Origin of the sequence: Micromonospora sp. CPCC 206171, from assembly GCF_036906755.1 — a bacterium.
Classification (GTDB): Bacteria; Actinomycetota; Actinomycetes; order Mycobacteriales; family Micromonosporaceae; genus Micromonospora; species Micromonospora purpureochromogenes.
In genome coordinates, this window is sequence record NZ_JBAKHT010000002.1 from 57672 (window position 1) to 113515 (window position 55844).

53 protein-coding genes (2 of these 53 cut by a window edge) are annotated in these 55844 nt (G+C 74.4%); 22 read left to right on the top strand and 31 right to left on the bottom strand.

Annotated features, from left to right (window positions below; all coding sequences use genetic code 11):
* The 3 genes from mmsB to V6U89_RS02985 all read left to right on the top strand — a co-directional run.
* Positions 1–845 carry the 3' portion of a multiple monosaccharide ABC transporter permease gene (gene mmsB, locus V6U89_RS02975; protein WP_334569035.1) on the top strand. Its footprint begins 457 nt before the window's first position, so 845 of the gene's 1302 nt are visible here — the last part of the coding sequence; its start codon lies beyond the left edge, outside the window; its stop codon occupies positions 843–845.
* Between the two features lie 50 nt (positions 846–895).
* Positions 896–1996 carry a sugar-binding protein gene (locus V6U89_RS02980; RefSeq protein WP_334569036.1) on the top strand — a complete coding sequence of 367 codons (1101 nt, stop codon included), beginning with the start codon at positions 896–898 and terminating at the stop codon, positions 1994–1996.
* A gap of 122 nt (positions 1997–2118) precedes the next feature.
* Positions 2119–3345 carry an ROK family protein gene (locus V6U89_RS02985; RefSeq protein WP_442933864.1) on the top strand — a complete coding sequence of 409 codons (1227 nt, stop codon included), beginning with the start codon at positions 2119–2121 and terminating at the stop codon, positions 3343–3345.
* On the opposite strand, the gene V6U89_RS02990 is transcribed toward V6U89_RS02985, so the two are convergent.
* The 3 genes from V6U89_RS02990 to V6U89_RS03000 form a co-directional block, all read right to left on the bottom strand.
* Positions 3342–3989, bottom strand: coding sequence for a class I SAM-dependent methyltransferase (locus tag V6U89_RS02990; RefSeq protein ID WP_334569038.1), 648 nt, complete (start codon positions 3987–3989; stop codon positions 3342–3344). The two genes, V6U89_RS02985 and V6U89_RS02990, sit on opposite strands and share 4 nt — an antisense overlap.
* Before the next feature lie 73 nt (positions 3990–4062).
* Positions 4063–5022 (bottom strand): non-homologous end-joining DNA ligase, encoded by a 960-nt coding sequence (ligD, locus tag V6U89_RS02995; RefSeq protein WP_442933855.1) that lies wholly within the window; start codon positions 5020–5022, stop codon positions 4063–4065.
* A gap of 48 nt (positions 5023–5070) precedes the next feature.
* Positions 5071–5832 (bottom strand): isocitrate lyase/PEP mutase family protein, encoded by a 762-nt coding sequence (locus tag V6U89_RS03000; protein WP_334569039.1) that lies wholly within the window; start codon positions 5830–5832, stop codon positions 5071–5073.
* Positions 5833–5885: 53 nt separating this feature from the next.
* Between V6U89_RS03000 and pdxR the strand changes: the two genes are divergently transcribed.
* Entirely contained in the window at positions 5886–7292 is a 1407-nt protein-coding gene (pdxR, locus tag V6U89_RS03005) for a MocR-like pyridoxine biosynthesis transcription factor PdxR (protein WP_334569403.1), read from the top strand.
* On the opposite strand, the gene V6U89_RS03010 is transcribed toward pdxR, so the two are convergent.
* Positions 7232–8674, bottom strand: coding sequence for an MFS transporter (locus V6U89_RS03010; RefSeq protein ID WP_334569040.1), 1443 nt, complete (start codon positions 8672–8674; stop codon positions 7232–7234). The two genes, pdxR and V6U89_RS03010, sit on opposite strands and share 61 nt — an antisense overlap.
* A gap of 98 nt (positions 8675–8772) precedes the next feature.
* On the opposite strand from V6U89_RS03010, the gene V6U89_RS03015 reads away from it, so the two are divergent.
* Complete coding sequence (locus tag V6U89_RS03015; protein ID WP_179801629.1) at positions 8773–9141, top strand: winged helix-turn-helix transcriptional regulator; 369 nt, start codon at positions 8773–8775, stop codon at positions 9139–9141.
* On the opposite strand, the gene V6U89_RS03020 is transcribed toward V6U89_RS03015, so the two are convergent.
* Positions 9095–10342 carry an FAD-dependent oxidoreductase gene (locus tag V6U89_RS03020; RefSeq protein ID WP_334569042.1) on the bottom strand — a complete coding sequence of 416 codons (1248 nt, stop codon included), beginning with the start codon at positions 10340–10342 and terminating at the stop codon, positions 9095–9097. The two genes, V6U89_RS03015 and V6U89_RS03020, sit on opposite strands and share 47 nt — an antisense overlap.
* A gap of 57 nt (positions 10343–10399) precedes the next feature.
* Between V6U89_RS03020 and V6U89_RS03025 the strand changes: the two genes are divergently transcribed.
* The 3 genes from V6U89_RS03025 to V6U89_RS03035 all read left to right on the top strand — a co-directional run bounded on the left by V6U89_RS03025 (position 10400) and on the right by V6U89_RS03035 (position 13846).
* Positions 10400–11011 (top strand): PadR family transcriptional regulator, encoded by a 612-nt coding sequence (locus V6U89_RS03025; protein WP_334569044.1) that lies wholly within the window; start codon positions 10400–10402, stop codon positions 11009–11011.
* Between the two features lie 77 nt (positions 11012–11088).
* Positions 11089–11649, top strand: a complete 561-nt coding sequence (locus tag V6U89_RS03030) for a TetR/AcrR family transcriptional regulator (protein ID WP_154942242.1) — start codon at positions 11089–11091, stop codon at positions 11647–11649.
* Positions 11650–11662: 13 nt separating this feature from the next.
* Positions 11663–13846 (top strand): MMPL family transporter, encoded by a 2184-nt coding sequence (locus tag V6U89_RS03035; protein WP_334569045.1) that lies wholly within the window; start codon positions 11663–11665, stop codon positions 13844–13846.
* A gap of 22 nt (positions 13847–13868) precedes the next feature.
* On the opposite strand, the gene V6U89_RS03040 is transcribed toward V6U89_RS03035, so the two are convergent.
* Positions 13869–15125, bottom strand: coding sequence for an erythromycin esterase family protein (locus V6U89_RS03040; protein WP_334569046.1), 1257 nt, complete (start codon positions 15123–15125; stop codon positions 13869–13871).
* Positions 15126–15246: 121 nt separating this feature from the next.
* Here V6U89_RS03040 and V6U89_RS03045 point away from each other — a divergent pair, with 121 nt between their 5' ends.
* Entirely contained in the window at positions 15247–15438 is a 192-nt protein-coding gene (locus V6U89_RS03045; RefSeq protein WP_334569047.1) for a DUF2795 domain-containing protein, read from the top strand.
* An 11-nt stretch (positions 15439–15449) separates the two neighbouring features.
* On the opposite strand, the gene erm is transcribed toward V6U89_RS03045, so the two are convergent.
* Both erm and V6U89_RS03055 read right to left on the bottom strand, forming a co-directional pair.
* The gene (erm, locus tag V6U89_RS03050) at positions 15450–16283 is read right to left on the bottom strand and encodes an ErmE/ErmH/ErmO/ErmR family 23S rRNA (adenine(2058)-N(6))-methyltransferase (protein ID WP_334569048.1); all 834 of its coding nucleotides are present in this window, start codon (positions 16281–16283) and stop codon (positions 15450–15452) included.
* 993 nt (positions 16284–17276) lie between these two features.
* Entirely contained in the window at positions 17277–18176 is a 900-nt protein-coding gene (locus tag V6U89_RS03055) for a Gfo/Idh/MocA family protein (protein ID WP_334569049.1), read from the bottom strand.
* A gap of 169 nt (positions 18177–18345) precedes the next feature.
* Between V6U89_RS03055 and V6U89_RS03060 the strand changes: the two genes are divergently transcribed.
* Together V6U89_RS03060 and V6U89_RS03065 are read left to right on the top strand one after the other, a co-directional pair.
* Positions 18346–18741, top strand: coding sequence for a hypothetical protein (locus V6U89_RS03060; RefSeq protein ID WP_334569050.1), 396 nt, complete (start codon positions 18346–18348; stop codon positions 18739–18741).
* A complete protein-coding gene (locus V6U89_RS03065; RefSeq protein WP_334569051.1) occupies positions 18734–19150 on the top strand; it encodes a hypothetical protein in 417 nt (138 codons plus the stop codon). The genes V6U89_RS03060 and V6U89_RS03065 overlap by 8 nt, the downstream gene beginning before the upstream one ends.
* A gap of 119 nt (positions 19151–19269) precedes the next feature.
* On the opposite strand, the gene fabG is transcribed toward V6U89_RS03065, so the two are convergent.
* Both fabG and V6U89_RS03075 read right to left on the bottom strand, forming a co-directional pair.
* Complete coding sequence (gene fabG, locus V6U89_RS03070) at positions 19270–20028, bottom strand: 3-oxoacyl-ACP reductase FabG (protein WP_334569052.1); 759 nt, start codon at positions 20026–20028, stop codon at positions 19270–19272.
* 158 nt (positions 20029–20186) lie between these two features.
* A complete protein-coding gene (locus V6U89_RS03075; protein WP_334569053.1) occupies positions 20187–21839 on the bottom strand; it encodes an alpha-amylase family protein in 1653 nt (550 codons plus the stop codon).
* Positions 21840–21931: 92 nt separating this feature from the next.
* Here V6U89_RS03075 and V6U89_RS03080 point away from each other — a divergent pair, with 92 nt between their 5' ends.
* Together V6U89_RS03080 and V6U89_RS03085 are read left to right on the top strand one after the other, a co-directional pair.
* Positions 21932–22546 carry a DUF1349 domain-containing protein gene (locus V6U89_RS03080; RefSeq protein WP_334569055.1) on the top strand — a complete coding sequence of 205 codons (615 nt, stop codon included), beginning with the start codon at positions 21932–21934 and terminating at the stop codon, positions 22544–22546.
* 94 nt (positions 22547–22640) lie between these two features.
* On the top strand, positions 22641–23312 hold the full coding sequence (locus tag V6U89_RS03085) for a DedA family protein (protein ID WP_334569057.1): 672 nt from the start codon (positions 22641–22643) through the stop codon (positions 23310–23312).
* A 15-nt stretch (positions 23313–23327) separates the two neighbouring features.
* Here V6U89_RS03085 and V6U89_RS03090 read toward each other — a convergent pair whose 3' ends face one another.
* The 5 genes from V6U89_RS03090 to V6U89_RS03110 all read right to left on the bottom strand — a co-directional run bounded on the left by V6U89_RS03090 (position 23328) and on the right by V6U89_RS03110 (position 29321).
* A complete protein-coding gene (locus tag V6U89_RS03090) occupies positions 23328–24890 on the bottom strand; it encodes a cellulose binding domain-containing protein (protein ID WP_334569059.1) in 1563 nt (520 codons plus the stop codon).
* 255 nt (positions 24891–25145) lie between these two features.
* Positions 25146–26546, bottom strand: coding sequence for a chitinase (locus tag V6U89_RS03095; RefSeq protein WP_334569060.1), 1401 nt, complete (start codon positions 26544–26546; stop codon positions 25146–25148).
* 134 nt (positions 26547–26680) lie between these two features.
* Positions 26681–28093 (bottom strand): carbohydrate-binding protein, encoded by a 1413-nt coding sequence (locus tag V6U89_RS03100; RefSeq protein ID WP_334569061.1) that lies wholly within the window; start codon positions 28091–28093, stop codon positions 26681–26683.
* Positions 28094–28171: 78 nt separating this feature from the next.
* Positions 28172–28915, bottom strand: coding sequence for a YidC/Oxa1 family membrane protein insertase (locus V6U89_RS03105; protein WP_334569062.1), 744 nt, complete (start codon positions 28913–28915; stop codon positions 28172–28174).
* A 91-nt stretch (positions 28916–29006) separates the two neighbouring features.
* On the bottom strand, positions 29007–29321 hold the full coding sequence (locus V6U89_RS03110) for a DUF6412 domain-containing protein (RefSeq protein WP_334569063.1): 315 nt from the start codon (positions 29319–29321) through the stop codon (positions 29007–29009).
* A 158-nt stretch (positions 29322–29479) separates the two neighbouring features.
* Here V6U89_RS03110 and V6U89_RS03115 point away from each other — a divergent pair, with 158 nt between their 5' ends.
* The 4 genes from V6U89_RS03115 (at position 29480) to V6U89_RS03130 (ending at position 34038) form a co-directional block, all read left to right on the top strand.
* Positions 29480–30616, top strand: a complete 1137-nt coding sequence (locus V6U89_RS03115) for a carboxylate-amine ligase (RefSeq protein WP_334569064.1) — start codon at positions 29480–29482, stop codon at positions 30614–30616.
* 25 nt (positions 30617–30641) lie between these two features.
* Positions 30642–32012, top strand: a complete 1371-nt coding sequence (locus V6U89_RS03120; RefSeq protein WP_334569065.1) for an FAD-dependent oxidoreductase — start codon at positions 30642–30644, stop codon at positions 32010–32012.
* A gap of 83 nt (positions 32013–32095) precedes the next feature.
* Positions 32096–33043: an endonuclease domain-containing protein gene (locus tag V6U89_RS03125; RefSeq protein ID WP_334569404.1), complete on the top strand. Its 948-nt coding sequence runs from the start codon at positions 32096–32098 to the stop codon at positions 33041–33043.
* A 128-nt stretch (positions 33044–33171) separates the two neighbouring features.
* Positions 33172–34038, top strand: a complete 867-nt coding sequence (locus V6U89_RS03130) for an aminoglycoside phosphotransferase family protein (RefSeq protein WP_334569067.1) — start codon at positions 33172–33174, stop codon at positions 34036–34038.
* 29 nt (positions 34039–34067) lie between these two features.
* Here the strand turns inward: V6U89_RS03130 and V6U89_RS03135 are convergent, their stop codons facing one another.
* Positions 34068–34877 (bottom strand): Fpg/Nei family DNA glycosylase, encoded by an 810-nt coding sequence (locus V6U89_RS03135; protein WP_334569068.1) that lies wholly within the window; start codon positions 34875–34877, stop codon positions 34068–34070.
* 117 nt (positions 34878–34994) lie between these two features.
* Here V6U89_RS03135 and V6U89_RS03140 point away from each other — a divergent pair, with 117 nt between their 5' ends.
* The 3 genes from V6U89_RS03140 to rocD all read left to right on the top strand — a co-directional run bounded on the left by V6U89_RS03140 (position 34995) and on the right by rocD (position 38165).
* On the top strand, positions 34995–35795 hold the full coding sequence (locus V6U89_RS03140) for a thrombospondin (protein ID WP_334569069.1): 801 nt from the start codon (positions 34995–34997) through the stop codon (positions 35793–35795).
* A 343-nt stretch (positions 35796–36138) separates the two neighbouring features.
* Entirely contained in the window at positions 36139–36954 is an 816-nt protein-coding gene (gene ddaH, locus V6U89_RS03145) for a dimethylargininase (protein ID WP_179805910.1), read from the top strand.
* Entirely contained in the window at positions 36951–38165 is a 1215-nt protein-coding gene (gene rocD / locus V6U89_RS03150; protein ID WP_334569070.1) for an ornithine--oxo-acid transaminase, read from the top strand. The genes ddaH and rocD overlap by 4 nt, the downstream gene beginning before the upstream one ends.
* A gap of 61 nt (positions 38166–38226) precedes the next feature.
* On the opposite strand, the gene V6U89_RS03155 is transcribed toward rocD, so the two are convergent.
* A complete protein-coding gene (locus tag V6U89_RS03155) occupies positions 38227–39378 on the bottom strand; it encodes an FHA domain-containing protein (RefSeq protein ID WP_334569071.1) in 1152 nt (383 codons plus the stop codon).
* Complete coding sequence (locus V6U89_RS03160) at positions 39375–39668, bottom strand: 4a-hydroxytetrahydrobiopterin dehydratase (protein WP_334569072.1); 294 nt, start codon at positions 39666–39668, stop codon at positions 39375–39377. The genes V6U89_RS03155 and V6U89_RS03160 overlap by 4 nt, the downstream gene beginning before the upstream one ends.
* A 214-nt stretch (positions 39669–39882) precedes the next feature.
* Here V6U89_RS03160 and V6U89_RS03165 point away from each other — a divergent pair, with 214 nt between their 5' ends.
* A complete protein-coding gene (locus tag V6U89_RS03165) occupies positions 39883–40653 on the top strand; it encodes a hypothetical protein (RefSeq protein WP_334569073.1) in 771 nt (256 codons plus the stop codon).
* 66 nt (positions 40654–40719) lie between these two features.
* Here the strand turns inward: V6U89_RS03165 and V6U89_RS03170 are convergent, their stop codons facing one another.
* The 9 genes from V6U89_RS03170 to V6U89_RS03210 all read right to left on the bottom strand — a co-directional run bounded on the left by V6U89_RS03170 (position 40720) and on the right by V6U89_RS03210 (position 50070).
* Positions 40720–41766: a fatty acid desaturase family protein gene (locus V6U89_RS03170; protein ID WP_334569074.1), complete on the bottom strand. Its 1047-nt coding sequence runs from the start codon at positions 41764–41766 to the stop codon at positions 40720–40722.
* A 120-nt stretch (positions 41767–41886) separates the two neighbouring features.
* Positions 41887–45546 carry an SCO7613 C-terminal domain-containing membrane protein gene (locus V6U89_RS03175; protein ID WP_334569075.1) on the bottom strand — a complete coding sequence of 1220 codons (3660 nt, stop codon included), beginning with the start codon at positions 45544–45546 and terminating at the stop codon, positions 41887–41889.
* A 78-nt stretch (positions 45547–45624) separates the two neighbouring features.
* A complete protein-coding gene (locus V6U89_RS03180; RefSeq protein ID WP_334569077.1) occupies positions 45625–46080 on the bottom strand; it encodes a pyridoxamine 5'-phosphate oxidase family protein in 456 nt (151 codons plus the stop codon).
* A gap of 117 nt (positions 46081–46197) precedes the next feature.
* The gene (locus V6U89_RS03185; protein WP_334569078.1) at positions 46198–46824 is read right to left on the bottom strand and encodes a glyoxalase; all 627 of its coding nucleotides are present in this window, start codon (positions 46822–46824) and stop codon (positions 46198–46200) included.
* 5 nt (positions 46825–46829) lie between these two features.
* The gene (locus V6U89_RS03190; protein ID WP_334569079.1) at positions 46830–47294 is read right to left on the bottom strand and encodes a helix-turn-helix transcriptional regulator; all 465 of its coding nucleotides are present in this window, start codon (positions 47292–47294) and stop codon (positions 46830–46832) included.
* An 81-nt stretch (positions 47295–47375) separates the two neighbouring features.
* On the bottom strand, positions 47376–47786 hold the full coding sequence (locus V6U89_RS03195) for a VOC family protein (RefSeq protein WP_334569080.1): 411 nt from the start codon (positions 47784–47786) through the stop codon (positions 47376–47378).
* A 62-nt stretch (positions 47787–47848) separates the two neighbouring features.
* Positions 47849–48169 (bottom strand): divalent-cation tolerance protein CutA, encoded by a 321-nt coding sequence (gene cutA, locus V6U89_RS03200; protein ID WP_334569081.1) that lies wholly within the window; start codon positions 48167–48169, stop codon positions 47849–47851.
* A gap of 45 nt (positions 48170–48214) precedes the next feature.
* Positions 48215–49237 (bottom strand): 1-acyl-sn-glycerol-3-phosphate acyltransferase, encoded by a 1023-nt coding sequence (locus V6U89_RS03205; RefSeq protein WP_334569082.1) that lies wholly within the window; start codon positions 49235–49237, stop codon positions 48215–48217.
* The gene (locus V6U89_RS03210) at positions 49237–50070 is read right to left on the bottom strand and encodes a patatin-like phospholipase family protein (RefSeq protein WP_334569084.1); all 834 of its coding nucleotides are present in this window, start codon (positions 50068–50070) and stop codon (positions 49237–49239) included. The genes V6U89_RS03205 and V6U89_RS03210 overlap by 1 nt, the downstream gene beginning before the upstream one ends.
* A 192-nt stretch (positions 50071–50262) precedes the next feature.
* Between V6U89_RS03210 and V6U89_RS03215 the strand changes: the two genes are divergently transcribed.
* A complete protein-coding gene (locus V6U89_RS03215) occupies positions 50263–51723 on the top strand; it encodes a serine/threonine-protein kinase (protein ID WP_334569085.1) in 1461 nt (486 codons plus the stop codon).
* 35 nt (positions 51724–51758) lie between these two features.
* On the opposite strand, the gene V6U89_RS03220 is transcribed toward V6U89_RS03215, so the two are convergent.
* The 4 genes from V6U89_RS03220 to V6U89_RS03235 all read right to left on the bottom strand — a co-directional run.
* The gene (locus tag V6U89_RS03220) at positions 51759–52814 is read right to left on the bottom strand and encodes a glycosyltransferase family 4 protein (RefSeq protein WP_334569405.1); all 1056 of its coding nucleotides are present in this window, start codon (positions 52812–52814) and stop codon (positions 51759–51761) included.
* A 151-nt stretch (positions 52815–52965) separates the two neighbouring features.
* Positions 52966–53637, bottom strand: a complete 672-nt coding sequence (locus V6U89_RS03225; RefSeq protein ID WP_334569087.1) for a BON domain-containing protein — start codon at positions 53635–53637, stop codon at positions 52966–52968.
* 189 nt (positions 53638–53826) lie between these two features.
* Positions 53827–55458 carry a trypsin-like peptidase domain-containing protein gene (locus V6U89_RS03230; RefSeq protein ID WP_334569089.1) on the bottom strand — a complete coding sequence of 544 codons (1632 nt, stop codon included), beginning with the start codon at positions 55456–55458 and terminating at the stop codon, positions 53827–53829.
* A 62-nt stretch (positions 55459–55520) separates the two neighbouring features.
* Positions 55521–55844, bottom strand: the final stretch of a protein-coding gene (locus V6U89_RS03235; protein ID WP_334569090.1) for a sensor histidine kinase. Its footprint extends 1230 nt past the window's final position; the window shows 324 of its 1554 coding nt (coding positions 1231–1554); its start codon lies beyond the right edge, outside the window — the gene reads right to left on this strand; it ends in the stop codon at positions 55521–55523.

The window sequence follows — 55844 nt, forward strand, 5'->3', positions numbered from 1 at the left end:
CCATCCCGGTGCCGGAGGAGTTCCGGACGATCGGCTCCGGCTTCCTGCCCGAGGTCGGCCCGAACACCGGCTACAACAACCTGACCCTGCTGCTCGGCCTGGCCGCGTGTGTGGCCGTGGTGTGGCGGGAGCTGCAGTCCCGCAAGACCCGTCGGGAGATGGACGCCGACCCGGCACCGATGTGGATCTCGGTCCTCCGGCTGGCCGTCATGGTCGGTGTGATCGTCTTCGCCTCGCTGCGCTTCGCCAGCGGTCGCGTCGGCACCAGCTTCCCGGTCTCCGGCATCATCCTGGTGGCGCTGGTGCTGGCGTACTCCTTCTACACCCGCAACACCGCCGGCGGCCGGCACATCTACGCGGTCGGTGGCAACTCGCGGGCCGCTGAGCTCTCCGGTGTGAAGCTCAAGCGGGTCAACTTCCTCGTCATGATGAACATGTCCGTCCTGGCCGCCCTGGCCGGCATGATCTTCGTGGCCCGTTCGGCGGCCTCCGGTCCGCAGGACGGCAACGGCTGGGAACTGGACGCCATCGCCGCGGTCTTCATCGGCGGTGCGGCGGTCTCCGGCGGTATCGGGACCATCAGCGGTTCGATCGTCGGTGGTCTGGTCATGGCCGTGCTCAACAACGGCCTGCAACTGATGGGCGTCGGCACCGACAAGGTCCAGATCATCAAGGGCCTGGTCCTGCTCCTGGCCGTCGCGATCGACGTCTACAACAAGAGCCAGGGGCGGTTCTCCGTCATCGGCAGCATCACCCGCACGTTCCGCCGAGACGCACCACCCGCCGCTCCCCCGTCCTCGTCCGACGCGGAGCGTCAGCCCGCCACGACGACGGTGTCCGGCTGACGGCCACCGACCTCTCCCCTGTCACCACTGAAGAAGGGCATTACCCTCTCATGCGTAATCTGCTTGCCAAGACGGTGGCCATCGGCGCCATCGCGACGCTGGCCCTGACCGGCTGCGGCTCCGGCCGTGACGGTGAGTCCGGCGGCTCGGACACCCCGACCAAGGGTTTCGCGGCCGACAGCCTGATCGGCGTCGCCCTGCCGTCGAAGACCTCGGAGAACTGGGTCCTCGCCGGTGACCTGTTCACCAACGGCCTGAAGGAGGCCGGCTTCAAGAGCGACGTGCAGTACGCCGGCGCGTCGACCACCGTTGCCGACCAGCAGGCCCAGATCACCGCCATGGTGACCAAGGGCGCCAAGGTCATCGTCATCGGCGCGACCGACGCCGCGCAGCTGTCGACCCAGGTCGCCGCGGCGCACCAGGCCGGCGCGAAGGTCATCGCGTACGACCGCCTGATCACCAACACCCCGGACCTCGACTACTACGTCGCGTTCGACAACTTCAAGGTCGGCCAGCTCCAGGGCCAGGCCCTGCTGGACGGCATGAAGGCCAAGAAGCCGAACGGCCCGTACAACATCGAGCTGTTCTCCGGTTCGCCGGACGACAACAACGCCGGTGTCTTCTTCAACGGCGCGATGAGCGTGCTCAAGCCGGAGATCGACAAGGGCAACGTCGTCGTCGCCTCGAAGCAGACCGACGTCAAGCAGACCGCCATCCAGGGCTGGAAGGCCGAGGGTGCGCAGGCCCGCATGGACCAGCTGCTGACCTCGACCTACGGCAGCAAGCAGCTGGACGGCGTCCTCTCCCCGAACGACACGCTGGCCCGCGCGATCATCACCTCGATCAAGGGTGCCGGCAAGCCGATCCCGGTCGTGACCGGTCAGGACTCCGAGGTCGAGTCGGTCAAGTCGATCATGGCTGGCGAGCAGTACATGACGATCAACAAGGACACCCGGAACCTGGTCAAGCAGACCATCGCGATGGTGAAGTCCCTCCAGGCCGGTGACAAGCCGGAGATCAACGACACCAAGTCGTACAACAACGGCAGCAAGGTCGTCGACACGTACCTGCTCCCGCCGGTCGCCGTGACCAAGGCGAACGCGGCCGAGGCGTACGCGAACGACCCGAAGCTGGCGCCGCTCACCAAGTAAGCACCGTCAGGGTAGTCACGACGTCGGGTCCCGGAAGTCCGTTTCCGGGACCCTTCGTTGTACTCCCCGGCAGCAACGCATCAACCAACCGACCGGGAGGCGGCCTGACCGTGGCGACACCCATGCGGTCCGGGCCACCCCGGCAGGGCCGCAACCCGGACCTCCTGCCAACCTCGGCGCCCGGCGCCAGCCAGGAGGAGATCCGCCGGCAGAACCTCGGCGCCGTGCTGCGCTACGTCCACGTGCACGGCCCGACCACCCGCGCCGAGCTGACCGGTCGGCTCCGGCTCAACCGGAGCACCATCGGCGCGCTCGCCGCCGACCTCGCCGCCGCCGGCCTGGTGACCGAGGAGGCGCCCACCACCGCCCGCCGCGCCGGCCGCCCCTCGCTGGTGGTCAGCCCCCGCTCCGACCGCGTCTACGCGCACGCGCTGAGCATCGAGGCCGACCGGCTGCGCGCCGCCCGCGTCGGCCTCGGCGGCCGCATCCTGGACCTGCGTGAGGTCGACCGGCCGTCCGGAATGGCCGCCCCCGACGCCGTCGCCCCGCTGGCCGACCTCGTCCGCGACATGGAACGCGCCGTACCCGGTGACGCGCTGCTGGCCGGCGGCGCGGTCGCCGTGGTCGACACGACCCGCGACGCCGACGGCCGGATCCGGATCGGCGGCGCCGACGAGACGCTGCACGCCGCGCTCAGCGCGGAGTTCGCGGCCGGCCCCCGGTTCGTCACCGGCGACCTGGCCGACATCGCCGCCCTCGCCGAGCACGTCCGGGGCGTGGCGGCGGGGGTCAACGACGTCGTCTACCTGCACGGTGACCTGGGCGTCAGCGCCGGCATCATCAGTGGCGGCCGGCTGGTGCTCGGCCACCGCGGGCGCAGCGGCAAGGTCGGCCACATGGTGGTCAACCCGGACGGCCTGCCCTGCGGGTGCGGCTCACGCGGCTGCTGGGAGACCGAGATCGGCGAGGCGGCGCTGCTGCGGCACGCCGGCCGGGAGCCGGGCGACCCGGACGCGGTCGCCGAGGTCCTGCGCGCGGCGGCGGCCGGGGAGCAGCCGGCGGTGGCGGCCGTGGAGCGGGTCGCCGACTGGCTCGGGTTCGGCGTGGCCAACCTGGTCAACGTGGTCAACCCGAACACCGTGGTGTTCGGCGGCTCGCTGCGCGAGATCTACCTCGCCGGTGCGGGCACCGTCCGCCGCCGCCTGGACACGATGGTCCTGCCGCCCTGCCGCGAGATCGTGCACCTGCGCGCGGCGGCGCTCGGCCGCGACGCCGCCCTGATCGGCGCGGCCGAACTGGCCTTCGACACGCTCCTGGCGGACCCGCTGCACGCCGGCGCCGCCGGCTAGGTGTCGGAGGCGCGGACCGCCCGGAACAGGAAGCCGGGCAGCGAGAGCGGCCGGCCGCCGGTCTCCGCGGCCACGTCGATCTCCTCGATCTCCGTGTCGACCCACTGCGGCTCGGCGAAGCCCGCCCGCAGCAACTCCTCGGTGACGCCCCAGCCCTGGTCCGCAGCGAAGGCAACCGCCAGGACGAAGACGGTCGCGCCCGGCGCGGCGAGGCCCGGCAGCAGCGCGAGGTACGCCTCCACCGCGCCGCCGCCGCGCCGATGGAGACTGTGCAGCAGACCGGAGTCGAACACCGAGTCGAACGGTGCCGACGGCAACGACAGATCCGTGGCGTCCTGCACCTCGAAGCGCACCGTCAGGCCCTCGCGGGCGGCCTTGGCGCGGGCCATGTCGATCGCCACGCGCGAGATGTCGACCGCCGTCACCTGGTAGCCGCGGCGGGCGAGGGCGATCGCGAGATCACCGGGGCCGCAGCCGATGTCGAGCACCTTCGGACCCTTCACCCCGCGGTCGAGCACCGCCGCGAGGGCCGGCTGCGGACCGCCGATGTCCCAGGGCGGCCCGCCCGAGCCGGCGGCGTCGCGGTAGAGCGCGTCGTAGTCGTGAGGCCCGTATCCGTGGACCTCGGCGTCGTGTGCGGTCACCGCAAACCCCCCGGACAACTCGTTCGCCGGCCGGACCTCGACCAGCGCCGTCGGATCGTCGGCGCGACCCGGGTCAGCCGGCCGCCCGTCGGGCCCGGGCCCGGCGTTTCCCCTCGTGCATGGCCTGCACCCGGGCCACCGGGATGGTCCGCCCCTCGGCGACCAGGTCGGCCGGGAGCCGCTGCGGGGCCGGCAGCGCGTCGGCCCACGGGTCCCGGTCGGCCACCAGCGCCGGCACCGTCCGCACCGTGAAGTCGGCCGGGGTGATGCCGTCGAGGTCGTCCCAGGCCACCGGGAAGGAGACCGGCAGGCCGGGCCGGACCCGGGGGCTGTACGTGGCCACCACGGTCGCCCCGCCGGCCCGGGTCGCGTCGACGAAGACCCGGCCACCCCGGTCCTCCCGGATGAAGGCCGTGGTGGCCAGGGCGGGGTCGAGCCGTTCGGCGTGCACGGCGAGGGCCCGGGTGGCGGCGGCCGCCTCCTCGGCGGTGGTCGCCGGGTCGACCGGTACGAAGACGTGCACGCCCTTCGCCCCGCTGGTCTTCACCGCCCCGGCCAGGCCGACGTCGTCGAGCGCCCGCCGCACCAGCGCGGCGGCCCGGACGACCAGCCCGAACGGCTCTCCCTCCGGCGGGTCGAGGTCGAGCACCAGGTGGGTCGGGTGCTCGGGGTGCGCCAGCGTGCTCAGCGTCGGATGGTACTCGATCGCCCGCTGGTTGGCGAACCAGAGCAGGGTGCGCCGGTCGTCGCAGAGGGCGTACGACACCTGCCGGTGGGACGCCTCCGCCCAGACGGAGGTGCGGCGCACCCAGTCCGGGGTGTATTTCGGCAGGTTCTTCTGCATGAACGGGTCCTGCCCGCGCAGCAGCCGGATCACCGAGAGCGGCCGGTCGCGCAGGCCGGGCAGGATGCGCTCGCGCACGGCGTCCAGGTAGTCGACCAGGTCCCGCTTGGTGACGTCACCGCCGGCGAGCAGCGGTTGGTCCAGGTTGGTCAGCCCGACCCCGTCCCGGGTCTCCTCCGCCCCGCTCATCAGCCCACCTTCCCGGCTGCGTCGTGCCGCCGCAAGCCGACGCGGCGGTCAGCCCGCGAACGGGTCGCCACCGCCGCGCAGCGCGTCGAGCAGCCCGGCGGCCCGGGCCCGGGCGGCGGCGTACACGCCGGAGCCGAGGCTGATCCGGGCCACGCCGAGGCGGGCCAGTTCCCCGACCCCGGGCGTGCCGGGGCGCAGCAGCACGTTCACCGGCCCGTCGACCGCTGCGACGAACCGCCCGACCAGCTCCGGGTCGGCCAGCAGGATCGGGTAGACGCAGTCGGCGCCGGCGGCGCGGTAGCGATCGGCCCGGCGGACCGCCTCGTCGAACGCGCCGGCCGGATCGCCGGCGGCGCGCAGGAAGACGTCCACCCGGGCGTTGACCACCAGGTCCGGCCCGGCCGCCGCGCGGACGGCGGCGAGCAGGTCGGCCTGCTCGTCCACCTCGCGCAGCCGTCCGGTACCCGGTTCGGAGTCCTCCAGGTTGAGTCCGGCCGCCCCGGTGGCGAGCAGCCGCTCGACCAGTTCGGCCGGCGGCAGGCCGTAGCCCCGCTCCAGGTCGGCGGTGACCGGCACCTCGACGGCCCGGACGACCCGGGCCACCGCGGCGAGCATCTCGGCCACCGGGGTGGCCTCGCCGTCGGTGTGGCCGAGCGATTCCGCCACGGCGGCGCTGCTGGTGGCGACGGCGGGGAAGCCCGCGGCGGCGACGGCGCGGGCGGAGCCGGCGTCCCAGGCGTTCGGCAGGATCAGCGGGTCGCCGGGGCGGTGCAGGGCGCGCAGCACGGCGGCGGAACGGGTCGACGTCATGGGTCGATTCTCGGCCGGCGGGTGGCCCACCCCTAAGCTCCAATCCCGTGCCGATGGACTGGGCCGGTTTCGGCGTCGACCTGCACTTGGAGCTGGACGCCAGCGGCGGCCGGCGGGCCGGGCTGGAACGCGCGCTGCGCGCGGCCATCCGGGACGGCCGGCTGCCGCCGTCGACGCGGCTGCCCGCGACCCGGGCGCTCGCCGCCGAGCTGGGCCTGGCCCGGGGCACGGTCAGCGCGGCGTACGACCAGCTCGTCGCCGAGGGCTGGCTGGTGGCCCGGGTCGGCTCCGGCACCGAGGTGAGCCCGCTGCGGCCGGCCGGGCCGCCGGCCGCCCCGCCGACGCCCGGTCCGGCCGCGCCCCGGTACGACCTGCGGCCGGGCAGCCCGGACGTGGGCGCTTTCCCGGTCACCGCCTGGCTGCGGGCCACCCGCCGGGCGCTGGCCGTCGCCCCGGCGAGCGCGTACGGCTACGGCGATCCCCGCGGGCGGGCCGAGCTGCGGGCCGCGCTCGCCGGCTACCTGGGCCGGGCCCGCGGCGTGCTGGCCGATCCCGAGCGGATCGTCGTCACCAGCGGGTACGTCCAGGCGCTGGTGCTGCTGACCACGGTGCTGGCCGAGGCCGGCGCGCCGACGGTGGCGATGGAGGACCCGGGGTTGCCCTTCCACCGCGAGGTGGTGCGCCGCCAGGGCGGCCGGGTGCTCCCGCTGCCGGCGGACGACGGCGGGGCCCGCACCGATCTGCTCGGCGTCGGGGAGCTGGCCGAGGTGGCGGCGGCGGTGGTCACCCCGGCCCACCAGTACCCGACCGGGGTGACGCTGCGCCCGGAGCGCCGGCACGCGCTGACCGGCTGGGCCCGGGACGCCGCCGCCCTGGTGGTGGAGGACGACTACGACGGCGAGTTCCGCTACGACCGGCAGCCAGTCGGCGCGGTGCAGGGCATGGCTCCGGAGCAGGTCGCCTACGTCGGCACCGCGGCGAAGACCCTCGGCCCGGCGTTGCGGCTGGCCTGGCTGGTGCTGCCGGCCCGGCTGGTCGAGCCGGTGGTGGAGGCCAAGCGCCACCTGGACGTGCAGACCGAGGTGGTCGGGCAGCTCGCGCTCGCCGACCTGATCACCAGTCACGGGTACGACCGCCAGGTGCGCACCGTCCGCCGCCGCTACCGGCAGCGGCGTGACCTGCTGCTGGAACGGCTGGCCGGGTGGGTGGCCGTCGGCGGGGTCGCCGCCGGGCTGCACGCCACCGTCGCGCTGCCGCCGGGCGGGCCGACCGAGGCGGAGGTGCTGGCCGCCGCGGCCGCCCGGGGACTGGCGCTGACCGGGCTGGACGCCCACCGGCACCGCCCCGGGGCGGGCCCGCCGGGGCTGGTCGTCGGGTACGCCACCCCGCCCGCGTACCGCTATCCGGCCGCACTGGACGAGCTGGCCACGGTGCTGCGTACCGTCGCCACCCGGCCCTGACCTCGGCGCAGCGCCACCAGGGCGACCAGCAGCGCGGCGGCGACCAGGGCGGCCGCGGCGGCGAACGCGGCGCGGTAGCCGGCGGCGAGGGCGTCGGACCCGGCCCGGCCGGCGGCGCCCAGCACCTCGGTGCGGTGGGCGGCCAGGGTGGCCAGCGTGGCCAACCCGAGCGCGCCGCCGACCTGCTGGGTGGTGTTGGCCAGCCCGGAGGCGAGGCCGGCGTCGGCCGGGTCCGCGCCCGCCATGGCGAGGGTGGTGACCGCGGGCAGGGTCAGCCCGCCGGCCAGGCCGAAGACGAGGATCGCCGGGAGCACGTCGGTCGGGTAGTCGCCGTCCACCGGCAGCCGGGCCAGCAGCAGGAACCCGGGTACGGCGAGCGCCAGCCCGGTGAGCAGCACCGCCCGGCCGCCGAACCGGGCGATCAGCCGTCCGGCGAGGCCGAGCGCGACCACGGCGATCACCACCGGGGTGGGCAGGAAGGCCAGCCCGGTGGCGGCCGGCGCCAGGCCCAGCACGAGCTGGAGTTCCAGCGCCAGCAGGAACTGGAAGCCGAAGAACGCGGCGATGGTGAGGAACTGGACCAGGTTCGCGGCGACCAGGTCCGGCGTGCGCAGCACCCGGGGCGGCAGCAGCGGGGTGGCGGCGACCGCCTGCCGGAGCGCGAACGCGCCGAGCAGCGCCCCGGCCAGCAGCGCGGCGGCGAGGGTGCGCGGGGACGTCCAGCCGTGCTCGCCGGCGCCCACGATCGCCACCACGGTGGCCATCAGGCCGGCGGTGACCAGCGCCGCGCCGGGCAGGTCGAGGCCGGCCCGCAGCCCGATGCCCCGATCTGCCGGCACCCACCGGATCGCACCGCCCACGATGAGCAGGCCGATCGGCAGGTTGATCAGGAAGATCGCCGGCCAACCGGCCAGCTCGGTGAGGAACCCGCCGGCCAGCAGGCCGACCGAGGCGCCGGCCGCGCCGGTGAAGCTGAACACGGCGATGGCCCGGGCCCGCTCGGCGGGCGCGGGGAAGAGCCCGACGACCATGCCGAGGCCGACCGCGGTGGTGAGCGCCCCACCGGCGCCCTGGAGGAAGCGGGCGACGACCAGGGTGGTCGGGTCGCCGGCCAGCGCGCAGGCCACCGAGGCGAGGGTGAACAGGGCGACCCCGGCGAGGAACACCCGGCGGCGGCCGGCCAGGTCGCCGAGCCGCCCGGCGAGCAGCAGCAGCCCGCCGAACGCGACCAGGTAGGCGTTGACCACCCAGGGCAGGTCGGCGGCCGCGAAGCCGAGGTCGCGTTGGATGGCGGGCAGGGCCACCGCGACGATGCTCCCGTCCAGAATGATCATCAGGCTGCCGGCGCAGAGCACGAGCAGCGCCGCCCATCGGTTCGTCATCGACGTCTCCTTGGTGCACGGTTTGTTACCAAGGCCATCGTCTGTGACCATCAGACCGAGCGGAAGGAGGCACTTTGGTGTCCCAGGGGAACAGCTGTGTGTCCATCGGACGCGCCCAGGCCCGCGCCTGCACGGTCCGCGAGGCGCTGGACCGGGTCGGTGGCAAGTGGAGCATCGGCATCCTGGTGGCGGCCGCCAAGGGGCCGGTCCGCTTCACCGAACTGGAACGACAGGTGGAGGGGATCAGCCGGCGGATGCTGACCCTCACCCTGCGCAACCTGGAGCGCGACGGCCTGCTGCACCGGCGGGTGTACCCGACCGTGCCGCCGAAGGTGGAGTACACCGCCACCCCGATGGCCCTGGAGCTCTACGAGTCGCTGGTGGCGCTCACCGACTGGGCCGAACGGCACCGCGGGGCGATCAGCGAGGCGCGGGCCGCGTACGACCGGGAGCACGCGGCGCAGTGACGCCGGCGGCGACCGGCGCGTCCCACTCGACGTGGTGGTCGTAGAGCCAGGCGAGGGAGGAGCCGCCGGTCTTCGCCATCCGCCTGGCGTACAGGGGCAGGGCGACGTCCCGCACCAGCCGGGCGAGCGGACCGGCGGCCTTGGTGCCGCTGTTGCGCCGCCCCTGCGCCACCACCCGCTCGACCCGCTCCCGGCGCAGCCGCTCGTACGCGGTGAACGCGGCCGGCACCTCGGGCAGGTCGCGCAGGCACCGGGCCAGCGTCACCGCGTCCTCGAACGCCATCGCCGCGCCCTGCCCGGAGGAGGGGGCGGCGGTGTGCGCCGCGTCACCGATGACGATCATCCGGTCGCGGTGCCAGATCGGCAGCGACGGCAGGTCGTAGGTGGGCCAGCCGTACCGGATCGGGTCGGTGGCCTCGACGATGCGCAGGGCCGGTCCGGCGTCGCCCGCGAAGAGGGCGCGCAGCCGGGCGCGCGACTCCTCCGGGCCGATGGCGGCGAGCTGGTCCGGGGTCAGCTCCGCCGGCTGGGGCGGGTTTGCGAACCACCAGATCTCGTCGTCGCCCACCGGGATCCAGCAGAAGAAGCACCGCCGACCGAAGACCATGTTCATCACGCCCGGCTCGCCGGGCAGCCCCAGGCCGCGGGTGAAGCCACTGGCGTTGAGCAGCGGGACGTAGCGGGGCGCAGGCGCCGCCGGGTCGATGATCTCCCGGGTCCGCGAGCGCAGCCCGTCCGCGCCGATCAGCAGGTCACCCTCGGCGCTCCGGCCGTCGGCGAAGCGGGCCCGTACGCCCGCCCCGGTCGGCTCGGCCGCGACCAGCCGGGCGCCGTGCACGACCGGTACGCCCTGCCGGGCGGCCTCGTCCCGCAGCGCCCGGTAGAGGTCGGACCGCCGCACCGTGGTGCTGCCCCGCCCCCGGGTACGGGTGCCGCTGGTGCCGAACTCGCCCAGCCGGCGACCCTGGTGGTTGAACATCGCCATCCGGGGAGTCGGGTGGCCGAGCCCGGCGACCAGCTCGTCCAGGCCGATCGCCCGCAGCGCGTCCATCCCGTTGACCGAGAGGGTCAGGAAGGAGCCGACGCCGACCGCGTCCCGCTCGTACGCCTCGTGGATCACCGAGTCGATGCCGGCGCGGCGCAGGGCGAGGGCGGCGACCGGGCCCGCGATACCGCCACCGATGATCAATGTCTTAGTCATGGCATGACTATACATAGAATGACTATCACAGGGAAGACCGTCACCTAAGGTGAGGCCATGGCCGCCCGCGCACACCGCCACTCACCGCTGGCGATGATGGTGCTCGCCCTCCTGGTCGAGCAGCCGATGCACGCGTACCGGATGCAGCAGCTCATCCAGGAGCGCGAGAAGCAGGACGTGGTCAACGTCGCGCAGCGCAACAGCATCTACCAGGCCATCGAGCGGCTGCGGCGCGACGAGCTGGTGCGGGTCAGCCACACCGCCCGGGACGAGCGGCGGCCGGAACGCACGGTCTACGAACTGACCGACGCCGGCCGGCGGACGCTGGACGGCTGGCTGGCCGAGGCGCTGGCCACCCCGGCGCGCGAGTTCCCCGAGTTCCCCGCCGCGCTCTCCTTCCTGCCGCTGCTGCCGCCGGCCGAGGCGGCCCGGCAGCTCGAACGACGCGCCGAGACCCTCGCCGCGCGCCTGCGCGAACGCGAGGCCGTCCTGGCCCGGGTCGACCTGCCGCGGCTCTTCCTGGTCGAGGACGAGTACCGGCTGGCACTGCTGCGCACCGAGCTGGAGTGGGTCCGCGGCCTCGCCGCCGACCTGCGGGCCGGGACGCTGACCTGGTCCGGCGAGTGGCTGGCCGGCTGGACCGGCGGGGTGGACGGCGCCGGGGAGTGACCGGTGTGGCGAACGCCACCCGAGGAGTCTGACCGATCGGTCAGGCTCTGACCGATCGGTCAGGCATGCTGGAACGCATGGCACGGACGACCCCGCAGACCCATGGCGAAATCCTGGCCGCGGCGGCACGGCGGTTCGCGGCGACCGGCTACAAGGGCACCTCGTTGCAGGACATCGCCCGTGAGGTGGGCTGTTCCAAGGCGGCCGTGCTCTACCACTTCGCCAGCAAGGAAGCCCTGCTCGCCGAGCTGATGGCCAGGCCGCTCGAGGTGCTGCGCCAGCTCGACGAACGGATCGCCGCCCTCGACGGCGCCGCCGCCCAGCGCGCCGCCGCCGAGGGCTTCGTGGACCTCGCGGTCCGCTTCCGGCGGGAGATCGCGCTGCTGCGCGGCGAGTTCCCCGAACTGCTGGCGCAACCGGCCTTCGCCCACGTCCAGCGCATCTCCGAACGGCTGCTCGACGCGCTCGCGGGGCATTGCGAGGGCCCGGGCGGCCGGATCGCGGCGATGGTCGTGCTGGCCGGGGTGCCGGAGGCGTGCGCCGAGTTCGTCGACGTGCCCGACGACGAGTTGCGCCCCGCCCTGCTGGCGATCGCCACCCGGGCGCTGCCACCGCTCGACCCACCCAACCCCGAATGAGGACAAGGATCTGATGGCGACCCTGCTGTACCGGCTCGGCCGGGCCTCATTGCGCCACCGGCGACTCGTCGTCGCCGTCTGGCTCGTCGTACTCGTCGGCCTCGGTTTCGCCGCGGCGACCCTGCGCGGCCCGACGGCGAGCAACTTCACCATGCCCGGAACCGAGTCGCAGCAGGCGCTGGACCTGCTGGCCGAGCGGTTCCCGGCGGCCAGCGGCGCCACCGGGACCATCGCGGTCAAGGCGCCGACGGACGGCCAGCTCGCCACGCCCGAGGGGCAGACGCTGGTCAAGGGCGTCGTACAGGAGGCCGCGACCCTGCCCGGCGTGGTCGGCGCCGTCGACCCGTTCCAGGTCCAGGCGGTCTCCCCCAACGGCCGGTACGCCCTGGTGCAGGTGCAGTTCGCGACGGGCGCCGACGAGGTAACCGACGAGCAGCGCGAGGCGTACGAGAAGGTCGGCGCGCAGGCCGAGGCGCAGGGCTGGCAGATCGCGCCCGGGGGTGAGGTGCTCAACACCGAGCCGGAGGTCGGCTCCACCGAGGCGCTGGGCGTGCTGGTCGCCGCGATCGTCCTGATCGTCACGTTCGGCTCGCTGGTCGCCGCCGGGATGACCATGCTCAATGCCCTGATCGGCGTCGCCGTCGGTATGGCCGGCCTGTACGCGCTCAGCGGCGCGGTCGAGCTGACCAGCACCGCACCCATCCTGGCCCTGATGCTCGGCCTGGCCGTCGGCATCGACTACTCGCTCTTCATCACCTCCCGGCACCGGCAGAACCTGCTCGACGGGCTGGAGCCGGACGAGGCGGTCGGCCGGGCCGTGGGCACCGCCGGCTCCGCCGTCGTCTTCGCCGGCGCCACCGTGGTCATCGCGCTGGCCGGCCTGGCCGTGGTCAACATCCCCTTCCTCACCGTGATGGGGCTGGCCGCCGCCGGTACCGTCACCGTGGCGGTGCTCGTCGCGATCACGCTCCAGCCGGCGCTGCTCGGCTTCGCCGGCCGCAAGGTGCTCCCCCGCAAGCTGCGTCGGGCCGAGGCCGCACCGGCCGCCGGCGACACCCCGGCGGCGGAGGACCGCTCCGGCTTCGGCTTCCGCTGGGCGCACTGGGTCACCAGGCTGCGGATCCCGGTCATCCTGGTCGGGCTGCTCGGCCTCGGGCTGCTCGCGCTGCCGGCGCAGGACATGCGGCTGGCCCTGCCGGACGCGGCCACCGCGCCCGAGGGCAGCGCGGCCCGGGTCAGCAGCGACGTCATCCGCGAAGGCTTCGGGCCCGGCTTCACCGGCCGGCTCGCCGTGGTGGTCACCTCGGATTCCCCGCAGGACACCGCGGCGGCCGTACCGCAGGTCACCGCGCTGATCCAGCGCACCGAGGGCGTGCTGGCCGTGGCCCCGCCGCAGGTGGACCCCTCCGGCCGGACGGCGCTGCTCGGCGTCATCCCCAGGACCGGGCCGACCGACGCGGCCACCGAGACGCTGGTCCACGACATCCGCGACGGCGTCGGCGCGATCGGCAACGCGGAGGTGCTGCTCACCGGCGTCACCGCGATCGGCATCGACGTCTCCGAGAAGCTCTCCGACGCGCTGCCGGTCTACCTGCTGCTCGTCGTCGGGCTGTCGATCCTGCTGCTGATGCTGGTGTTCCGCTCTATCCTGGTGCCGGTCAAGGCGGCGCTGGGCTTCCTGCTCACCGTGGCCGCCACCTTCGGCATCACCGTCGCGGTGTTCCAGCAGGGGCACCTGGCGGATCTGGTCGGGCTGGACACCCCGGGCCCGCTGATCAGCTTCCTGCCGATCCTGCTGATCGGCATCCTGTTCGGGCTCGCCATGGACTACGAGGTCTTCCTGGTCTCCCGGATGCGGGAGGACTTCGTGCACGGCGACACCCCGCGTCAGGCCACCATCAACGGGATGGGTCACGGCGCCCGGGTGGTGACCGCCGCCGCGCTGATCATGATCTCGGTCTTCGGCGGCTTCGTCTTCCTCGACGACCCGGTGATCAAGTCGATGGGCTTCGCGCTCGCGATCGGCGTCGCCATCGACGCGTTCGTGGTGCGGATGACCATCGTGCCGGCGGTGATGTCGCTGCTCGACCGGACGGCCTGGTGGCTGCCCCGCTGGCTGAACCGGGCACTGCCCAACGTGGACATCGAGGGTGAGGGGCTGCGCGCCCACCTCGACCGGGAGCCGGTCGACGCCTGACGGACGGGCCTGCCCGGCCGGCCTACACGCCGGCCGGGTAGGTCTCCATCTCACCCAGCGCGCTCAGCGCGGGCAGCGGATGCAGCACGGTGGTCTCGTCGCACCAGATGAATCCGTCGTACCGCTCGGCCAGCCGGGTCGGCACGTAGTTGCCCCAGGACTCGAACGTCGGGTCGTAGACCACCCCGATCGCCCGGTGGTCGACGGTGCCGGTGATCCACTCCGGCTCGTCCGCACCGCCGAAGACCAGCACGGCCCGCTCCGGCATCAGCTCGTGCAGTCGCCGCTCCACCGAACCCTCCCGGGCCGGCGGCACCACCATCGCCTCGGCCGGCGAACCCCAGCGCGGCGCGGCGACGACCGTGCCCCGGTAGCTGCCGAAGCCGACCAGCACGACGCCGTCCCGGCCCAGCCGTTCCCGGCCCAACTGGCCGATGGTCACCAGCCCGTCGGCGGCCATGTCGGTGGCCCGGGCGTCCCCCACGTGCGTGTTGTGCGCCCAGACGATCCCCCGCGCCTGGGGTCCGTAGTGCTCCAGCAGGCGGTCCAGGGTGTCCGTCATGTGGATGTCCCGCACGTTCCACGACTCCGGGCCGCCGCGCACCATCGTCCGGTAGTAGCGCTCCGCGCCGGCCACCACCTCCGCGTTCTGCCAGGCCGCGAAGGCGTCCGGGCCGTCCGAGGCGGCGTGTTCCCGGGTACGCGCCAGCAGGCGCACCACCTCCTCCTCGCAGCGCGCGGAGACGAACCGGCTGGCAGCGCCGTACTCCTCGAGCTGCTTGCCGTACGGCTCGAAGCAGCGGTAGGCCTCCTGCGCCGCCTCCAGCGACTGCGGGTCCTCCTCGCCGAGGTAGTCGAAGATGGCCTGCATGGACTCCCACAGGCTGTAGACGTCCAGGCCGTGGAAGCCGGCCCGCTCCCCCGCCGGGCGTTCCATGTTCCAGGCCCGCAACCAGCGGCAGAACCGGTTCACCTCGGCGTTCGCCCACATCCAGGTGGGCCAGCGTTCGAAGCATTCCAGCGCGAGCCGCGGGTCGGCGGCGCCGCCGGGCGCGCCGGTCACCGACCGGTTCACCCGGTCGCAGTCCGGCCAGTCGCCCTCCACCGCCACGAAGGAGAAGCCGTGCTCGGCGATGAGCCGGCGGGTGAGTTGCTCGCGGAGCCGGTAGTAGTCGTAGTTGCCGTGCGTCGCCTCGCCGATCATCACCACCCGGGCGTCCCCGACGCGCGCCAGCAACGGATCGAAGTCGCTCGGCGCGCCGAGCCGCTGAACCAGCATGTCCGCGGCTACCCGGCGGGTCGGCGACCAAACTCGGACCGTGGCCGCGGACGTCGATGGCCGCCCCGGTCTCACCCCCATCACCCGGTGTGCCGGCGTGCAGGACGGGTAGCCGGGCGGCATGACCGTCACCGGGGCGCAGTTGCAGGACTACCTGGCCGGGCTGGACTACCCGGTCTCCCGCGAGGACCTGATCCGCTGGGGCCAGGAGAACGGGGCCAGCACCGAGCTGTTGCAGATGTTGCGGGCGTTGCCCGCCGAACAGTTCAACGACCCCGCCGAGCTGCACGAAGCGCTCGCCACGCTCGCCTGAGCATGCCTGGCTCACGGCAGCCGAGCCCGTGGGTGCCGATCGCGTGGGTCGCGGGCGTGCAGCAGACGGAACAGGACCAGCCACTGCTCCGGCCAGACCAGCCCGACCGGCGTGGCCGGGTCGAGCCGGGCGGCCCGTAGCGCGCCGTCCACCCGGCCGCGCGGGTGCGCCGTGCGCAGCGAGGCGGCGAGCGAGCCGCCGACGCCGCCGAACCCGAGCTCGACCATCCTCCGGTACGCCGGCAGCGCCGCCGGGGGCAGCAGCGGCTCGGGGCGGCGCTCGACCCGCAGGATCCCGCCGTCGACGCCGGGCACCGGCCGGAACGCGGCACGGGGCACCCGCCCGGCCAGCCGCCAGTGGTGTTCCGGCCAGGTGAGCACGGTCAGCCTGCTCCACCGGCCGTGGTCGCCGGTGCGCTTGCGGGCGTACTCCAGCTGGGTGAGCAGCGTCGCGGCCCGCAAGCCGGGGGCGGCCAGGCACCAGCGGACCACCGCGGCCGTCAGCGACCAGGGGATGTTGCCGACCACGGAGAACGGCTCGTCCGGCGGCGGCGCGGCGAGGAAGTCCTCCTGTCGGTGGCTGACCTGGGGCAGTTGGGCGGCGAGGGCGGCCAGGTCACCGGCGGCGGCCGGGTCGACCTCGTACGCGACCAGCCGCGCGCAGCGGGCGGCGAGCGGCCGGGTCAGTTGACCGCGGCCCGCGCCGACCTCCAGCAGCAGGTCGTCGGGGCCGGGCCGGGCGGCCCGGACCAGCCGCGCGACGGCGGCCGGTTCGGTCAGGAAGTTCTGGGACAGTACGCGACGGGACCGGTCGCGTGCGGTGGTGCGGGATCGGCGGGGCGCCACGGGATCGTCCTGTCTGTCGCCGGTCGGCGACGGGTACGGACAGGCAGCGCGCACGGCGGGCCTGTCCGAGCGGATCGGGACTCGGACGACCCTGGAGATTCGGCGGGGGACGCGGACGCGCGCCTGCCGACCGCGAGGTTCAGCGGTCAGCGGCGTGGCGACGCCGGGTGCGACGCGACGCACGGGCACCGGTCGGTGGACCGGTCGGCGACGGTGCGGAGGTCAGGTCAGGCGCGGTGAGCGTCCCGGCCGGCCAGGGCCGGGCGCCGGACTCGCGGGCGGGCAACCAGGAGGAGGCCCCGCACGGCCGGCGCGGCGGCCACGTCGATCAGGGCGTGCGTGAACATGTCGGCCAGGCTAGTGGCGGGCCGGTCGCCCCGCGAGGGGTTTCCGGAAGCGCCCGGGCCGTCGCCATCCGCCGCTCACCTGGCTGTTCGACTCGCCGAGTCGCCACCGAGGTTGCCGGCTGCCGGCCAGCGGGCTGTCGGCGGCTCGCCCGGCCACGGAATCCGGGCTCCGGGCGCCCGGCCACGGACTCCGGGCTCCGGGCGCCCGGCTACGGACTCCGGGCTCCGGGCGCCCGGCTACGGACTCCGGGCCAGCGGCCACGAGCCACAGGCCATCGGCCACCGGGCCACCCGGCTGCGGGCCACCGGGCCACCGGGACCGCGGGCCACCGGCCACCGGCCACCGGGACCGCGGGCCACCGGCCACCGGCCACCGGGACCGCGGGCCACCGGCCACCGGCCACCGGGACCGCGGGCCACCGGCCACCGGCCACCGGCCACCGGCCACCGGCCACCGGCCACCGGCCACGGAGGGTAGCGTCCACCCCCACTCTCCGCAGCGAGCGATACCTCTGAGGCATAAAAATGCCTCAGAGGTATATCGCTCAAGACTCATATGCCCTGCGACCGGCGACACGCCCGGCCGGCACGCACCGCTGCGGTCAGGATCGGCCGGACTCAGGGACCCGACCGGACAAGGGGGGGCTCAGATCTCGACGGTGCGGCCCTCGGCGCGGGCGACCTCGGCGGCGGACAGGATCTCCACCACCTCCCGACCGAAGCGCACGTCGCAGCGGTGATCCCGGGTGCCGGCGTCGATCTCCTCGAGAAGCTGGTCGATCGCCGTGCCGAAGGCGCTGATGGCGTCGCCGTCGCCCGGCGGCACCGTCTCGGTGCCGTTCTCGCCGAAGAAGACGAAGTCGCGGGTCGTCGCCTCACGAGGCGCGTCCAGGGTGAGCGAGATCGCGCTGGTGGCGCCGCCGACGTGGGTGAGCAGCAGGTGGACCAGGCCGCTCGGGCCGTTCATCGCGGCCACCCGGGTGACCCGGCCGAGCACCGGCAGGATGATCGACAGCGCGTGTGGACCGATGTCCCAGAGTGCGCCGTGCTCGATCCGCCACTGCGAGTCCCCGTACGGGCTGCCGGGCTGGTAGATCGAGGCGAACATGGTCGCCCGCGCGTGCTGCCAGCCGCCGGCCGCGGCGGTCGAGGCGAGGAAGCCGGTGACGTTCGGGTGGTAACGCTGGGTGAAGAAGACCACCGAGGCCACCCCGGACTGCTGGGCGGCGGCGACCACCCGGTCGGCGTCGGCGAGGGTGAGCGCCAGCGGCTTGTCCAGCAGCAGGTGCCGGCCCGCGATGGCGGCGCGTACGGCGAGGTCCGCCTGGATGTCGGGCGGGAGCGCCACGGCGATCGCGTCGCACTCGTCCAGCAGCGCGTCGACGTCGCCGAACGCCGGTACGCCGTGCCGGTCGGCCAGCTTGGCGGCCCGCTCCGGGTTACGTCCCCAGACCCCGACCAGTTCGGCGCGCGGGTGCGCGTCGATCGCGGCGGCGTGCGTCTCCGCCGCCCAGTGACCGGTGCCAAACAAGCCGAACCGCAGCACGAGTACCCCCGGTGTCGTCGTCCGCCACGGCGGTGCCGTGGCGTGATCCAACCTAGTCGTCCGCGGCCGGGCCCGTCCGGCCGACCTGGCCGAGCGACCGGGGCGAGGGCGATTACTACGACGGTTAGTAGGCTGTGCCGGTGACCGAGACTCCGACGGTGTGCCCGCGATGATCAGCGCAGCCTCAGCCGGCTCGCCGGTGGACGGGATCCTCGCGACGGCACCGATCGTGCTGTCGCTCGTACTCGCGCTCTGGAGCCTGGTGGCGACGCTGCGCCACCGCGCGCCGGACCGGCTCCAGTTCGTCGGCCTGGCGGTGCTGGAGGTGGCGCTGCTCGCGCTGGCGGTGGCGGCGCTGGTCGCGCTCGGCGGCGGCGAGCGGCCGGGCGAGCCCGGCGCCTTCTTCGGCTACCTGGTGACGCTGGTCTGCCTGCCGCCGCTGGCCTGGGTGCTCGCCAGGATGGAGCCGACCCGCTGGGGCTCGGCGATCGTCTGCGCGATCTGCCTGGTCACCCCGGTGGTCGTCGTCCGGCTCCAGCAGACCTGGGAGATCCTCGGTGGTTGAGACCGGCACCTCCGCACAGGCCACGAACAAGGGTCCGGGTCGACTACTGATCGCGGTCTACCTGCTCTTCGCGATCGCCGCGACCTCGCGGGCCGGGCTCCAGATCGCCACGAAGTTCGACGAGGCGCCGGTGGCGTACCTGCTCTCCGCGCTCGCGGCGGTGATCTACATCGTCGCCGCCGTCGGGCTGGCCCGCGCCGGCCACGCCGGCCGCCGGGTCGCGCTCGCCTGCTGCTCGGTGGAGCTGATCGGGGTCGTCGGGGTGGGCGTGCTCAGCCTGGTCGACAAGGAACTCTTCCCGGACGAGACGGTCTGGTCGGGATTCGGCAGCGGCTACGGCTACATCCCGCTCGTCCTGCCCATCCTCGGCCTCCTCTGGCTCTACCGCACCCGCCACACCCCCACCTGACCCCACCACCGGTCGCGTGCGGCGGCACTTTCAGAGAAAGAGTGGCTATGGAAACCGGAATGGCCACTCTTTCTCGGAAAGAGTGGCCAGTTCGCGGGGTGAGGGGTGAGGGGGCGGGGTCAGGACTTGGGGCCGCCGGCCACGTAGATGACCTGGCCGGAGACGAAGGACGCGCCCTCGCTGGCGAGGAACGAGATGGTGTGGGCGACGTCCTCCGGGCGGCCGCAGCGGCGGACCGGGATCTCGGCGGCGGCGTGCTGCTGCAACGCCTCGAAGTCGACCTTCATCCGGGCGGCGGTCGCGGCGGTCATGTCGGTGACGATGAAGCCCGGCGCGACCGCGTTGACCGTCACGCCGAACGGGCCCAGCTCGATGGCGAGCGTCTTGGTGAAGCCCTGCAGGCCCGCCTTGGCCGCCGAGTAGTTCGCCTGGCCCCGGTTGCCCAGCGCCGACGTGCTGGAGAGGTTGACGATCCGGCCCCACTTCCGGTCGACCATGTGCTTCTGCGCGGCCTGGCTGAACAGGAACGCGCCCCGCAGGTGCACGCCCAGCACCGTGTCCCAGTCGGCGTCGGACATCTTGAACAGCAGGTTGTCGCGGAGCACGCCGGCGTTGTTGACCAGCACGGTCGGCCCGCCCAGCTCGGCGGCGATCCGCTCGACGGCCGCCTCGACCTGGGCCCGGTCGGACACGTCGGCGCCGACCCCGAGCGCTCGGCCGCCGTCGGCGGCGATCGCGTCCACGGTCTCCTTCGTCGCCGACTCGTCGATGTCGACCACGGCGACGGCCATGCCGTCGGCGGCCAGCCGGCGGGCGGTGGCCGCGCCGATGCCGCGCGCGGCTCCGGTCACGATGGCGACGCGGGGCTCCTCCGACATGATTACCTCCCGGTAACTTGTGGCTCGATCGAAGGAGCTTAACCCAGGGGTACGCCCACCCGGACCGGCCCGCAACGGCGGTCCGCGCCGTCGGACGCGGGCCGGGTCGCCGAGCGCATCGGACACCGCCGGGCCCGGGCTGCGGTCGGGCGGGAGGGTCAGACCGCCTCGCCCCGGCAGAGCCGGATCCAGCGGTAGCCGTAGCCGGCCAGCTTGAGGTTGTCCAGCTTGCCCACCTCGCCGTAGCCCCGGTCGGCGAGGACGTCATTCGGCAGGTCCGCCTCGGGCGCGAGCATGCTCAGGTCGACCTCGACGTCCTCGGTGCCCAGGTTGTGCAGGAAGACCATCGTCCCGGTCGGCCCGTCGGCGCGGTGCGCCAGCACCCCGGCCGGCATCGGCACATCGATGTGCGTCGTCGCGCCCGAGCCGATCTCGGGGGCCTCGCGCAGCGTACGGATCATCCGCTCGAACCAACCCAGCAGCGACTTCGGGTCACGGCGCTGGGCGGTCACGTTGACCTTCTCGTAGCTGAACTCGCCCTTGTCGATCACGGGCCGGACCAGCTTTTCCGGGTCGGCGGTGGAGAACCCCGCGTTCGGCTTGTACGACCACTGCATCGGGGTGCGGATGGCCTCCCGGCCGGGCAGCGACAGGTCCTCGCCCATGCCGATCTCCTCGCCGTAGCGCAGCACCGGCGTGCCGCGCAGCGAGAACTGCAACGCGTACGCCAGCTCGATGCGGCGGCGGTCGTTGCCGAGCATCGGGGCCAGCCGGCGCCGGATGCCCCGGTCGTAGATCCGCATGTCCTCGTCCGGGCCGAACTCGGCGTACACCTGGTTGCGCTGCTCGGCGGTGAGCCGGGAGAGGTCGATCTCGTCGTGGTTGCGCAGGAAGGTGGCCCACTGGCCGTCGGCGGGCAGTGCCGGGGTGTCGCGCAGCGCCTCGATCACCGGCTCCGGGTCCTGCCGGGCCAGGGCCAGCATGAGCCGGCCGTTGAGCATGAAGTCGAAGAGCATGTGGATCCGGTTGCCGGAGCCGCCGGCGTCGCCGAAGAAGGTGGGCAGCTGGTCCGGCTCGACGTTCGCCTCGGCCAGCAGGACCGCGTCGCCGCGCCGCCACTGCACGTGCTGGCGCATCTCGGTGAGGAACTCGAAGTCCTTGGGCGAGTCGGGGTTGCCGGGCTCGGTCAGCTCGATGATGAACGGCACCGCGTCCATCCGGAAACCGGAGACGCCGAGCTGGAGCCAGAACGACATCACCTTCTTGATCTCCGCGCGGACCTCCGGGTTGGCGAAGTTGAGGTCCGGCTGGAACGGGTAGAACCGGTGGTAGTACCACGCCTTCGCGGTGCGGTCGTAGCTCCAGGTCTCGTTCTGCTCGCCGGGGAAGACCATGCCCTGGTGCCGGTCGTCCGGCTCGGTGTCGGACCAGACGTACCAGTCCCGGTACGGCGAGTCGGGCGAGGAGCGGGCGGACTGGAACCAGGGGTGCTCGTCGGAGGTGTGGTTGACCACCAGGTCGATGATCACCCGGATGCCCCGGTTCTGCGCCTGGTGCAGCAGTTCCGCGAAGTCGCCCAGGGTGCCGAAGCGGGGGTCCACGTTGTAGAAGTCGGTGGCGTCGTAGCCGTCGTCCCGGTTCGGTGACGGGTGGATCGGGTGCAGCCACAGGCAGGTCACCCCGAGCCGGGCCAGGTAGTCGAGCCGGCCGATCAGCCCTCGGATGTCACCGACCCCGTCGCCGTCGGAGTCCGCGTACGTGTCGATGTCGAGGCAGTAGACGACGGCCTCGGAATACCACCTGTCACCCATGCCGGATGAACTTCTCCGATCGATCGCCGCCGCAAACCCGGCCGGCGCCGCAGGGCCGGTCCGCCCCGGCTTCGACCGGTACCGTGCTGATCATGGAGACCGGACTGGTACCGCCGAGCGAACCGTTGGACTGGACCCGGGGTACGTGGCTGCACCCACCGGTGCGCGCCGATCGCGGCCCGGCGGGCGAACTGGTGGTCGAGCCGGCGGCGGAGAGCGACTTCTGGCGGCGGACCAGCTACGGCTTCGTGCACGACAACGGGCCGGCCCTGCTGGCACCGCTACCGGTCGGCAGTGCCATGGAGGTGAGCTTCACCCTCGACCTCACCGGGCAGTTCGACCAGGCCGGCGTGCTGGTCCGGGTGGACGAGCGCACCTGGGTGAAGACCGGCGTCGAGCTGAGCGACGGTGAGCTGCAACTCGGTGCGGTGGTGACCCGGGAGTTCTCCGACTGGTCGCTCGCGCCGGTGCCGGAGTGGGCGGGGCGGGAGGTGACCGTCCGGGTCAGCCGGGCCGGGGACGCGCTGACCATCCGGGCCCGGGTTGACGACGAGCCGTGGCGGCTGGTCCGGCTCGCCCCGCTGGAACCGGCGGCCGAGGCCACGGCCGGCCCGTTCTGCTGCGCGCCGCTGCGCGCGGGGCTCGCCGTCCGGTTCAGCGGCTGGCGGCAGGGCCCGGCCGACACCGCGGTGCACCCGGAGGACTGACCGCCGGATCAGCGTGGCCCGCCTCACCCGCAGGTGTGGGCGGGCCCGTCCGGGGTATCACCGTCCGATCCCCGGCACCTGCGAAAGGACGACCATGGCGCTCGCCCAGAATGTCGACCCGTCGCAGTTCACCGGGCTGACCGGATGGGTGGCGAGCGTCATCGACTCGCTGGGCGCGGTCGGGGTGGCGCTGCTGGTGGCCCTGGAGAGCATCATCCCGCCGATCCCCAGCGAGGTCGTGCTGGCGATGGCCGGCTACCTCGCCAGCGAGGGCCGGTTCCACCTGGTGGTGATCGTGCTCGCCGCGACGGCGGGCTCGCTGCTGGGCGCGCTGGTGCTCTACTGGCTCGGCGCGGCGCTCGGCGAGGAGCGGTTGAAGCGCTGGCTGGACCACATCCCGCTGGTGGATTCCGACGACCTGGAGAAGGCCGACCGCTGGTTCGAACGGTACGGCCGGTGGGCAGTCCTGATCGGCCGAGTGGTGCCGGTGGTCCGCAGCCTGGTGTCGGTCCCGGCCGGGGCGAACCGGATGCCGCTGGGCGAGTTCGTGCTGTTGACCACGCTGGGCAGCGGGGTGTGGAACACGCTGATCGTGGGGCTGGGCTACGCGCTCGGGTCGCGCTGGGAGGACGTCGACCGGTACAGCAGCTGGTTCAACTACGCGATCTTCGCCGTCTTCGCCGTCATGATCGCGAGCTGGGTGGTGAAGAAGGTCCGCAAGCGGCGGGCACGGCGCGACCGGCAGTCGGTGACCACCGGTCGCTGACCGCGACGCCGTCGCTCAGTACTTCGCGGTGATCGAGGTGAACTCCCAGGTGTTCTGGGCGATGCCGGAGCAGTTGGAGACGACTCCCCCACCCGGGCAGGGGCGGTCCCGGTTGACCGACCAGAAGGTGAAGCGGGACAGGCCGCGCGCCTTGGCCCAGTCCCGGATCTGCGTCCAGGTGGCCGGGGAGGTCAGCTCCTGCTGGTCGGAGAGGCCGTTCATGCCGGAGATGCCCATGTGCGCGTACGCGGTGGCGTCCGACCAGCCGAAGGCGGTCTTCAGCGCGTTCCTCAGGCCCTCCGCGGCGTTGACCGTGCTCTGGTACATGTTCGCGCCGCCGCCGAAGTCGAACGGCATGATGGTGAAGGTGTCGATGTTCGCGCCGAGCGCGGCGGCCTGGTTGATCAGGCGGGTACCCCAGTAGTTCGGCCCGGTGGTCGAGGTGCCGAAGGTGACGATCGTCTTGATCCCCGGGTTGTTCTGCTTGACGATCTTCAGCGCGCCGAGGATCCGGTCCTGCACCACCTCGTTCTCGAACTCGTCGCTGTTCTCGATGTCGATGTCGATGGCCTTCAGCCCGAACGCGTTGATCACCTGCTGGTACGCGCCGGCCAGAGCGGCGGCGGAGGAGCAGTTCGGGCCAAGCTTGTTGCCGCTCCACCCGCCGATGGACGGGATCACGTCACCGCCGGCGGCCCGGATAGCGGCGATGGTGCTGGCGTGCGCGCCGCCGGTGAGCGGGCCGCTGCCGTCCCAGGCCGGGGTGCAGCCGCCGCCCGAGAGGACGAACGCGATGGTGAACCACTTGATCCCGGTCGCACCCATCACCGTCGACGGCGCGGGCGGGTCGCCCCAGCCCGGGTAGAGGTAGGGCGCGGCGGCCATCGGGGCGGTGCCGCCGGTGCAGCCGGTGGTGGTGGCCGAGACCGGCGCGGACTTCGCCGACTCGCCGGCGGAGTTGTACGCGGCCACCGTGTAGCTGTGCGCCGAGCAGGCGGCCAGCCCGCTGACCGTGGTCGAGGTGCCGGTGAGGGTGGCCCGGACGGTCGAGCCCTCGTACACCCGGTAGCCGGTGACCGTGCCACCGACGGCGTTCCACGCCAGCGCGATCGAGGAGGCCGTGGTGCCGGTGACCCGCAGGCCGCCGGGGGTGGCCGGGGCGGACGGGTTGCCGCCGCCTCCGCCGGTGCAGGAGCCGCCGTTGACCGTGCAGTTGGTCGGGTCGCCGTTACCGCTGACCACGAAACCGAACGAGGTGCTGGCACCGGGGGCGAGGGTGCCGTTCCAGGACTGGTTCACCGCGGTGACGTGCTGGCCGGAGGTGGTCAGCCGGGCGTCCCAGAAGGTGCCGAGCGAGCTGCCGGCGGGCAGGTCGAACTGCACGTTCCAGGAGCTGATGCTGGCCGAGCTGTCGTTGGTGACGGTGAACTTCGCCTCGTACCCACTGCCCCAGCTGGAGGTGCGGACGAAGGCGGCGGTGGCGGCGGACGCGGCCGGTGGCGCCACGACGGTGGCCGCGACCAGGGCGGCGGCGAGCGCGACGGCGAACGTCGCCGCGCGTGGAGAGCGGAGTTTCACGGTGGCCTCCAGGGACCTGTGGTGGGGGACCGCCCGGGGGTGGGCGGGGTCGCCGGCCCGCAGGGGGCGGGTCGGTGGTGCGGGAGGACCGGCCCGCCGCTGCGGTGGGCCGGCGGTGCGGACGAGCCGGGCCGGGGGGTGGGCCGGGTGCGGACTGGCCGGCCCGGGGTGGGCCGGCGGTGCGGACGGACCGGCCGGGGTGGGCCGGGTGGTGCGGCGTGGCCGGTCCGCGGGACGGCGGACCGGCCACGCCCGTCAGGGCAGGGTGGCCAGGTGCGGCTTGACGGTGCGGGCGAAACCGTTGCCGTTGCTGACGTCCCAGTTCACCGACCAGGTCATCGCGCCCCGGATGCCCGGGTAGGTGCGCGGCGGGCGGAAGCTGCCGCAGTTGGTGCCGCGGGCCAGGCAGTCCAGGGCCGCGTTGACCACGCTCGGCGCGACGATGCCGCCGCCGGCGGCGCCCGGCCCGGCGGGCAGGCCCAGGCCGACCTGGTCGGGGCGCAGCCCCGCCTCCAGCTGGATGCAGGCCAGGGCGACGATGAAGTTCACCGTGCCCTGCGAGTACGCGGCGTTCTGGTCGCAGCCGAGCATCGCGCCGGAGTTGTAGAACTGGGTGTTGACCACGGTGAGGATGTCCCGGATGTCCAGCGCCAGCTTGAAGTAGCCGGTGGTGGGCGACTGCATGTCGATGGTCTGGGGTGCCATCGTGATGATCAGGCCGGCGCCGACCTTCGCCCGCAGGGCGCGCAGCGCCTGGGCCATGTACGTCGGGTTGAGCCCGTTCTCCAGGTCGATGTCGACTCCGTCGAAGCCGTACCGCTGGATCAGCGCGTGGACGGTGTCGGCGAAGGCGGCGGCCGAGGTGGCGTCGTTGACCGCGACCCGGCCGGCCTCGCCGCCGACGGAGAGGATCACCTTCTGGCCGCGCGAGCGCAGGGTCTGCACGTCGGCGGTGAACTGCGCGTCGGTGTAGCCGTCGAGTGCGGCGGACAGGCCGGGGTCGACGGCGAACCCGACCGCGCCGGGCGTGGCGGTGGCCTCGCCGAAGGCGACGGCGACGATGTCGTACTCGGCGGGCACGTCGCGCAGTCGCAGCTCGACCGCCGGGTTGTCGAAGTTGTGCCAGTACCCGGTGAGCAGGTGCTTCGGCAGCGCGCCGGTGGGTGGCGGCGGGGTGGTCGTGGGCGGCGGGGTGGTCGGCGCCGGGGTGGTGGGCGACGGGGTCGGGGTGGTGGGCGTCGGGCTCGGCGGGGTGCTGCCGCCACCGCAGGGCGCCCCGTTGAGCAGGCAGTTGGTCGGAGAGCCGGTCCCGGTCCCGAGGAAGCCGAACGACACCGAGGCGCCCGGGGCGACGGTGCCGTTCCAGGACCGGTTGGTGAAGGTGTACCGCTGGCCGGAGCTGGTGAGCAGCGCGTCCCAGTAGCTGCCGACGGTGCTCCCGGCGGGCAGGTCGAAGGAGACCGTCCAGCCCGAGATGGTGCTGCCCCCGCCGTTGGTGATCGTGTACTTCCCCTCCCAGCCGCTACCCCAGTCGGAGGTCTTGACGAAGCTGGCGGTCGCCCCGGCCGCGTACGCGGGCAGCGCGACCCACGCCGCGCCGAGGGTCGCGACCAGCGCGGCGACCAGGGAGAGGAGCAGGGTTCTGGAACGCGTCATGCGACCCTCCGGACTGCGGTCGATCCATGGATGTCGACGTGCGCGCTTATTATTAAGACTGTTAACTGATTCTGTCCAGAGTGGTCGACCCATCGATCGGGGCCCGCGTCCATCGACGCGGGCCCCGATCGCGCTCAGCGCCGGAAGGTGAACCAGTTGACGTTGACGAAGTCGGCACTCTGGCCGCTGCTGAAGGTCAGGTAGACGGTGTGCCGCCCGGTCGCCGCGGCGACGTTGCCGGGCACCGAGCGCCAGCTCTGCCAGCCGCCGGTGTTGGCGATGGCGAAGCTGCCGATCGGCGCGCTGGTCGGGCTGTCCAGGCGCACCTCGACCAACCCGCTCACCCCGCCGGCCGCCCCGGAGGCCACCCGGGCGACGAAGTCCCGGGGCGGGGTCGCGCCGAAGTCGACGTTGTCGTAGCGGACCCAGTCACCGCTACGCACGGCGCCGATGTTCTGCCCGCCCTCGGCGCACGCCTCGACGATCACCCCGTTCTGCGCGGTGAACGCCTCGGCCTGGATCGTCCCGTACGCGTCGATGCCGCCGGACGGCGGCGGGGTGGTCGGCGGCGGCGTGGAGGTGCCCCGCCGGTAGACCGCCACGTAGTCGACCAGCATCGGCCGGCCGGAGACGGTCGAGGCGGTCGGCGTGGCGTAGCCGGCCACCCCGTTCGGGAACGAGCCACCCATCGCGACGTTGAGCAGCAGGAAGTAACCCCCGTGGCCGGTCATCTGGGTCCAGTACGGCTCGCCGACCTGGTTCTGGCCGACGGTGTGGAACAGTTGCCCGTCGACGTACCAGCGCAGTTGCTGCGGGGCGACCGAGGCGTCCCACTCGAAGCGGTAGGTGTGGAAGGCGGACTGGCAGGTGCTGCCGGGGCAGGCCCGGGAGTTGCCGAGGCCGTTGAACTCGTTGCACGGGCCGCCCGGGGCGTACCCGCAGTGCAGCACGCCCCAGACCTGGTTCAGGCCGTTGACGTTCTCCATCACGTCGAACTCGCCGACGCCGGGCCAGTTCTGGTAGTTGCCCCGGTACGGCGAGCCGAGCGCCCAGAACGCCGGCCAGTAGCCGGCGGCCTGCGCGCCGGTCACGTTGGGCATCTGGATCCGCCCCTCGATGGCGAGCACTCCCCCGGCGGGCGGCTTGAAGTCGGTGCGGACGGTCTCGATCCGGGCCGAGGTCCACCGGCCGGCGCCGTCGCGGACCGGGGTGATCCGCAGGTTGCCGGCGCCGTCGTGGGCGAGGTTGGTGGTGCTGGCGGTGTACGTCTGGATCTCGCCGGTGCCCCAGTTGGCCGGGCCACCCGGGTAGCTGGTGCCGGTGTCGATGATCCAGTTGGCCGAGGACGGCAGGGTGCCGGCGGAGCCGGTGAAGTCGTCGCTCCACATCAGGCTCCAGCCGGACGGCGGCGGCGGGACGGCGGCGTGCGCGGTCACGGTCAGGCCGGTCAGCGCGGTGGTGGCGACGGCCAGCGCGACGGCCAGCGGGAGGCGTCGGCGCGACCGGGATGCACGGGGGGCGGCGGAGGCCGCCGGGGCAGGGTTCATCGGGGGTGCCTCTCTGCGGGGGACGGGTCGAGAGAGCGCTCTCTGACAGCGATTTGTACGCCGCCGGCCGGACAGATGTCAACGCTTGTCGATGGGATCCCGCTGCGGCCGGCGCAGTGTCACCTGTTCCAGCGCCGTCCATGCCGTGGTGGTCACCAGGTAGATCACCGCCGCCAGCGGCACCACCAGCGCCACCAGCACGGTGACGTACGGCAGCAGCGGGATCAGCCGGCCGAGCGTGGCCGCGCCCGGTCCCTCGATCGGCGTACCGGCCACCGTGCCGGTCGACGCCGCGGCGCGCTTGGCCCGCCGGGACGAGAACCAGGCCAGGCCGGTCAGCGCCGCCAGCAGCAGCCCGAAGACCAGCACCACCGGGCCGGAGAGCCCGTCGCCCAGGTGCCAGCCCAGCGGCACCCCGCCCAGCCGCTCGTCGAGCAGCCCGCCACCGCCCTCACCGGTGGCGAAGAGCCGGTACATGACCAGGAAGAAGGGCGCCTGGAGCAGCGCCGGCAGGCAGCCGGCGACCGGACTGGCGCCGGCCCGCCGGTAGAGCCCGAACAGCTCGGACTGCAACCGCGCGGGGTCGTCGGCGTACCGCTGCTGGAGCTGGCGGACCTCGGGGGCGAGCGCCGCGCGGCGCCGCTCCCCACGGACCTGCGCCAGGGTGAGCGGCGAGATCAGCAGCCGGACGGCGATGGTGAACAGGACGATGGCGGCGGCGGTGGCCGTCCCGCCGGTCAGCGGCGCGAGCACGTCGGAGAGCCAGGTGACGGCGGCGCCGGCGGCAGCCACCGCGTCGTGCACGGGTGAGAAGGCGAGCATCAGGTGACCCCTCGGTCCGATTCCGGATGTCCCCCGGCCGGGGCCGGTGGGACCGATGACGACGGAATCGGCCGGGCGGCGACGCGCGGGATCAGCCCGCGACCGGGCGCCACCCGGCCGAGGGACGCCACCCCGGGGCCCGGGGACGGGGCCGACCGGCCGCGTCCGGATCGACCTGGCGCGGCACCCGCCGGCGCCGGGCCCGCTCCCGCAGGCCCACCGCCCGCCGGCCACCCCGGGCCGGGCCGCCCACCCGGCGGGGACGCGCCGCCAGCAGCGTCGCGAGCAGCAGCGCGGCCACCACCGCCGCGCCGGCGAGGAGCTCCACCGGACGCTGCCCGAGCAACGTCAGCTCGGTGAGCGCGTACGCCCACAGACCCGTCACCGCCACCAGCAGACCCGGCACGCGATCAGCCTAGGGTCCGCCGTCCACTCCACCGGCGGGATCGGCGACACGCCGCCCCGACGCGCCGGTCCGGCGTTTTCCGCCGCCGCCACCCTGGGTAACCAGAGCCCCGACCGGCGCGGACGGACCGTGACCGGGGCGAACGGACGGTGGTGGCGATGACCAGCCAGGTGGCGGAGGCGAGCCCGGCGGCCCCGAACGGCACCGACCTGCTCACGGTGGGCGTCGAGGAGGAGTTCCTGCTCGTCGACCCGCACACCGGCGCCGCGGTGCCCGCCGTCGACCTGGTGATGGAACAGGTGCCGGCGGAGCTGCGCGGCCAGGTGGAGCGGGAGTTCCAGACCAGCCAGATCGAGATCGGCAGCCCGCCCGGGCTGGAGCTCCGGTCGATCCGCCACTCCCTCGGCGTGCTGCGGGCCGCGCTCGCCGACGCCGCCGAGCGGGCCGGCGTACGGCTGCTCGCCATCGGCACCGGCCCGGTCGACGGCCCGGTCCCGCCGGTGGTCGACAAGCCCCGCTTCGACCAGATGATCGAGCGGTTCCGGCTGCTGGTGCCGGGCCCCGGCAACAACGGCATGCACGTGCACGTCGGCGTTCCCGACCCGGAGACCGGCGTCCAGGTGCTCAACCACGTCCGCCCCTGGCTGCCGGTGCTGCACGCGGTGACCACCAACTCCCCGTTCGCCCGGGGCGCGGACACCGGCTACGCGAGCTGGCGCTCGGTTGAGTGGGAGCACTGGCCGTCGGTCGCCCCCACCCCGTTCCTGGCGTCGCACGAGCACTACCAGCGGCTGATCCGGCAGCTCATCGCCAGCGGCGTCATGCTCGACGAGGGGATGCTCTACTGGTACGCCCGGCTGTCGGCGAAGTACCCGACGGTGGAGATCCGCATCGGTGACGTCTGCCCGTCGGTGGACGACGCGGTGCTGGTCGCGGCCATGGTCCGGGCGATGGTGGCGACCGCGATGACGGACATCGCCGAGGGGCGCCCGGCCGTCAACACCGACCACCACCTGCTGGTCGCCGCGCACTGGCGGGCCGCGCACGACGGGCTGGAGGGCGCCGGCGTCGACCTCACCAACGGCGAGCTGCGGCCGGCCTGGGAGCTGCTGGACGCCCTGGTCGAGCGGGTGCGCCCGGCGCTAGAGAGCCACGGCGACCTGGCCGAGGTGACCGAGCTGCTGGGCGCGCTGCGCCGGCACGGCAGCGGCGCCGCCCGGCAGCGGGCCGTCTTCGAGCGGACCGGCCGGCTGGAGGACGTGGTGGCGGACGTGGCGCGACAGACCCGCGGCTGACCCCCTGCGTGGAAGACTGGTCACCGTGGCACAACGGCTGATCGTCATCGGCGGGGACGCCGCGGGCATGGCGGCGGCGTCCCAGGCCCGCCGCCGTCGCGGCCGCGACGACCTGGAGATCGTCGCGTTCGAGCGGGGCCACTTCACGTCGTACTCGGCGTGCGGCATCCCGTACTGGATCAGCGGGACGGTCGAGGACCGCGACGACCTGATCGTCCGCTCCCCGGCGACGTTCCGCGAGGAGCACCAGATCGACGTGCGGACCCGCACCGAGGTCACCGGCATCGACCTGGAGCGCCGCGAGGTCGTCGCCCGCGACCTGGACCGCGGCGGCGAGGTCCGCGAGCGGTTCGACACCCTGGTGTACGCCACCGGCGCGGTGCCGACGAAGCCCGACTGGGCCCGCGACGACGTGGGCGGGGTCTTCGGGGTGCAGACCCTCGACGACGGCGCGGCGGTGCGCGACTGGCTGGACGCCGAGCCGAAGCCACGCCGGGCGGTGGTGGTCGGCGGCGGCTACATCGGGGTGGAGATGGCCGAGGCGCTGGTCCAGCGAGGACTCTCGGTCACCCTGGTGGAGCAGGGCGAACAGCCGATGTCCACCGTCGACCCGGACATGGCCGCCCTGGTCGCCACGGCGATGCGCGGCCTCGGCATCGAGATCCGCACCGGCGTCCGGGTGACCGGGATCGAGGAGCGCGACGGCCGGGTCGTCGCGGTGGTCACCGACGCCGGTTCGCTGCCGACCGACGTCGTGGTCCTCGGCCTCGGGGTACGCGCCAACACCGCGCTCGCCGCGGCCGCCGGCCTGCCGGTGGGCACCACCGGCGGGGTCCGCGTCGACCGGCGGATGCGGGTGCCGGGGATGGCCGACGTCTGGGCGGCCGGCGACTGCGTGGAGACGCTGCACCGGGTCAGCGGGATGGCCGTGCACGTCCCGCTCGGCACGCACGCCAACAAGCAGGGCCGGGTCGTCGGGATCAACATCGGCGGCGGGTACGCCACCTTCCCCGGCGTCATCGGCACCGCCGTGACCAAGGTCTGCGACCTGGAGGTGGGGCGTACCGGGCTGCGGGAGCGGGAAGCCGCGTCGGCCGGCTTCGAGTTCGTCACGGTGCGGGCGGAGTCGACGAGCCGGGCCGGCTACTACCCGGGGGCCCGCCCGATGACCGTCAAGCTGATCGCCGAGCGTCCCACCGGGCGGCTGCTCGGCGCCCAGATCGTCGGCCGCTCCGAGGCGGCCAAGCGGATCGACGCGCTGGCCGTGGCGCTCTGGAACGGCATGACCGTGGACGACATGACCGCGCTGGATCTCGGCTACGCCCCGCCGTACGCCCCGGTGTGGGACCCGGTGCTGATCGCCGCCCGCAAGGCCGTCGACGCGCTGGCCAAGTAACCGCCCTGTCGACTTCGGGTGCGGTTCTTGTCACCCGAACGACAACCATCGCACCCTAAGTCCGGTGCCATGGCGGGGTGCGGATGCCGAGCGACGACGCGTCAGGGCTGGACTGGCTGCTGTTCACCCAGTCGGGGGTGCTCACGTGGGGGCAGGCGACCGGCGAGCTGAGCCCGTCGGCGGTGCGGCACCGCCTCGCCACGGGACGCTGGCACCGGATCTGCCGAGGGCTGCTCCGGGTGGGCGACCCGCACGCGGCGTTCCACCGAAACCAGCAGTGGTGGGTGGCGGTGCTCGCCGCCGGGGAGGACGCCGTCCTCGCGGGACTGGCCGCGGCGCAGGCCGCCGGGCTGCGCGGCAACTGGCGGTACGAGGTCGTCGACGTGCTCGTGCCCCACGGCCGGCGGGCGGCGGACCTGCTGCGTCGGCTTCCACCGGGGCTGCCGGCCGTTCGGGTCCGCCGCACCCGTGACCTGCCGGCCGAGGACCACCAGCGCGGCCACCCCGATCGGACCGGGATGGCGCGTTCCCTGGTGGACGCGGCCGGGTGGGCCCGCACGGACGACCAGGCGCAGGAGATCCTGGCGGCCGGCTGCCAGCAGCGCCGGGCGACGCCGGACGAGATCGGCGTGGTGCTGGAGCGGATGCCACGGGCCCGTCGCCGGCTCCTGATCCGGCAGACCCTGCGGGACATCGCCGGCGGAGCCGAGGCGCTGTCGGAGATCAACCTGGTCCGGCTCTGCCGGCGGCACCGGCTACCCCTCCCCGAGGGGCAGGAACGGCGGCGCGACGCCGACGGGCGGGTGCGTTACCTGGACGCCTACTGGCGGCGATGGGGCCTGCACGTCGAGGTCGACGGCGGGCACCACATGGACGTCCGGCACTGGGCGGCGGACCTGCGCCGGCAGAACCGGATCTGGATCGAGGGCGACCGCATCCTCCGGTTCACCGCCTTCGACGTCCGTCGCCGGCCCGACGAAGTGGCGGCCGAACTACGCGCCGCGTTGACGGCCGCCGGTTGGCGCCCCTGACCGGCGAGGTGTGGGTGCGTTTCCTGTCGTCGGGGCGACAAGAAACGCACCCGAAGCCGGCATCGCCAGGCCGGCGAGGCGGCGGAATGGGGTGGGTCCGGCGCCGCCGGGGCGGGCAGGATGGCCGGGTGGAGATTCCGGAGCGGTTGTCCTGGGTGCGTCGCACGCCAGTCGGGCGGGACTGGCTGGCGGCGCTGCCCCGATGGCGGGACGAGTGCGCCGAGCGCTGGTCCCTGCGGCTCGGGCCGCCGTTCCCGTACGCGTTCGCCTCCCTGGCGATGCCCGCCACGCTGCCCGACGGCACCCCGGCGGTGCTCAAGCTCCAGTACCCGGACGAGGACAGCCGCCGCGAGGCCGACGCGCTCGCGCACTGGGCCGGCGGCGGGGTGGTACGCCTGCTCGCGCACGACCCGCGACGGCGGGCGCTGCTGGTCGAGCGGTGCCTGCCCGGCTCGCCGGTGCACGAGCTGCCGCCCGACGAGGCGCTGGACGTCGTCGCCGGGCTGCTGCCCCGGCTGTGGCAACCGGCCGACGGGCCGTTCACCACGCTCGCCGAGGAGGCTGCCGGCTGGCGCGCGCGGCTGCCGGTGAACTGGGAGCGGGCCGGCCGGCCGTACGAGCGGCGGCTGCTCGACGCCGCGCTCGGCCGGCTCGCCGACCTCGTCGACGACCAGGGCGAACAGGTGCTGGTCAACCAGGACCTGCACGCTGGCAACGTGCTGCGCGCGACCCGCGAGCCGTGGCTGGTGATCGACCCGAAGCCGCTGGTCGGCGAGCGGGAGTTCGGGGCGGTGCCGATCGTGCGCGGCCCCGAGCTGGGTCACTCGCCGGCGGCGCTGCGGCGGCGGCTCGACCGACTGACCGGCGCGCTGGGGCTGGACCGGGACCGGGTCCGGGGCTGGGCGATCGCCCAGACGCTGGCCTGGAGCACCGACGGGGAGGTCGTCTTCCCGAACCAGGTCGAGTCGGTCCGCTGGCTCGTCGACGGCGACTGAGCCGGGCGTCGACCGCGACTGGGCCGAACTCAGCCGGCCTGGCAGGTGGGGCACCAGTAGAGGTTGCGGGCGGCCAGCACGCCCCGGCGCACCGGCGTCGCGCAGACGTGGCAGGGGTCGCCGGGGCGGCGGTAGACGTACACCTCGCCGCCGTGCCGGTCGACCCGGGCCGGGCGGCCCATCGCCTCCGGCAGGTGCGCGTCGCGGACGGTGTCGATCCGACCGCGGTCGACGGCCAGCGTCATCAGCTCGACCAGGTCGGCCCAGAGCGCGTCCCAGCCGGCCGGGGTCAGCTCCCGGCCGGGCAGGGTCGGCGGCAACCCCGCCCGGAACAGCGCCTCGGTGACGAAGATCAGCCCGGTGCCGGCCACCACGGACTGGTCCAGCAGCAGCGCGGCGAGCGGGGTGGGGCTGCGCCGGATCCGCGCCCAGGCCCGGCGCGGCTCGGCGTCGGACCGCAGCGGGTCCGGGCCGAGCCGGTCGCGCAGCGCGGCGACCTCGGGCGGGGTGAGCAGCTCGCAGGCGGTGGGGCCGCGCAGGTCGAGCCAGTGCCGGTCGCTGGCGAGCCGCAACCGGACCTGCCCGACCGGGGGCGGCGGCTCCCCCGGCCCGTCGCTGAACCTGCCGTACAGGCCGAGGTGCACGTGCAGGGTCAGCTCGCCGGCGTAGTGGTGCAGCAGGTGCTTGCCGTACGCCTCGGTGCCGTCGAGGACGGTGCCGGAGAGCCGGGCGGCGCCCTCGGCGAAGCGGCCCTGCGGGCTGGCGGCGGTCACCTTGTCGCCGGCGAACAGCTCGGCGTGCCGGGCCGCCAGGCGGTGAATGGTGTGTCCCTCTGGCACGACGGCAACGGTAGCCGGGTGTGGCGGATCGGGCCGCTGGGTACCACAGCGGTGATACGCGTGGCTGCCCACCGGCGCTTCCCGAGGCCTCCACGCATCGATCAGGAGGTGTTCGTGATGAAGATTCCTTCGCTGTCGCGCCGGACCGAGCCGGCGCCCACGACCGACCGTAACGGCGACGGGCGCGTCGACGGACGCGACCGGAGCGCCGTCGACCCGGTCGACCGCCCGGCCGATCCGCCGGTGGTCACCGACCGGGACGCCGAGCAGACGACGTACCGCAGCAACGCGCCGGCCACCGACGGCGAGCGCGACGCCGAGACGGAGCGCCGGGCCGCGGAGCGCGCCGCGCTGGCCCGGGCGGCCACCGCCCGTTCCGAGTCGACCCGCGGCCCCTCCGGCCGGGTCGCCCCGATCGACGACGAGCCCCGGCGTACGACGTCGGACCGGCGCACTGGCGCGGACCGGGACACCCGGCCGGGCACCGCCCTCGCCGACCCGACCGCCGAGCGGACGGTCGACCTGGACCGGGACCGGGACGGCGTCCCCGACCGGGACGAGGCCCGCCGGGAGACCCCGGTGGTCGCCGGCCCGAAGCCGCGGGCGAGCCTGCTGGCCACCCTCGGCCTGATCGTCTCCGTGGTCGGTGCCCTGTTCGTGCTCACCGGCACGCTGGCCGGGTACGGCATCGCGGTCGGCGCGGCCGGCGCGGTGCTCTCCGTCCTCGGCCTGATGGCGACCCGGCGGCGGCACGTCGCCGGCAAGACCGACGCGCTGATCGGCATCCTGCTGGGCCTGGCCGCGGTGGTGGTCGGGGTGGTCGCGATGACCGGCCAGTTCGACTGGCCGACCGCCGACGGCGACTGGGTGTCCCGGTTCCGGGAGTGGCTCGACTCACAGTTTGTCGACCGGTTCTGACGGGCACCTTTCCGCTCGCCGGTGGTACGCCGGCGACGCCCGATCAGTCTGGTGGTTCACCAGCCGGGCACGCATCCTTTCGGGGGCGGCGGTTCGCCGCCCCCGAAGCGCGTCCAGGGGCCGTCACCTCCCGTTCCGGGGGTGGCGGCCCCTTCGGCATCCGGGTGGCGGGCGGGAACGCAACAGATCACCGCACGGCCGACGCCAGACGCAACGTTTCGTCGGCGTACGCAAGCCTCGGCGGTGGATGTCGTCGGCCGATGCCGCATACCGTTGACGGACGGCGCCAGCCCGTCGGCCGAGGTGGCCGGGCGCGCCCGACCCCCAGGAGCAGGACATGACGATGGACGCCATCAGCCAGCGCTTCCTGATGTGCCGGCCGACGTACTTCGCCGTCGACTACGCCATCAACCCGTGGATGGACCCGACCGCGCCGGTCGACGCCGACCTGGCCATCCGGCAGTGGGAGCAGCTGCGCCAGACCTACCTCGACCTGGGCCACTCCGTCGAGCTGATCGACCCGGTCGCCGGCCTGCCGGACATGGTCTTCGCCGCCAACGGCGGCACGGTGATCGACGACAAGGCCATGGCGGTGCAGTTCCGCGACCCGCAGCGCGCCGACGAGGCCCCCGCCTACCGCGCCTGGTTCGAGGCCGCCGGCTTCGAGATGTACGACCCGAAGCACGTCAACGAGGGCGAGGGCGACGTCCTGCTGGTCGGCGACTACCTGCTGGCCGGCACCGGCTTCCGCACCGCGCACGCCTCGCACGCGCAGCTGCAGGAGGTCTTCGGCTACCCGGTGATCACGATGCAGCTGGTCGACCCGCGCTTCTACCACCTGGACACCGCCCTGACCGTGCTCGACGAGCGGACCGTGGCGTACCTTCCGGAGGCGTTCTCCCCCGGCAGCCAGGCGGTGCTGCGCCGGCTCTTCCCGGACGCGGTGCACGCCACCATGGCCGACGCCGAGGTGCTGGGGCTGAACGCGGTCAGCGACGGCCGGCACGTGGTGCTGCCGGCGCAGGCCACCGACCTGGCCGCGAAGCTGCGGGACCGGGGTTACGAGACCATCGGGATCGACCTGTCCGAGCTGCGCAAGGCCGGCGGCGGACCGAAGTGCTGCACGTTGCGACTCCGTCAGGGAAAGGCGAGCAAGTGATCGAGGACATGCTGCGGACTCCGGCCGCGGTACGGGACGCGGAGAAGCACACCGCGCACAACTACCACCCGCTGCCGGTGGTGATCTCCTCCGCCGAGGGCGCCTGGCTCACCGACGTGGACGGCCGTCGCTACCTGGACTGCCTCGCCGGCTACTCGGCGCTGAACTTCGGCCACCGGCACCCGACGCTGATCCGGGCCGCCCACGAGCAGCTCGACAAGCTGACGCTGACCAGCCGCGCGTTCATCCACGACCAGTTCGCCGACTTCTGCAAGGAGCTGGCCGAGCTGTGCGGCAAGGACCTGGTCCTGCCGATGAACACCGGCGCCGAGGCGGTCGAGACCGGCGTCAAGGTCGCCCGCAAGTGGGGCTACCAGGTCAAGGGCGTCACCCCCGGCCAGGCCAACATCGTGGTCGCCGAGGGCAACTTCCACGGCCGGACGACCACCATCGTCAGCTTCTCCACCGACGAGGACGCGCGCGCCGACTTCGGGCCGTACACCCCGGGCTTCACGGTGGTCCCCTACGGCGACCTGGACGCGCTGGCCGGCGCGATCGACGAGAACACCGTCGCCGTGCTGCTCGAGCCGATCCAGGGCGAGCAGGGCGTCGTGGTGCCGCCGGAGGGCTACCTGCCGGGCGTCCGCCGGGTCTGCACCGAGCGCAACGTGCTCTTCATCGCCGACGAGATCCAGTCCGGCCTCGGCCGGACCGGGCACACCTTCGCCTGCGACCACGAGGGCGTCGTGCCGGACATGTACCTGCTGGGCAAGGCGCTCGGCGGCGGCATCGTGCCGGTCTCCGCGGTCGCCGCGAACGCCGATGTGCTGGGGGTGCTGAAGCCGGGCCAGCACGGTTCGACCTTCGGCGGCAACCCGCTGGCCTGCGCGGTCGCCACCGAGGTGGTCCGGCTGCTGGCCACCGGCGAGTTCCAGCGCCGCTCCGCCGAGCTGGGCGCGCGGCTGCGCGCCGGCCTGGAAGGGCTGCTCGGCAAGGGTCTGGTCGCCGTCCGGGTCCGCGGCCTCTGGGCCGGGGTGGACATCGACCCGGCGCTGATGAGTGGCCGGCAGGCCTGCGAGCGGCTGATGGAGCGCGGCGTCCTGGCCAAGGACACCCACGGCTCCACCATCCGGCTGGCCCCGCCGCTGGTGATCACCGAGGAGGAGATCGACCACGCGGTGGCCCAGCTCGCCGCCGTGCTGGCCGGCTGACCTCGTACGCGCGAAGCGGGCGTCGGGACCACGGTCCCGACGCCCGCTCGTCGTTGGTGGGTCAGTTACGGGGCAGGCGCATCGCCATGGTGGGCGCCTCGGCCATCACGGAGGTGGGGGTGAACGGGGCGCCGGTGGGCAGTTCGCCGGCGCGACCGACCTGGACGCCCGGGTAGAGCTCGACCATGTCGGCGCCGCCGAGCACCCGGGACTGGTTCGGCGCGAGCGGGATCCGTTCCGCCTCGGTCATCGACCCGTGCGGGCGGATGCCGGAGCCGTTGGTGCTCACGTCGGTCACGATCACCTCGCCGACCCGCAGCTCCAGCTTCAGGTGGCTGCGGCTGATCCAGCGCCGGGCCTCGTCGTTGAGCCACTGGCCGAGCACGATCCCGCCGCTCGCCTCCGGCGCCCGCCCGACGAACACCGGCTGCTCCTCGGTGAGCACGAACCGCCGCCGGACCAGGCCACCGATCCGGACCGCCAGCACCTCGGTGCGGGGGCGCGGCCCGGCGTCACCGAGCCGGGCACCGTGCCGGGGACAGGTCGGCACCCCGTTGCGCAGCGCGGGTGGCGGCTGGCCGGCCGGCGCTCGCTCGACCCGGGCCAGGTCGGCGAAGGCGCCACCGCCCCCGCCGCCGCCGAAGAGGGCGCAGCCCGGCTCCGGGCAGCGCCACTGCCGGGCCAGCAGCTTCGCCCCGACCGGCGAGCGGTCCCCCTCGACCGGGGTCGAGCCGCCGCCGACGTGCGCGACGAAGACCGGACCGCCGGCGCCGGGCACCGGCGCGAGCACCCGGCCCGGCTGCTCCACCAGCCACGGGAACCGACCGCGCAGGCTGTCGAACCGGACCCGGGTGAGCACCGGCAGGCCGAGCAGGTCGGCCACCTCCAGCATCCGGTCGCCCGGGTTGTCCAGCACCTCGACCAGGCCGTCGTCGGCCCAGCGCCGGACCACCATCCGCTCGTTGGAGGTGAGGTCGGCGTCGGAGAGCAACGCCCGGTGCACCACGGCGTAGACCGGGACGCTGTCCTCCTCCAGCTCGCGGGAGAGGGCGTCGATCACCATGCCGAGCCGCAGCAGGCTGGCCGGCCGGCCACCGTCGAGGTCCTGGTAGCGGATCACCTCGGCCAGGTCGAGGACGGCCCGGGCCAGGGACGGGTCGGTGCAGACCCGCCCCTCGATGGCGTCCAGCACCTTGCTGATCTCGAATCTCATCGGGCGCTCCGGACGATGTCGTCGATCTGGCGCGCCAGCTCCACGTCCCGGTCGGTGACCCCACCGGCGGAGTGGGTGACGCAGCGGAAGGTCACGGTCCGCCACCGGATGTCGATGTCGGGGTGGTGGTCGAGGCGCTCGGCCACCTCCGCCACCCGGTCGACCACGGCGATGGCGGCCGGGAAGCTGCCCAGCTCGACGGTGCGGCTGATCTGGGTCGGGTCACCCGACCAGTCCGCCAGCCCGCCCAGCTTCTCTCGCACCGCCTCGGCGGTGAGCAGGTCTGTCATGGCCCGACCCTACCGGCACCGGCCTGGGCGGGCCCGACGCGCCGGAGGCGGGTCGGGATCGGTTGACCGGGTGTGCCGGGCCGGGCACCGACGGCGACGGCGGACGGACATCGACACCCGACTGTCGCATTCGCCCGCTACGCTGACCGACGGCCCGGCCGGTGGCGGGCAGCACGCGCCGCACCGGCCCACCCTTCACGAGGAGAAATCCACAATGAACACTCGACGGCTGGCGACCACGGGGGTCGCGCTCGTCGCCGCGCTGGGTCTGCTGACCGGCTGCGGCAACCAGGACGGAGCGGACACTCCAGCCGCCGGCGGAAGCGCCGCGAGCGGCGCCCCGAGCAGCAGCGCGTCGGTCGCTCCGCTCGACGAGCTGACCGCCGCCGCGCTCAAGCTCAACGAGGACAGCGTCCGGGCCACCATCACCTCGTCGGTGCTTAGCGGCGGTGGCCTGATGGACCCGCGGACCAAGGCGATGGACATGACCCTCGACATGGGCAGCCAGGGCAAGGTCCGGATGATCACGCTCGGCGACGACGCCTGGATGAAGATCAGCGGCATGGCGGGCGCACCGAAGAAGTGGCTGCACATGGACGCCACCAAGCTCGGCGCCAGCGGTCAGATGAACCTGATGCCGGACGGCGACCCGGGCGGCGCCAAGCAGATGATCAAGGGGGTCACCGAGGTCGAGAAGACCGGTGAGCACGCCTTCGCCGGCACTCTCGACTATACGAAGGCCAAGCCGGACGACAAGGGCATCAAGGCGCTCGGCGCCAAGGCCAAGGCGGTGCCGTTCACCGCGAAGACCGACGACCAGGGCCGGCTGATCGAGCTGGTCGTCGACACCACCGTGCTGTCCCCAGCGGCCGGCAAGCTCAAGACCACCTACACGGACTTCGGCGCGGCCGTCGCCCCGCAGAAGCCGCCGGCCAGCCAGACCCAGGAGGCCCCGGAAGAGCTGATCAAGGCGTTCGGCGGCTGACCGCCCCGCACCCCGACGCGACGGGGCGGCACCGTGACCGGTGCCGCCCCGTCCTGCGTACGAGGGTCAGCCGCGCAGCGGCCGGCCCACCTCGTGCAGGTGTGCCAGCGCCTGCCGGTACGACTCGACCAGCCCGGTCTCGACGTACGGCACCTCGCGCTCCGCGCAGTACGCCTGCACGATCGGCTGCGCCCGGCGCAGGTTGCCCCGGGGCATGTTCGGGAACAGGTGGTGCTCGATCTGGTAGTTGAGCCCGCCCAGCGCCACGTCGACGAACCGGCCGCCCCGCACGTTGCGCGAGGTGAGCACCTGCTTGCGCAGGTAGTCCAGGTTGTCTGCCTCCGTCGGCATCGGCATGCCCTTGTGGTTCGGGGCGAACGCGCAGCCCATGTAGAGACCCCAGAGCCCCTGGTGGATGGCGATGAAGGCGAGCGCCTTCGCCGGCGACATGACGGCGAAGATCAGCCCCAGGTAGCCGACGGTGTGCGCGACGAGCAGCAGCCCCTCCACGCCCCGGTGCCGCATCGGCGTGGCCCAGCCGCCGCCCGACCGGCCGACCAGCGCCCGGATGCTGGCCACGTGCAGGTGGAAGCCCTCCAGCAGCAGCATCGGGAAGAACAGCCAGGCCTGCCGCCGGGCCAGCCAACGCAGGTAGGGCGGCGTCGCCGCCGCCTGCTCGTACGTCCAGACCAGCGCGCCGCCGCCGACGTCCGGGTCCTCGTCGGTGTGGTTGGGGTTGGCGTGGTGCCGGTTGTGCTTGTCGACCCACCAGCCGTAGCTGAGCCCGACCGCCAGGTTTCCGGCGAGCAGACCGGCCAGTTCGCTCGGGCCCCGGCGGCGGAACATCTGCCGGTGCCCGGCGTCGTGGCCGAGGAAGGCGACCTGGGTGGTGGCCACCGCCATGCCCACCGCCATCAGCAGCTGCGCCCACGAGTCCCCGACCGCGATCACGGCGGCCCAGCCCGCCAGGAAGAAGCCGGCGGTCAGCGCGATCCGCGCCGCGTACCGGCCGGGACGGCGTTCCAGCAGGCCGGCCTCGTTGATCCGTCGGGACAACACTGCGTAGTCACTGCCGCGTCGTACCGGTTGGTCCGCCACCGCTGAAGGCGCCATCTCCACTCCCAGTCCTCGGTCGGGGCCGCACCCGTTGGCGGGCCCTCCTTGATTCTCGCGGCGGCGGTTGCGCCTGGTAATCATGGCAACACCCCGATTCGTGGTGGTGTTGCCCCTACCTCAGCCCATCCGTCCGACGGCCGCGCGCAGCCGGGTCAGGTCACGCCGCCGCCGCTCGTACGTGGCGGCGAGGGCGATCAACGCGAACCCGCCGACGGCCAGGAAGATCCACCGGGGCAGCAGGTCCCAGCCGCGGACCAGCTCGTGCAGGGCCAGCAGGGCCAGCGTGGAGCCCCCGAGCACTACCGGCGCCTGCCAGCGCCGGGTGGCCCCGGCGAGCACCACGGCCAGCGCGGCGACCCCGAGCAGCAGCCGTCGCCAGGGCTGGGGCTCGGGGGCGACCAGCACCGACACCAGGCCGGGCAGCAGCCCAGCGGCCAGCCCGGGACCGAGCGCCAGCCAGCTGGTCAACCCCGGCCGGGTACGCAGCGCGACCACCCCGGCGACCAGCGCCAGTCCCGCCGCCGGCAGGGTGTACGCCTCCAGCAGGACCACTGAGCCGGCGGCGAGCAGCAGCCAGGCGCCGAGCAATTCGCTGCCGCCGGCGATGCCCGCGAAGGCCCACCGCCGGCCGGCGGACTCGCCCCGCCGCAGCACCCGTGGCGCCACCGCCGCACCCCACAGCACGCACACCGCCGCCGCGTGGCGCGGGGCGGACGCGGTGAGCAGCAGCGCCACCAGCGCCACGGCCTGGGCCGCGCCCTCCGCCGCCCGTCCGGTCACCGGCGTGCGCCGGGCCAGCGGCGGCGCGGCGTACAGCACCGCCACCGCCACCGCGAGCACCGCGAAACCGGCGGTCCGCAGCGGCAGCCCCGCGGCCAGCGACGCGGTCACCGCGAAGCCGGTGGCCGCGGCGACCGCCACCAGGCAGCCGGCCAGCCGCACCTCGGCCCGCCGCCCGGCGACGCCGGCCACCGCCGCCGCCACGACCAGCAGCGCCAGGCCGGCGAGGGTGCCGGGCCGGGTGGCGAGCAGCCCGGTCAGCCCGGCCAGGGTCCAGAGCGCCCCCACCGGCACCGCGACCGCGCCCAGCAGGGGACCCGGGCGCCGCAGCGCGGCGGCCAGCAGGGCGGCCAGCCCGGTGCCCAGCGCCACCGCCGGCACCACCGGCCAGGGCGCGCCGGCCGCCGCCAGCAGCACCGGCAGCGCGGCGGCGGCGAAGGGCAGGGCCAGCAGGGCCGGGACGGCCGCGCCGCCCCCGGTCCGCCGGCCGACCAGCCCGGCGGCGACCGCCAGCACCAGCAGGGCCGCGCCGCCGGCCCACCCGCCGGGCAGCGGCCCGGTCGCGGGTACGCCCGACCAGGGCTCGACCGGCCCGTCGTACGGGGACAGCAGCGCCGTCACGGCCACCGGGGCGGCGGCGAGCGCCGCGACCACCGCCAGCGCGGCGGCCGCCACCCGACCGACGGCCGACGCCGGGGTGCCCCGGTCGACGGCCACCAGCAGCAGCGCGGCGAGCGCGGCGTAGAGCGGGACCGGCTCGGCGGCCGGTACGACCACCGGTGCCAGCCCGAACACGGCGAGCGCCACGGCGGCGGCGGCCGAGGCGTACCCGTCGAGGTCGGGCCAGCGGCGGCGGACCGCGCCGAGCGCGACCAGTGGGACCACGGCGGCGGCGAAGCCGGCCCGCAGCTGCCACCAGGGGGCCGAGCCGGCGGCGAGGAGCGCGACGACCGTCCCCGCCGGCACGGCGAGCAGCGCCACGGCCAGCCCGCCCCCGGCGACGGCGCGCTGCGCCGGGGCCCCCCGGCGGGCGAGGGCCGGCACCGCCAGCCCGGCGGGCAGCAGCACCCCGAGCGTCACCAGCATGCCGCCCGGCGCGGCCAGGGCCACCAGCAGACCGTGCCCGAGCAGCGCCGAGCCGGCCAGCGACCCGACCACCACGGTCGGGTTGCGGCGAGCGGGCCGGACGACGGCCAGCACGAGCGCCACCCCGACGACGAGATCGATGGCGAGCGCCGCCGGCCACGGCGTGGCGGCCACCGCCGGCAGGGCGGAAGCGGTCAGCGCGACACCGCCCAGCGCGGTCACCGGGCGGGCGGCCCGGGGCAGCAGCAGTCCGATCGCGGCAGCGGTCAGCGCTACGGCGACCGGAAGCTGCCAGCCCCAGCCGACCGCCGGGCCGGCCGCCGCGCCCCGCCACCCAGGCAGCGACCGGGCCACCGCGCCACCGGCGACCAGCAGAGTGGCCAGAACCACCACCTGGGCCAGCGCGCCGGCGACGAGCAGGGCACCGACCCGGGGGCCGGAGCGCAGCCGCGCCGGGACCACCCGGGCCGCCCCGGCCAGGGCGGTGGTCACCAGGGCGGCCGCCACCAGCAGCACCCCGGGTCGCAGCTCGACCACCGGGCGAAGCAGCGCGGCGGCCAGCAGCGGCACCAGCAGCGCCGCCGCTACCTGACGGAACACCCGGCCACCGGCGGCCCACGCCGCGCCGAGCAGGACCAGCCCCACCAGCAGCAGCGGCGCTCCGGCCAGCAGCGGCCGGCCGGCGGCCCGGCCCCAGGCCAGCGGCACCAGCGCGCAGCCGGCGGCGAGCGCCGTCGCGGCACCGAAGCCGAGCCAGGCGAGCACCTGTCCGGCCCGCACGACGGCCGGGACGCGCGGCCCGGCGACCGGTCCCCCACCGGCCGCCGGCCCCCCGATCCGCGCCCCCGGCCCAGTGGCCGGCGTCCCCCCGCCGACCACCGCCGGCCCCCCACCGGCCCCGGCGGACACCGGCTGGCCCGTGGCCGTGCCCTGGCCCGCCGCAGCGGCGGGGGACGGCACCCGACCGGGCTCGGAACGCTCGGCCGGCGCCTGGTCCACCGCATCGGCGGCCGCACCGGGCGAAGCCGGGGCGGCGACCGAACCGGGAGGCACCGGACCGGGCTCGGCCGGCGCCGCGGAGCGGCGACGCAGCGCGACCACCACCACGAGGTCGAGCAGCGCCACCCCGAGCAGGACCAGGGCCCATCCGGCGGCATCGGGGCGGGCCGCCACCGCCGCCAGCGGCAGCACCGGCTGCGCGACGAGGAGCGCCGCGAACCAGGGCACGGTCAACCGGCTGAGCCGGGCGTACCCGGCGGCGATGGCCGCGCCGGCCCCCCCGACCAGCGCGGCGTACCGGGTGCCCGGCCAGTCGGCCACGCCGAACAGGTCCACCGTCCAGGCGGCGTACCCGTCGAGGACCACCAGCAGCAGCCCCACCGCGGCGAAGGTCTCCGCGGTGCCCCGCAGCCCGCGCCGCGCCGCGACCAGCGGCGCGGCCAGGGCCAGCACGGTGACGGCGGCCAGGATCGCGGCCCGCCCGGCGACCCCGACGGCGGCCCAGGCCACGGCGGTGAAGACCACCGCCGCGGTGCCGAGCAGCAGCCCGCCGAGGACGAACAGCAGCCCCTGCACCGTCCGGGTGGAGGTCTCCGGCCGGCCCGGCGGCGGCGGAACCGGGGCGGGTCGGGCCGAGACCGGCGGCGGACCGGCCGGCACCGGCCGGGCGACCTCCGCGCGGACCCGGGCCGCCAGCTCCGCCCGCCGGCGCTGCGCCGCGAGCAGCCGACCGGCGAGCCCCTGGTACGCCTCGCGGACCCGCTCCACCTCCCGACCGAGCGCACGGATCTCCGCGTCCAGCCGGATCACCTCGGCGGCGGGCGGGTACGGCGGGCGGCCGCAGCCGGAGCAGCCGCGGACGAGATCGGCGGGCGCGCCGCAGCCGGGGCAGGGGTAGCCGGTGTTCTCCACCCGGCCATCCTCGCGGCCGGGCCGAGGCGCGCCCAGAGTGCGCGTACTTAGGTGTACCGGTGGGTTTCCCGGCGACGGTCAGCCGAGCCAGCGGCCGTCGCGCATGAGGACCCGTCCCCGCATCTCGTTCACCTCTCGCCAGGCCTGGATGCGCCGCGGCCGGATCAGGAAGTACTGGTAGGGCTCGTCGAGTTCGCGCGGGTCGAAACCGGTCGTGGCCGCGAACGCGTCGCCCAGCTGCGGGCCGAGGTCGGCGATGGCCACCGGCTCGGCGGTGCCGTCGACGACGACGACGTCGCGCGTCGGCCCGAGGCTGAGCCGCACCCGGCCGTCCGTCAGCAGGTTGCGGCCGGTGACCGAGGCGCGCGGCGTCGAGATGAGGAACGCGCTCCCGTCCCAGAGGTACGAGAGCGGGATGAGGTGGACGCCGCCCGGGGAGCCCGACGTCGCGACCCAGAGGTCGACCTCGCTCTCCAGTTTCGCGCGGGTGTCCCGCAGCCTCGCCTCAAGCCCACGCGGCGGCGCGCCGGTCATGCTTCCTCCAGTCACCTCGTGGCGAGCCCCTTCCTTCAGGGGAGGGGCTCCGTCGGTCATCGGTCGGTTCGCCCGGCGGCCGCCTCGTGATCGGCCGCCGGGCAGGGCACGCAGCCGTCAGGGCGTGGGTGCCAGCGAGGCGGCCTCCCAGGCGAACCCGTCCGGGTCGGTGAACGGGCCGGCAGCGCCGCCGATCATCAGCCGGTGCGAGCCGGTGCCGTCGGGAGCGACGCCGACGTCCTTGGCCAGGGCACGGCGCCGGTACAGCGCCAGCTTGACGGGACTCGACCCGGCAGCGAACTCGACGTACCTGCGGCTGAAGCTCTTCGCCACGGCGAGGCCGCGCTCGACGTAGAACCGCTTGCTCGCGGCCACGTCCGCGACCCCGAGCAGGAGCACCATCTCGTCGATCTGCCGGGTGGCCGGGCCGGTGTCCTTCTTCGCCGAGGTCGCGACCTTCCAGATCGTCCCGTCCGGGGCCTGTACGACACCGCCGTAGCCCCAGAGCGACTTGGCGGCCGGCTTCAGCGACGTGGCACCGGCGTCCAGGGCGGCGCCGATGAAGCCGTCGACGGTGGCCGGCTGGGACACCGTGAGGGCCAGCAGGAACCCACGGAAGCCGGTCGTCGGTGCCGCCGAGGCCCGCAGGCGGATCTGCGTGTCCAGCCCGAAGGCGGCGGTGTAGAAGCGCTGGGCGGCCGTGGGATCGGGCACCTCGAGGGTGACGGATTCGATGTTTGCCATGGTCATCACGCTAGGTGCGGCTCGGCGACCGGCGCTTCTCGATTCCTGACCGGTCTGGTCACCTGTTTCGCCACACACGGCGGCATCCCCGCCGCGGCTTCCGTCGCACGGCGTCGGTAGGCGCTGGGCGGCATGCCGACCAGCTCGGTGAAGCGGGTGCTGAAGGTGCCCAGCGACGAGCAGCCGACCGCGAAGCAGACCTCGGTGACGCTCAGGTCGCCCCGGCGCAGCAGCGCCATGGCGCGCTCGATGCGCCGCGTCATCAGATAGGCGTACGGCGACTCGCCGTAGGCCTGCCGGAACTGGCGGCTGAGGTGCCCGGCCGACATGTTCGCGCCGCGGGCCAGCGCCTCGACGTCCAGCGGCTGCGCGTACTCCCGGTCGATCCGGTCGCGGACCCGGCGCAGCCGCGCGAGGTCGTTCAGGCGCCGCGCCTCGGCGAGGGCCCGCCCCCACGAGGGGTGACACATGAGGGAACTCCTTTCGAAGATGTCCGGGAGCACCCGGGGCGCCTGCCGGGCAGGCGGCCGGGTGCTCGACGGCCGGAGGGCTCAGCGCAACTCCTGGATGCGGACCAGGTTGCCCGCGGGATCGCGGAAGGCGCAGTCGCGGATGCCGTACGGCTGCTCGATCGGCTCCTGGACGACCTCGGCGTCGCCGGCCTGCAGCTTCTCGAAGGTGCCGTCGAGGTCGTGGGTGGCCAGCAGGATCCAGCCGTAGGTGCCCTTGGCCATCATCTCGGCGATGGTGCGGCGCTCGTCCTCGGTGATCCCGGGGTCGGTGGCCGGCGGCGCCAGGAGGATGGAGGTGTCGGGCTGCCCGACCGGGCCGACCGTGATCCACCGCATCTTGCCCTGTCCGACGTCGTTGCGGACCTCGAAGCCGAGGACGTCGCGGTAGAACGCCAGGGATTCGTCCGGGTCGACGTGCGGCAGGAAGGTGGTGTGAATGGTGATGTCCATGGCGATCACGCTAGGCGGGCGCCGCGCCCCGCACTTCTCGATTCCTGATCGATCCGGGACACCTAGGTACGGGTGTTCTCGTGCACCCAGGCGGCGTACGCCGGCTCCCCGCACTCCACCCGGGACACCAGGATCTCCGGCACCTCGTACGGGTGGGCGGCGCGGATCCGGTCGACCAGCGCGACCACCCGGTCCGGGGCGGTCTTGAACTGCACCGACCACTCGACGCCGGTCTCCACCGCGGACCGCCACCAGTAGGTGCTGTCGACCTGGCCGCCCACCTGTGCGCAGGCCGCCAGCCGCCTGGCGACCGCCTCGGCCGCGAGCGTGTCCGCGACCGGGCGCGCGTCCACCACCGTCGTGACCACGCAGATCTGTTCCATCAGCGCACCCTACGCGGCGTCGCCACGGGCGGCCCCGACCCGCGGTCAGCCGGTGGACACGCCGTCGCGGTTGGCGGCGATCCAGGTGTCGATCCGGGCCCACCAGTCGAAGAGCCAGTCGATGCGCTCCTGCCGGTCGGTCGGCACCTCCTCCGGCGGCACCGACCAGAAGCGCATCACGATCCGCTTGTCCATCGGCAGCTCCCGCCAGACGTCGGCCACGGTGAGCATCCGGTCCAGCCCGGTGTGCGCCACGAAGATCACCCCGGCGTCCGGGGCGGCGTCCAGTGCGGCGAGCAGTCCGCCGGGCTGCGGCGCGAGCACGTGCCGCATCCGTTCGGCGCGCAACGCCATCCGCTCCAGCCCGAGCGCGCGGAGCCGGGCGATGGCCCGCAGCCGGCGGCTGGGCGTGAAGTTGCCGCCCTCGGGAAAGATCACGAACGCGTCGTCGTCGTCGAGGTCGGTGGCGAGCTGCCCGATCTGCCCGACCGCCGAGTCACGGCCGTCCGAGCCGGGCGCGATGAACCGGTTGGGCAGCCGGTTGAGCAGCACGTCGATCGCCGGGTCCCACTGGAGGCTCTCCTTGAGCACGATCCGCGGCTCGCGGTGGAACCAGTTGACCAGCGCGTGGATCAGGATGAACGAGTCACCCGGCCCGGCGTGCCGGCAGAGCACCAGCTCCGGCCGGCCGGGCAGGGCGGTGTCCGGGTCGGTGCCGACCACGTCGATGCTCAACCGCAGCGTCCAGCGGGCCTGCCAGAAGAGCACCCGCAGGAAGCGGCCGGCGAGCGCGTAGTGCGCGCGCTGGAAGGCCGGCGAGCGCTTGCGCAGCCCGAACCCGGACGCCAGCCAGAGCAGGAAGAGCGCGGCCAGCGCCGCCGCGTCCCAGACCAGGTAGACGGAGCCGATCCAGAGCAGGCGCAGCGGCCGCAGCCGGCCGGGCACGAAGGGCGACAGCGCCAGGCCGAGCAGCGCCCAGACCGGCACCGTGGTGACCACGGCCAGCGCGAGCAGCACCACGCCGGGCGCCAGCAGCATCCGGCGTACCCACCGGGGTGGCAGCGGCATCAGTGGTCCAGTTGGGTGGCCAGGTAGTGCCGGGAGGCCGTGTAGGCCCGGCTGATCCGCCGCCCCACCGCCGCCATGTCCCGATAGGCCCACGGGCTGTCGTCGCGGGGCTTCAGCCCGCCGGTGGGCAGCACGTGCACCTCCACCCCGTCGGGCAGCGCCGCCATCTCCCGGGCGAACCGGTGCCGCCGGGCGATCTCGAACGCGACCTGGGCGATCTCCCAGGGCCGCTGGGGCGGCGTCAGCTCCCGTTCGATCCGACCCACCTGGAGTACGAAGATCTGCCGCGCGCCCAGCGCGACCGCCTCGCCGATCGGGATGGAGTTGACGATCCCCCCGTCGATGTAGTGCTGGTCGTCGATCCGGGCCGGTGGCAGCAGCCCCGGCACGGAGGCCGAGGCGAGCACGGCCGGCACCAGCGGACCGCTGTCGAACCAGTGCTCGGCGGCCCGCTCGATGTTCGCCGCGCAGCAGCGGAACGGCACCTTCAGGTCGGCGAAGGTGGTCTCGGCGCCCAGTTCGGACTCCAGCAGCTTGCGCAGCGGCCGGGGCGAGTGCAGGTGGGTACGCGCGGCGAACCGGCGCAGCTGGCGGGCGACCGAGTCGCCGTACACCTCGCTCGCCTCCGGCGAGGCCCAGAGCCGGACCAGCCGGTCGGTGACCGCCTCGGACGGGTCTGCGGCGACCAGCGCGCCGTTGACCGCCCCGATGGAGGTGCCGAGCACCACGCCCGGGCGGATCCGGGCGCGGAACAAGGCGCGCAGCATGCCCACCTCGACCGCGCCGAGCACTCCCCCGCCGCCGAGCACGAACGCCACCGGACCCCCAGCCATGTCGTTCATCCTGGCACGTGCCCACCGCCGGGCCGGGTCCAGCCGCTGGTCACCCGGGTCCGGCCGGTCCCAGGTGGCGGCGTGCGAGTCGTCCACGACGGAGGGTGACCGCCAATCCAGACGACCGTTGACACGGCGGACACATTCCCGCAACCTGATACCGCCCCCACCCCCAGGCAGGTGCGATCACTGATGGCAGCGCTGCACGCCGGCAGGTTGCTGGCCCGCCGGTACCGGCTCGTCGACCAGATCGGGGCCGGTGGCATGTCGGTGATCTGGCGGGCCCGCGACGAGGTGCTCGACCGGATCGTCGCGGTCAAGGTGCTCGCCCCCTCCCTGGCCACGGACGCCCGCTTCCGGGACATGGTCCGCGAGGAGGCCCGCTCCGCCGCCCAGCTGATCCACCCGCACGTGACCTCGGTGCACGACTACGGCGAGACGCTGGCCCCGGACGGCTCGATCACCTCGTTCGTGGTGATGGAGCTGCTCACCGGGGAGGAGCTGGAGCACCGGCTCACCGAGGGGCCGCTGCCCTGGGCCGAGGCGGTCGAGGTGGGCGCCCAGGTGGCCGAGGCCCTCGCGGCCGCGCACCGGCTCGGCATCGTGCACCGGGACATCACCCCGTCCAACGTGATGATGACCCGGGTCGGCGCGAAGGTGCTGGACTTCGGCATCGCCACCCACGTCGGCGCCCCGGACGAGGACGAGGACGGCGGCACCTTCGGCACCCCCGCGTACGTCGCGCCGGAGCGGCTGGACGGGGTGCCGGCCCAGCCGGCCACCGACGTCTACTCCCTCGGCGTGCTGCTCTACGAGACGCTGACCGGCCAGGTGCCGTACCCGGCGGACACCTGGGAGCAGCTCGGCGAGGCGCTGGCCGCCGACGAACCACCCAGCCTGGACGGTGTGCCGGGGCTGCCGGCGGTGGTCGCCCGTACCTGCCTGCGCTGCCTGGCCCGCGATCCGCGCGACCGGCCCACCGCGCACCAGGTGGCCGCGGCGCTGCGCGACCAGCTGCTGCCCGGCGACCCGCAGGCGACCACGATGTTCGCGCCGACCGTGACCCTGCCCGCGCTGCCCGGCCAGCCGGCCGGGCAGGCGGAACCGGCCGGGCAGGCGGAGCCGGCCGGAGCACCGTCGCGGCGACGCCGGCCGCTGCTGGTGGTGGCCGCGCTGGTGGTGGTGACCACGGCCGCCGCGCTGCTCGCCCCGACCCTGGTGCCGGAGTCGACGCCGCCGCCGGACGCCCGGCGGACCGGCGCCCCGGCGGTGCAGCCGACGATCCCGCCCGCCGAACCGTCCACAGTTCCTCCACGGTCGACCGTGGCGGCGACCAGCGCGCCGTCCCGACCGGGACCCGCCCGAAACGGCGGGCAGGGCGCCGGTGGGCTGACCGAGGCCGCCGAGCGGCTGCGCCGGCTCATCGACGACGGGGTGCGCAGCGGCGACGTCCGCGCCGACGTCGGCACCGACCTGCGCAACGTGCTGGCCAGCCTGACCCGGTCGGCCGCCGACGGGCGGTCCGACCTGGCCGAGCCGGTGGCGCTGCTGCGCGACAAGGTCACCCACCGTGTCGACGAGGGCGGCATCACCCCGGCGTACGCGCGCCAGCTCGACGCGGCCATCGTGGAGCTCGGCACCAGCCGGGTGTGAGCCGGTCGGGGCTGCGCCGGCCCCTCGGCCCGCGGTCAGCGGGTGGCGACCGGCGTCGGCTCCCGGGCCGGCGCGGCGGCGCCGAAGGCGAGCCGCCGGTACACCGCCTCGTAGCCCTCCGCCATCCGGTCGGTGGAGAAGTTGCGGGCCACGTGCGCGACGGAGGCCGCCGGGTCCAGCCGGTCCACCGCCCGCAGCGCCGCCGGCAGCTCCTCGGCCCGGTCCCGGATCAGCCCGGTGACCCCGTCCACCACCAGCTCCGGCACGGCGCCGCGCCGCAGCGCCACGACCGGCGTACCGGTCGCCATCGCCTCCACCATCACCATGCCGAACGGCTCGTCCCACTGGATCGGCATGATCAGGCAGCGCGCGTCCGCCATCAGCCGGATGGTCGCCTCCCGGTCGGCGTTGAACACCACGGTGACGTCCTCGTCCAGCAGCGGCTCGACCACCTCGGTGAAGTAGCGCCGCTCGGCGGGCTCGTTGCACTTGCCGGCTAGGGTCAGCGGCAGGCCGGCCGACCGGCAGGCGCGGATCGCGAGGTCCGGTCCCTTGTCCGGACTGAACCGGGCCAGCCAGAGCACCGGGCCCCGACCGGGGGCCTGCTTGTGCGGGAACTCCCGCACGTCCATCGCGTTGTGCACGGTCCCCACCCAGGGCAGGCCCGGGTTCAGCCGGCGCTGCGTGTGCGAGATGGCCACCAGCCCCACGCCCCGGTCGACGTCGCTGAGCACCGTGCCGTACTCCCCGACGGGGTTGCCGTGCACGGTGGCCACGGTCGGCACCGCCCGCCGGCCGGCGACCAGCGGGCCGATCGTGGTGTGGTCGTGGATCACGTCGAAGTCGGCCGCGGTGACCAGGTGCCTCACCCGGGCCAGATGGGCCAGCTCCGGCAGCGCCTCGCCCAGCCGGGCGTACTGGAGGTCCTCGACGGTGGAGACGAAGTCGGCGGCGGTGCCGTGATCCTGGCCCGCGCCGAACAGGGTCACCGCGTTGCCGCGCCCGACCAGCCGATCCACCAGCCCGTGCACCACCTGTTCCAGCCCGCCGTAGCCGGGCGGCGGCACCGACAGCCACGGCGGGACCACCATCGCGATCCGCAGCGGCCTCTCCGGCGGGCTCTCCCCCGGACGGTGGGTCACGGCCACAGGTCCTCCCCGTTGCTTCCCGGTGAGCGGGATCGGCGGCGATTTCCCCACCCCGGCTGGGCTAAACGGACATTCGTCGGACGCGGCGGGCGGCTCACCCGGTGACGACGAGACGGTCGTCGACGGCCCGTACGCCCGGCGCCGACCAGGCGACCCGCTCCGCCTCGTCCCGCTCCCACCAGGAACGGACGGTGCCGCCCAGGACGACGGTGTCGCCGGCCAGCTCGACGGTGATCGCCTCGGTGCCGGTCCGGCGGCGCAATGCCCGGCGCAGGTCCAGGGCGGTCTGTTCGGCGCTGGGCGGGGCCGGCGGCACCACCTCGATCAGGTTGGTCACCCCGCGTACGCCCCGCAGCCGGCGCAGTTCCTGCTCGGCGGTGCGCCGCTGGTAGCCGAACTCCACCTCGCCGCGCAGCATCAGCCAGCCGGCGGAGACCGTCACGTCCAGCCGCTCGGCGGGCACGAAGCTGTCCCACTCCAGCGCCCGTACGGCGGCGAGGGCGAGTTCGCCGTCGTCCTGACCGTCCAGGCCGGGCAGGCGTACCTCGATGTCGTCGGCGACCGCCCGCACGCCGCGTACCCGGTGCGCGCAGCGCTGCGCCGCCCACTTGCGGGCGTAGCTGTCCACCCGGCCGGTCAGGGTGACCACGCCGTCGGCGACGCTCACCCCGATCTCGTGCGGCTGGGCCTGCGGGTCCCAGGCCAGTTCGTCGAGCACGTCGCGCTGGATGTTCGGATCGGTGCGGGTGGCCGCTGCCGTCGTCATGGCGTCCCCTCCCGTGCGGTCGGCTCCTGGCGAGGATGCCGACTCCCCGGGTGAGGCCGGCTCACCCTGGCGGGGTGAACCGGCACCGGACCGGCGTCAGGGACCACGGGGTGCGAAAAAAGGCGGCGGGTGGCGGAGCCAACCCCCTTGGCTCCGCCACCCGCCGCCCCAGAGGAGGCAGGTCTGGTGTTATGACGTCTCGGCGAGCGTCACGGTTGCCTTCGCCTCGGCACCATTTCGCTTGTAGGTCACCTCGACCCGGTCGCCGACCTTGCCGGCCTGCACGGCGCCGACCAGATCGTTGGAGTCGTTGACCACCTTGTCGCCGAACCGGGTGATCACGTCGCCTCGCTGGATGCCGGCCTTCTCGGCGGCGCTGCCCGGCACGACCGCGGCGACCAGCGCCCCGCCGTCCTCGGCGGCGTTGACGCTCACCCCGAGGGACGGGTGGCTGACCTTCTCACCGCGCTGGAGCTTCCCGGCGACGTCCTTGGCCTTGTTGCTGGGGATCGCGAAGCCGACCCCGATGTTGCCGCTGCTGCCCTGCCCGGCGGTGGCGATCGCGGTGTTGATGCCGATCACCTCGCCCCGGGTGTTGACCAGCGCGCCGCCGGAGTTGCCGGGGTTGATCGGGGCGTCGGTCTGGAGCAGTCCGGAGATCGAGCTGGCGCCCTGCTGCGGGTTCTGCTGCCCGTTCTCGCCGGCCTGGATGGTCCGGTCCCGGGCGCTGAGGATGCCGGCGGTGACCGAGCCCTGCAGGCCCAGCGGGCTGCCCAGGGCGAGCACCTGGTCGCCGACCTGCATCCCGTCGCTGTCGCCGAACTTCGCGGCCTTCAGGTCGCTGACGCCGCTGGCCTTGACCACGGCGAGGTCGGTCTTCGGGTCGGTACCGACGATCTTGGCCTGGGCGGTCTTGCCGTCGGCGAAGACCACCCGGACCGTGTCGCCGGAGGCGGAGGCGACCACGTGGTTGTTGGTCAGCACGAAGCCGTCGGCGCTCAGGACCACGCCGGAGCCCTCGCCGTTGTCCGTGATGATGGAGACCACGCTGTCCTGCACCGCGGCGGCGATCTTCGGCAGGTCGGCGCTGTTGATCACCGGGGCGGCCGAGTAGGTGCGGGTGATGCCGCCGGAGTCGCCGTCGACCGCGAGAGCGAGGGCGCCGCCGGCCACGCCGGAGCCGAGCATCAGAGCGAAGACCGCCACCCCGGCGCCGACGAACTTGGCCACCTTCGAGGGGCGCGGGCCGGCGGCCCAGGGCGGCGCCGGCTGCCCGCCGTGTTGCGGCGGGACCGGCCCACCGGGCCCCTGCGCACCCGGGTAGCCCGCCGTCCAGCCGGACTGCTGCCCCGGCTGGTAGCCGGCGGCCGGGTACCGACCGGCGGACGGGTACGGCTGGTAGCCGGGGCGGTAGGCCTGCTCGCCACCGTGCGCCCCGCCCGGGTACGGCGCGGCGGAGGCCTGACCGGCTCCCGGGTACGGGGCGGCGGAGGTCTGACCCGCCTGCGGGTACCCGGCCGACGGGTACCCGGCACCGGCGTACGGTGCGGCAGAGGTCTGACCGGCGCCCGGGTACGGGGCGGCGGAGGTCTGCCCGGCGTACGGGGCGGCGGAGGTCTGGGCGTCCGGCGGGGTGGCGGCGCTCGGCGGGGTGCCGGCCGGCTCCCCCGCGGTGCCGGCGGCGTCGCCCGGGGCGACCGGGCGGGGTTCGGTGGAGCCGGACTGCCCAGGCTCGACGCGGGACAGCTCGGCGGTGGGGTGCGACGGCTCCGCGTCAGGGGCGGCCGGCCGCCGCTGCGGGTCGGTCTCGAACTCGGTCATGGCTCCACTTTCTCCCGTCGCTCTGGCACCAGCCTGGAACCCGCCTGAATGTTTTCTGAAAGTCACTCCGTCTCGCCGTCGGCGTCCGGCAACAGCGGCAGCCGGACCCGGAAGGTCGCCCCGCCGCCCGGGGTCTCGGCGACCTGCACGGTGCCGTGGTGGGCGGTGACCAGGGCGGCGACGATGGCCAGCCCCAGCCCGGTGCTGGTGATCCCGCTCGCCCGGCGGGTCCGGGCCGCGTCGGCGCGGTAGAAGCGTTCGAACACCCGCTCGGCCTGCTCCGGGGTGAGGCCCGGACCGGTGTCGGCCACCTCGACCACGGCCAGGTTCCCCGGCTCGGTACGCAGGCGCAGGGTCACCGACGCCTCCGGTGGGGTGTGGGTGAG

Excerpts from the sequence above, each read along its gene's own strand:
- V6U89_RS02980 (WP_334569036.1), top strand. The coding sequence starts at position 896 with ATGCGTAATCTGCTTGCCAAGACGGTGGCCATCGGCGCCATCGCGACG.
- V6U89_RS02985 (WP_442933864.1), top strand. The coding sequence starts at position 2,119 with ATGCGGTCCGGGCCACCCCGGCAGGGCCGCAACCCGGACCTCCTGCCA.
- ligD (WP_442933855.1), bottom strand. The coding sequence starts at position 5,022 with ATGAGCGGGGCGGAGGAGACCCGGGACGGGGTCGGGCTGACCAACCTG.
- V6U89_RS03000 (WP_334569039.1), bottom strand. The coding sequence starts at position 5,832 with ATGACGTCGACCCGTTCCGCCGCCGTGCTGCGCGCCCTGCACCGCCCC.
- pdxR (WP_334569403.1), top strand. The coding sequence starts at position 5,886 with ATGGACTGGGCCGGTTTCGGCGTCGACCTGCACTTGGAGCTGGACGCC.
- V6U89_RS03010 (WP_334569040.1), bottom strand. The coding sequence starts at position 8,674 with ATGACGAACCGATGGGCGGCGCTGCTCGTGCTCTGCGCCGGCAGCCTG.
- V6U89_RS03020 (WP_334569042.1), bottom strand. The coding sequence starts at position 10,342 with ATGACTAAGACATTGATCATCGGTGGCGGTATCGCGGGCCCGGTCGCC.
- V6U89_RS03025 (WP_334569044.1), top strand. The coding sequence starts at position 10,400 with ATGGCCGCCCGCGCACACCGCCACTCACCGCTGGCGATGATGGTGCTC.
- V6U89_RS03030 (WP_154942242.1), top strand. The coding sequence starts at position 11,089 with ATGGCACGGACGACCCCGCAGACCCATGGCGAAATCCTGGCCGCGGCG.
- V6U89_RS03035 (WP_334569045.1), top strand. The coding sequence starts at position 11,663 with ATGGCGACCCTGCTGTACCGGCTCGGCCGGGCCTCATTGCGCCACCGG.
- V6U89_RS03040 (WP_334569046.1), bottom strand. The coding sequence starts at position 15,125 with ATGCTGGTTCAGCGGCTCGGCGCGCCGAGCGACTTCGATCCGTTGCTG.
- V6U89_RS03045 (WP_334569047.1), top strand. The coding sequence starts at position 15,247 with ATGACCGTCACCGGGGCGCAGTTGCAGGACTACCTGGCCGGGCTGGAC.
- V6U89_RS03060 (WP_334569050.1), top strand. The coding sequence starts at position 18,346 with ATGATCAGCGCAGCCTCAGCCGGCTCGCCGGTGGACGGGATCCTCGCG.
- fabG (WP_334569052.1), bottom strand. The coding sequence starts at position 20,028 with ATGTCGGAGGAGCCCCGCGTCGCCATCGTGACCGGAGCCGCGCGCGGC.
- V6U89_RS03075 (WP_334569053.1), bottom strand. The coding sequence starts at position 21,839 with ATGGGTGACAGGTGGTATTCCGAGGCCGTCGTCTACTGCCTCGACATC.
- V6U89_RS03080 (WP_334569055.1), top strand. The coding sequence starts at position 21,932 with ATGGAGACCGGACTGGTACCGCCGAGCGAACCGTTGGACTGGACCCGG.
- V6U89_RS03085 (WP_334569057.1), top strand. The coding sequence starts at position 22,641 with ATGGCGCTCGCCCAGAATGTCGACCCGTCGCAGTTCACCGGGCTGACC.
- V6U89_RS03095 (WP_334569060.1), bottom strand. The coding sequence starts at position 26,546 with ATGACGCGTTCCAGAACCCTGCTCCTCTCCCTGGTCGCCGCGCTGGTC.
- V6U89_RS03100 (WP_334569061.1), bottom strand. The coding sequence starts at position 28,093 with ATGAACCCTGCCCCGGCGGCCTCCGCCGCCCCCCGTGCATCCCGGTCG.
- V6U89_RS03105 (WP_334569062.1), bottom strand. The coding sequence starts at position 28,915 with ATGCTCGCCTTCTCACCCGTGCACGACGCGGTGGCTGCCGCCGGCGCC.
- V6U89_RS03115 (WP_334569064.1), top strand. The coding sequence starts at position 29,480 with ATGACCAGCCAGGTGGCGGAGGCGAGCCCGGCGGCCCCGAACGGCACC.
- V6U89_RS03125 (WP_334569404.1), top strand. The coding sequence starts at position 32,096 with ATGCCGAGCGACGACGCGTCAGGGCTGGACTGGCTGCTGTTCACCCAG.
- V6U89_RS03140 (WP_334569069.1), top strand. The coding sequence starts at position 34,995 with ATGAAGATTCCTTCGCTGTCGCGCCGGACCGAGCCGGCGCCCACGACC.
- ddaH (WP_179805910.1), top strand. The coding sequence starts at position 36,139 with ATGGACGCCATCAGCCAGCGCTTCCTGATGTGCCGGCCGACGTACTTC.
- V6U89_RS03155 (WP_334569071.1), bottom strand. The coding sequence starts at position 39,378 with ATGAGATTCGAGATCAGCAAGGTGCTGGACGCCATCGAGGGGCGGGTC.
- V6U89_RS03160 (WP_334569072.1), bottom strand. The coding sequence starts at position 39,668 with ATGACAGACCTGCTCACCGCCGAGGCGGTGCGAGAGAAGCTGGGCGGG.
- V6U89_RS03165 (WP_334569073.1), top strand. The coding sequence starts at position 39,883 with ATGAACACTCGACGGCTGGCGACCACGGGGGTCGCGCTCGTCGCCGCG.
- V6U89_RS03170 (WP_334569074.1), bottom strand. The coding sequence starts at position 41,766 with ATGGCGCCTTCAGCGGTGGCGGACCAACCGGTACGACGCGGCAGTGAC.
- V6U89_RS03180 (WP_334569077.1), bottom strand. The coding sequence starts at position 46,080 with ATGACCGGCGCGCCGCCGCGTGGGCTTGAGGCGAGGCTGCGGGACACC.
- V6U89_RS03185 (WP_334569078.1), bottom strand. The coding sequence starts at position 46,824 with ATGGCAAACATCGAATCCGTCACCCTCGAGGTGCCCGATCCCACGGCC.
- V6U89_RS03190 (WP_334569079.1), bottom strand. The coding sequence starts at position 47,294 with ATGTGTCACCCCTCGTGGGGGCGGGCCCTCGCCGAGGCGCGGCGCCTG.
- V6U89_RS03195 (WP_334569080.1), bottom strand. The coding sequence starts at position 47,786 with ATGGACATCACCATTCACACCACCTTCCTGCCGCACGTCGACCCGGAC.
- cutA (WP_334569081.1), bottom strand. The coding sequence starts at position 48,169 with ATGGAACAGATCTGCGTGGTCACGACGGTGGTGGACGCGCGCCCGGTC.
- V6U89_RS03205 (WP_334569082.1), bottom strand. The coding sequence starts at position 49,237 with ATGCCGCTGCCACCCCGGTGGGTACGCCGGATGCTGCTGGCGCCCGGC.
- V6U89_RS03210 (WP_334569084.1), bottom strand. The coding sequence starts at position 50,070 with ATGGCTGGGGGTCCGGTGGCGTTCGTGCTCGGCGGCGGGGGAGTGCTC.
- V6U89_RS03215 (WP_334569085.1), top strand. The coding sequence starts at position 50,263 with ATGGCAGCGCTGCACGCCGGCAGGTTGCTGGCCCGCCGGTACCGGCTC.
- V6U89_RS03220 (WP_334569405.1), bottom strand. The coding sequence starts at position 52,814 with ATGGTGGTCCCGCCGTGGCTGTCGGTGCCGCCGCCCGGCTACGGCGGG.
- V6U89_RS03225 (WP_334569087.1), bottom strand. The coding sequence starts at position 53,637 with ATGACGACGGCAGCGGCCACCCGCACCGATCCGAACATCCAGCGCGAC.
- V6U89_RS03230 (WP_334569089.1), bottom strand. The coding sequence starts at position 55,458 with ATGACCGAGTTCGAGACCGACCCGCAGCGGCGGCCGGCCGCCCCTGAC.